The organism is Pedobacter sp. GW460-11-11-14-TSB4 (genome assembly GCF_059423705.1).
Genome location: NZ_JBWKYI010000005.1, coordinates 115,343 through 173,013, shown reverse-complemented (window position 1 = coordinate 173,013; position 57,671 = coordinate 115,343). Strand labels below are relative to the sequence as shown.

Here is a 57,671-nt window from a genome sequence, read left to right as displayed (position 1 = left end):
ATCATCCAATCTCGTACACCATCTTTTGCAAAAAAAAGGATAGCAGCATAAATTAAATAGAAAGCAGTTAAAAACAGATAAGCAAAAGGGTAAAATTTACCTGCAGCAGCCAATCCACAGCATATTGCGGCGCTTAAATAGATAGATACCCAAAGAAAAGCATCGTTATCATTTAAATTTACATAGGCAAATCCTATAAACGAGATGCAAAAAATAATGTTGAGAATAATTAAAAGCATTTTAAATTATTTGGTTTAAAACAAGGTAAATCGATTTCCCGATTCTTTTCATTCAAAAACAAAGTTATTTAAACTGAATGCTTTTTTTGCCTAAAAAATGTAAATTATATACTGCTATAAAAGTTTTTTTTGATTAAAAACGGTGTTTGCCTCATTCCTTTTCTCTTCTTTTAATATTGGATAAAAAGAAAGGTAGTCTGCATCATCATCCCAAAATGATAATGCTCAACGGTATCTGCCATCACATATTTTACCGGCATTTAAATGCGTCAAACCATCATTCTAATCTCCAAAAACAAGTTTTAGAATATTCGCCAGCACAGGATTATGGTCATCGGCCCGCCAATTGATCAATATATCGGTTTTAAAGGGCAGCGGGATAAAGCGCAGCCCCGGACTTTGGTGGTGCATATAAGAATCGGGCAAAATCGCTATTCCCAGTCCTTTGCGCACCAGTGCAATAATGGTTGATCCAAATTCGGAATGCAGAAATACATCCGGCACAAAATCGTAAGATTTGAAAAGTGCCTGAATAATCTCGCTGTAACTACTGCCCTCATCTTTAGTGGGCAGGATAAATTTTTGCGCCCTAAGGCTCTCCTTAGATAAATCTTCGAATCTTTTAAAAGCATGTTCTAAGGGAACCACTAAAGCCAGGTGATCGGAATATATTTTTTTCGATTTAATACCCTGCTCGCTGGTTATATCGCGGGTAATGGCGAGGTCGATCTTATAATTTTTCAGAAAATCGAGTTGATTTTCATATAAAACCTGTACCAATTTAATTTGGAGCTGTGGAAAGGCCTCTGTAATCTTCGCTAAAATATCGGGCATGATGGAAGCCGATATCGAATCAGGATGTGCAATGGTAATCGTTCCGCGTTCGCCTAAATGGATCTGTTTGGCAAACTGATGGATATATTCGATTTCATTTAATTCGACTTCCCACTTTTCTTTTAAGAATTTACCCGCCGGAGTGAGCTTCACATTACGTTTATTACGTTCAAAAAGCTGTAAACCCAATTCATTTTCAAGCGACTGAATTTGGCGGCTAAGGGCTGACTGTGTGATATTTACCTTTTCTGCCGTTTTCCAATAATGAAGCTGTTCTGACAAGGCCAAAAAATACTTGATTCGCTGAAGATCCATTAATGCAAAATACGCATTAATAAATGAGAAAATAGCATTTTATAACATTTAAAGAGTTCCTACTTTAGTGGCATGGAGCATATCACAATCGAAAGGGCAACAATAGCTGATATCGAAAAATTACAGGAGATCAGTAGAACAACGTTTTATGAGGCTTTTGCAGCGGTAAATAGTGCCGAAAACATGGAATTTTATCTCGAAAACAGCTTTTCGCAAGAAAAACTGACAGGGGAACTGAGTAATACGGATTCTCAATTTTATTTTGCCCTGCTTGATGGAAAAGTGATTGGCTATTTAAAAATCAACCTTGGGCAGGCACAAACCGAAAAGCTGGATCTTGATGCACTTGAAATAGAACGGATTTACCTTCTGAAAGCATTTTATGGTCAAAAAGTTGGCCAGCTGCTTTACCAGAAAGCCATTGATATTGCCCACGAAATACAGGCCAGTTATGTATGGCTGGGTGTATGGGAAGAAAACTACAGGGCTTTAAAGTTCTACGAAAAAAATGGCTTTATTGCTTTCGATAAACATAAGTTCTGGCTAGGCGATGATGAGCAAACAGATTTGATGATGAAAAAAATATTGGTTAACGAAAACGAATTAAAAGTATCCTGATGGAAAAAAGAAACCTCTTTTTAATTTTATTGATATTAGGCACCGCATTCTGGGGCATTTCCTTTTCAGTTACCAAGCTGGCTATTGGCCAGCACCAGCCAGTCCTATTTTTATGCTATCGTTTTTTTCTGGCCACAATGGTATTATCGGTTATTTTCTGGAAACATGTAAAGAAATTAGATTTAACAACCATTAAAACAGGCGCCAGCCTGGCTATTCCACTGGTATTGGGCATTTATTTGCAAACATTGGGCATTACACACACTTCAGCTTCACAATGTTCATTTGTAGCTGGAATAACAGTGGTGATGATTCCGGTGATTAAACTTTTTATTTACCGAAAAGCTGCAGCGTTAAAAATATGGATTGCCGCATGTACCGCACTCATTGGCCTGTTTGTCATATCGGTTACGGATCAATTCAGTATCGGAACTGGCGATTTGTATACCATTGTTGGTGCTTTTTGCTTTGCCATTTATCTCATCCAGATTGAAAAAGAATCGATGGCGGGTGATATTATTCCGACCATTGTGCCCATGTTTGCCACTTGCGCCATACTCACTTTTCTATTAACCTTTATTCAGGGAAACACCACCTGGATTCCGCAGCAGGAAACATTTTGGATGGGTATTATTTTTTGCGCACTATTCTCAACGGCTTATATGTACACCATATCGAATATTTCTCAAAAGTACATTAGTGCAGAAAGGGTATCCATCATCTATCTTTTCGAACCTATTTTCGGAGCCTTCGCTGCACATTTTATTTTGGGAGAAGAAATTACATCGAGGCTATTAATTGGTGGCGGCATGATATTTTTGGCAACACTGATCTCTGAACTGAAATGGAAAATGCCAAATCAAATGGCAATGCTCAGGGTATTGAAGGAAAAAAAGTATTAGGCTTAGTTTAAAGCCTAATACGTATCATTCCCTATGCGCGGGAATGATACCCGATTTTAGAAATGTTCCATTGATAGCTTGTTGAAATACCCTCAAGTAAAATTTATTTGTTAATTAGCGGCAACTTTAAGCGCATGGTGTTGCAACATCATTCTTGTTGCCAAAATGTGTTCGCAAGGCCCTTTTTTAAGTTTATTGCTCAGATAAAAAGCGCATTGGCAAGTCCCTTCTATTAAACGCTGATCTTTATCAATCAAAGCCACTGTACTAAAAGTTTCACTTTTAGTTTTCACTTTACCTTTTATTTCAAGTACATCATTTTCTATTTTGGTAACAATTTTCACATGGTCTTTCGCTATAAATTCGTTCGCAATTTTTTCTTGTTCGCTACCAAAACGTAGAGCATTAAAATCTAGCGGTTCCTGGCTTAGCTCTCTTACACGATAAACACCCAGTTTCAGATCATAAATTACACGCCCCGCCTGCGTGTACGCTGTTAATGCTGATGAAACCACAGCGGCGCTTAGTCCGGTTTTTGTTGTTATTTCTGCTGCAGATGCAAACCAAGTTTCTTTTAAAGCGGTAAAAATCTGTTGTTTGGTTAGTATATCTACATGACCACGAGGTGCCATTAAGTCGAAATTACCAGCCCTGCTCCAGTCGTTATCTGTCCAGCCTGACAATCCAAGTGTAAAAGTCATATCGCCTAAATCAGCCATAAAAAAAGAAGGCAAACCCGAACCCAATAAAACCACTTTAAAACTTTTGGTAATGGGGATTAAACGTTCTAAAATTATCAATCTTCTTCTACCCCAAATTCTGATTGTTTTCTCCTCGGAACCGGTGTAAATAGAGCGATGGAAAGTTAAGGTTTCATACCATGGTTCAATAACCAAACGTACTGGTTTACCGGGCTCTAAAATAAACCGCAAAGCCCGCGGGCCAGCAGTTTCTTTAAAACGACGTAAATATTGACAAAGGCTAAAGACATCCATTGGATGTAATTCAAATGAAGTTGCCGGCAAAGTCATTGCTGCGCTCACCTGCAAAAAGCCCCTCAGCCACGAATCTGGTAAATCTATTTTAACTTCTTTATAAACCTCTTCGTTGGTGGTTTTCGCCTCAAATCCTGAAGGATCAATTTTAAAAGATGTATCCTTATAACCTCTTATTTTTTGAAATTCACCGTATAATTCTGCAGAATAATCGATGTTAGTTGTACCGCATTTAAATTCATTAACTTCTGTAAATACATTGTAGTTACAACTTAACTTACCATACGAAGATTCATCTTGACTAAAACATTCGAAAAACAATTCATCAGGATGAACCGTAATCACCGGATCAAGAACCACCCATGCATCACGATCATTTTTATACAAGTAATCGAAGTACCTATTTTTTGCTTTGTTAAATGGCCCGAGTACCCGATCTTTTTCGCGATAAATCTGCTTTAAATCATTTCTAATTTCTTCGATGCGATTTCTTACCTGCTCAATCTGGAATCCAGCCATGTATTCGCCTAACCAAATTTTTTCCTGTTCTTCGGCCCAAGCTTTATATGCTGCTTTATCTTTTGGTTTATAACGAAGGTCAGAAACAACTACATCATGTAATGCAGATATTGCTTCTCGAAACGCAATTTTTTTATTTAATTTCCCAACAAAAAAAGTTGGATCACGCATTGCATCAGGTACAAAACTCATTGCTGTTTTGTTCGCATCATTACTGATGGAAGTATTTCCACTGTATTTATAATTGAATAACATGCGCTTCGTTTTTGATTATGAGGTGCATATCCAAAACAGGATATTGTGTTTTAATTTTTGTTAAAATATCGATGCAAACAGCTTTATCCTGAATGGTAGATTGTGCTGAGACATCATCTAAAATGCTTATAGCCCAAGCTGCAGTTTCCATGCTCTTAATCGATTCCTGATAGAGGAAATTAAAAATACGGTCCTTGGCAACCCTACCTTTGTTAACACGGGTAAGCGCCGAACGGAAATAAAACGTTAACTCTTGTAGTAAAGCAGGCTTATCTTTAGCGTACATGGATAAGTAACTACTCACAAAAGCCTGAACATTTACACTTGGGTGCTCGCTTAATTTTGTTAAATAATCCACAGCATGATCTACATTAAAAAACCGGGTGATCATTTCCTTGCCAAAACTTTCAACATCTGGCCTAATCGAATCTACAATACCAATTAAAGTATCCGGATCCCAATCTCCTTCTGTAAACTCCGTTCTAAAAAAATGAAAAGCATAAGCCCTGGTATCATCCCATTTCGAATCTAACAGATAAAGTGATTGATTTCTTTCCTCTCGAATTCTTGATACATGTTGCTTGAAATAATTCCATGCCCACTGGCGGATGGCAAGAATTTCATGGCTACCAAAAGAAATAATTTGTCGTAAAGAAAAACGACCTGGGTTACTATAATTTTTCAAAATTTCATACCCGGCCAACTGACTAATTCTGTATTGTGCATGAATCAGTTTTGTAAGCTCTTTTGGTTGTAAGCCACTGCTCCAATATTGTTTTAGATTTTGCAGTAGAAACTCGCTTAAGCTCGCGTGTGCCCCTTCAAACTTCTCTTTACGCATTAAAGCATAAGCAAAATGCGATACAATAACATTTCCAACTTCAGATTGACCAGCTAATTTTTTCTCGACTATTTTAAATATGGCATCCAAAACTTTCTTATCGCTACTATCAATTAGGTTGATTAATAATTGGATATTTTCAACGATAAAATGATCAGGGTATTGATTTAATAACTCAATGCCACCACCACGAACTTCAGGGAATTCACTAAGCAATAACATTTTTGTTAAAGAGATTGGAATTTCCGTTGGAGAAACCCTCTTAACCTTATTCAGCAATATTTTCGTCGCCAAAATTTTATTAGCATTTAATACTGATGAAATTAACTGCTCTACAATATTCCAACTCAATTTTTCCATTTGCGTTTCAGCAAACAAACCTAAACGATCAATAGCATTTTTAGCCTGAAGATTGTTTTCATCCGTATTTTCAAAATGAAGTAGATCGGTAATGGCTTTACCCAAAATAGCCTGTACCCTATCCTCAGAGAAACGGCATTTTTGTAAGGTTTCATTGATCCAGTTTTTGCTTTCCTCTTGTGTATTGAATAACACGATCATTAAAAATTCAAGATCATTAAAATACAATTCAATATTTTCACCAACCAGTTCTTGCGCCCACACCCTGGCATTTCTACTATTGCAAGCCAATATTTTGGCAACAAAGACAGGGTTTTCAGCAAGTTTGCTTTCTTCGTTTTTCAGTATTTCAAAACCGAACTGATTCGGCAAATCGAACTTACTATTTAGCAATTGCAAAATCGAACGTTCATCAAAACGCTGAATAATCTCGTCATATTGTGGATGAGCTGTCAACCTTTCGTAGGCAAAAAGATGAATTCTGTTCATTTCAGCCTGCATTAACAACTGTATGTAAGCTTGGGGCATAGCATCCCAAAGTTCAGGATACAGCTCCAAACGGATCGAACTGTTTAAATCTGTTTTTGGCGTAATATCTTGTTCAACCACTGGCAGAGGTAGTGGTGGTGTTACATTTTTCTTACCAAATAAACTTTTAAAAATATTCTTAGCTGTATCAATTACTGAAACTCCACTGTCACTATTAAAACCTGTATTTGATCTGGAAGCTACCGCTCGAACATTTGCCGCATTGTAATAGTAATCAGGGCTGGTTACTGTCCTGCTGTCGATTATAAACCTTAAATTAGATTGCAACTGGCGCTTCGAATCATTCCCAAAAAGGATGGTAGAAAGCAGTAACGACTCCGAACATTCGGGATAATTTACAATTAAATAGGAATATTGTTTCGTCTTATAATTATAGCGACCATATTCATTTAATGGCTTTTCTTCGGCAATAGAATAATCATTTTCCGTATACTGCAATAAAGTATTTACGGCAAGTTTTAAATATACTGAAGCATCTTTGGTTGCTCCGGCACTTTTAAGAAATTCGACAGCATTTTTCTGAAAATAGGTTTTGGTGTATTGCGAAAATGCCAGTTTACTATCTTTATTTTTAAGTTCTGCACCTACCCTAACTGTTTGGTCAATAGCAGTTAAATATTGTCTGTAATTAGAATCAAGCGAATATGTTCGCCTGAACATGGCGGGTTGTTTCTCGAAACCATAAAATAAAATAGCTAAAGTAGCTACATCGTTTCTTAATTGCGCCAGCTTGTAAATTGCCCTCAAATGTTTAAAAAACGGCGGTTTGTATGGACAAGTTTTCAATACATTATTAAGGATAGGCAACAACGTTGATTGCACTTTGCCTAATAAATAAAGTGTGGTAAAATAATCTACCTCTTTGTCTTTTATATTTTGATCTAAAGTAGCCTTAAGTAAATCTAAATCGTTTATTTCTACAGCATATCTTATTTCTGCAGGTAGCTTTTCTAATAACTGATTGCTAATTTTTTGCTGTTCAGCCTCATTAGCAATTGTTAAAAGCCCCTCAAAAGCCAGGTTCACGATATGACTTTTTTGCTTAACGTTATTGGCTAAAGCCGCAAACAGCGGCTCGGCTGCAGCTGCATTTAATTTAGTTAAAGCATATAGGGCTGTATAAGTTTGCATTTCATTGCCTCTTGTTGCCAGCTTGATAATAAAAGGAATGGCCTCCTTTAAATTTAACATGCCGGCCTTCCAAATTATTCGACTGGTTTTCCACTCAGTACTGAAACTGTTTCTACCAACTACAGCATCTTGCAAGCGCTGCAAAATTGTACCATTTAAAGTATCAGGTTCGACGGCATCTAAGGAAGGGAGTTCCATAAATACTTCCGTTTCAGTTTGATAACCTTTTTTGCGTTTTTCATTTTCCAATTCTGCAAAAAGCACTTCAGCAATATCCAAAGGCAATGCAGCAGTTGTTTTGGTTCCTTCTTTGAGTGTACTTCCTCTCCTACCGTATCTAAAATTCACTAAGAATTCGTTTGCAGAAAGCTCGCAAAGATCAATCTCATATACCTTATCAGATTTCCCTTCTTTAAAAAATAATTTACTTTGTTTAATGAGTTTCATATGCAAAACATTTAAAGAATATTCCACCAATCGTACTGTTTGGCATCATTTGATGGCTTTATGGGCGTTTCTAATTTAACTTCAGGTACCATTTCTGCCACAATGGTTTCTATTTTAACTTCAACAACCTCTTCCCTGATAACCGGATAACCGTGTTTAGCAACAATATTTTCGAGCTGGATTTTAAACGCTGCAGCCTTAATCTTATTTACCATTTTTACAAAATTGATGTAACCCTCAACAGCATTAATCAGATTTTTAGCATTACCCCATTTTTGATCTTTCCAGCCATGTGATTCTATATTGTGCAAAAGCGCCCTAAATTTGCGCAGTTGATCTCGCTGAACATTTAATTTTTCGTTTACAACAATGCCAGTAACCTTTTGCAAATTGCCTTTTCGCATGATATGCGTTTTCGCAGGGTGCATGGTAAAACCTTCAGCTTCAATTATTTTCTTAAGAAAGAACAACAAACTGGCTATATTTTTTTCGTTTTCTTTTGATAAGGAAAAACTTAAATCATCAGCGTATCGGGTATAAGTAAAATTGAATTTTGATGCTAATCCATGAATTTTCTTATCTAGTTTAAAAGCTATTAAATTGCTAATTGCCGGACTAGCAGGAGAACCTTGCGGTAAAATACGATCCCCTTTCTGTACGTAATAAGATACGCCATCCATTTCAACATATTCAGTTTCAGCACTGGTACAGATTAGTCCAAACACCGTAGAAAGTTGCTCTGAGTACCCCAATTTATTGAACAAACCTTTAACGCGTTTGTAACTAATACTTGGAAAGAAATCCTTTAGATCGACATTAATAACGATGTCTTTTTCGAGGTGTGGTTGCGCATTACTGATTATGGAGCGTTCTTTGATGAAACCATGAACATGGTCATTAATTTCGATGCGGTTTAAAACGTTCTCCAATACCCATAGTTGCAAAGCTTTTAACCTCGATTTTGGTGCCGATATTAACCTTTTTCCACCTGTTTTTTTCGGAATTTCGAAAGTGTGGTAATGATTTATCCGAGAAACTTTTCTTTGATAGAGTAAGTATCGTAAAGTAGATAAATCTACACCAATGGCCGATGCAAAATCAATAATTTGATTAAAAACCGGCAGATTAAACTTCTGCAAAGTTTCAATATCAGATTCCGTTTGGTTTAAGCCGCCCGAAACCCCCTCACCTAAATAAATAATTTGCTGTTGCTGAATATTCTTCCAGTTTCCGGCCTTATCTTCTTTCTTTTGTTTGTTTTTTTGCTTGGTTGTTTCTCGTTTCTCCTTTGCCAATTTCATGCGGGCTTTCCGCATTTCTTTCAGCATGGCCTCTTGATTCTGGTATTTACGATCCTGAGCCAAAAGATTGCCCAGCTCTTGGTTTGCAACAAGTTCTCGTTTAATTAAAACTTCTGATAAACTTGGTGTATCAGAAGATTCCCAAAAACCAAGACGTTGCATTTCTTCAAGAATATAACTTTCCTTAGAGGTAGCGCGAATACGATCGTAGATTTGTTGTCGGCTAAGTTTTTCTGCCATTTGGAGCTTGATTTAGTTAAAAAGCCCTGTCTTTTTTATAAAACAGGGCTCGAATTTAAAATCCTTCGTATTTTCATAGGACTATATCAATCAACTCCAGAGAACATGTACTATACGTACGGTTAAACTCGCGGAGTATGGAACCGAAACCGTACGTATAGTACGTGTTCTCCCCATAAAGATTGCAGGTAGTGCCGAGTGTCAAATATTAGTTCATCGATGACGAAACATCACCATTTTCTTATTCAGAAAAAGCAAGGTATTTTTTAAATCCACGGGCAATATAGAAATAAATATTTCGAATTTGAAACTAATTTTTAAGTTCTCTTCAAATTTATTTTCGCTAAGAAGTTAGGGCATTTTAAAGAAAAAAGTGAGTTTATAAAAGAGAAATTGTGTTGGTTTATTTTTCTCCAAATTCAAATACTGCGCAAAACCATACCGCCACTATTTCAAACACTATCTTTCCTGTTTTATGGTTTTAGTTTTGCTATTATTGCTCCAAGTTTGATGAAAATTAAAACTTAACATTATGAAAAAAATTATTTTTCTATTCCTCAATTTTATTTTAATACTAAACACATTACATGCGCAAACGGATATTGAATTCGATCATATTTAAGTGGTTTTTACTCACCTTTTTTTAATAAGCTATCCAGGCATTTTTTTTTATGGCTTCGGCAAATATGATAAAAAAATCAAAAGTGAAACCTCAGTTATTTTATCTAAATATGATGCAAAATATGCCGATCTGATGAGATGTAACTTGTACGTAAACGTTGTCTCAAAAACATACAGTCCGATCAGGTAAATCTTGACCGGGCTTTATTATATTTACCAGGAATTACGGCAATTCAAAATCAACCTTAACCATCCCTCTATTTTAAGCAGAGGACAAAATAAATTAATGCGATGAAACTCTTTTTTTTACTTCCGATTTCTATCCTGTTAACCAGCTTTATACCTGGTTCAAAAACAGATTCAATTGTACATGAGCATAGCATTTCACCTGTAACAGCCCATAAAAAAGGTTTAACACTTAACGAGGCCAATAGTTACATAAGCGATACCGACAATCAGGAAAAAGAAAAAGATAAAACGGCCTTGAAACCCTCATGGGATAATAAAGAATTTAGTTACAATGGCAAAAAACTAAAATTCAAAACCAATACCTATGGCGAAAAACCAGCCGATGGAAGAAGCCTGTATATCTCCCTACATGGTGGTGGCGGCACAACTGCTGCAGTAAATGACGGGCAGTGGAATAACCAGGTATTTATGACAAGCGATCAGCCCAACATGTACAATATTAAGGAAGGTGTGGTTATTGTACCAAGGGCACCGACTGATAGCTGGAATATGTGGTTTCAGGATGAGGTTTACGTTTTACTGGAACAAGCCATACGGGCGGCTACCCTATTTGCCGATGTAAACCCCGATAAGGTTTATGTTATGGGCTATTCTGCAGGTGGGGATGGGATATTCAGACTGGCCACCTACATGGCCGATCATTGGGCAGCAGCAGCTATGAGTGCAGGGCACCCTGGCGAAACCACCCCGGCAAATCTTCGAAACATAGGTTTTGCCTTAAACATGGGCGGAAAGGATGATGCTTACAAAAGAAATGAACTTGCAGCAGAATGGAAGCAGAAATTAAACAAATTACAAACAGAAGATCCATCAGGATACAAACACATGGTCAATATTTTTGCCGATAAACCCCACTGGATGAAAATGGAAGATAAAATCGCGATTCCTTTTATCAGCGGCTTTAAAAGACAACCTTATGCAAACACTATTGTATGGGAGCAAAATTCATCTCATGTCCAGCGTTTTTTTTATTGGCTGGGTATCTCAGAAACTGATGCCAAAACCATTAAAACTGCAGAAAATTCGCCCAAAACCATTCAGGTTTCCTACGTGGGTAATACGATAAATATTAAAGATAATTTTGCCGGCGAACTTTACTTGTACCTAAACGATAAGATGTTAGATCTGGATAAAAAGGTGGTTGTAACCTATAAAGGCAAGCAAATTTTTAAGGGAAAGGTAAAAAGAAGCCGGAATGTAATTTCGCAAACGGCAGCCGAAAGGAAAGATAGTGCCTATATTTTCGCTGCAAAACTGACCGTAAGTAATAATGCCAAAGTACTTATTGCGGATTAAAAGGATATATATTCATTTAAAGGGCTATAATTATTCTCTCTTTTTATTGGCTTAAGTCTTTTGGGTTTAAGCCTTTGTCATTTGAAATAGCTGATTATTTATTCATAATCCCAAATTTGTTGTTTTTAAAGTCCAAAACAACAATTTCGTCAAGAAAATAAGCGTTGCCTGTAAGCCCGTCGATTTTTTCTACTTTATTAAATTCCATCAGTCTTTTGTTTTCGTTATACCATGCTTCATTTTTCTTAAGTTTCTTTCGACCCAAATAAACATCTTCTTTGATGTGGCCGCATAAAACTTTACTTTTTCGCCCCAGGAATTTGCTTCAATAGTATCTTTTGAAATGGATTCCCCTACCAGTTGAGTCCAAATATTTTTATTGGTGTTTATCGGAAACAGGCTGGCACCGGTATCAAATAACAGCCAGTAAGTGTTATTTTTTATTGTAAACGGAATATGCAACCTTCCTTTTTGGTATCTTGTTTCCACAAAAGTTGTTTTCTTTTTTAAAAAATCATCCATTTCATCTAACACACACATCCGCTGTTTTGAATAATCGATAACCAATATTTTATCCTTAAATGCATCAGCACCCAGTGTTCCTAAAATTTTTGGGCTTTTAGTGTACAAAGAATCTTTAGGAATCTCATCACCATATTTATCTTTAAGCAATATATTATTAACGCTAAAAGCACCAAATTTAAGCTGCAACCCTTTGGTATCATAACTGGTATGGCCCGCATCAGAAGTATATTTGGCACTTTTAACAATAAAAGCATCATATTCTTGTGGCGTGTAATAACTGCTTAGCGTATTGCCATAAACAGAGGTTGCATCACTTCCCAAATCGAACTGCAAAATAAAACCGGCAGGTATACGATCAATTTTTGCAGGAACCAGAATCGCAACCTTATCGAACTGTTTCCCTGATATTTTAGCAGCATGCCACATAAAAGGAAACCATTTATAACTATTTAAAGGCAGTGTTTTCTTTTGTGCATAACCATTAGCAAAAGTTAAACACACCACAATAAGGCAATTGGTTAAATGATTTTTCATATAGCTGTTTGAATTTTATTGCTGGCTTTCATACATATCATAATTCTGACACATATTTCGCTATTGAATTTAAAAAAATATTTTCATTTAATAATTAATATCATCACGGTTGCGCGATATAACCAAATTTTGGTAGTGATATGTCGTGTTGATCCTCAGCACGATACCATACCATTTATACAGATCTTTTCTATATTTGATAACAGTCTTTAAAGTGGGAAGCGCAGAATAAGAAATTTGATTTTTCGACTTTACGATTTAAAATTATAATCACTAGTATGTAGTATGGTGCCGGACAAAACAAGTAAATGTAATCTTGCAGGCCTAAGAAAAAGCAAAGGGCTTACTCAGGAAACATTATCCGAACTGTCGGGTGTTACCGTGCGTACTATTCAGCGCATAGAATCAGGTCAGGTGTTGCCCCACATGCATACATTAAAGCTTATTGCTGCAGCATTAAGTATTCATACCGATGAAATTTATCAAAATGAAGAATTGCCTTCAGAACAAGATGGCATCACGCCCAAACTATTACCCCTGATTCATATCATTCCACTATTGGGTATTTTAATTCCTTTCGCCAATCTCATTTTGCCTGTTGTATTTTGGTTAATATACAGAACAGAAAGTGACTGCTATGATATGGAAGGCAGGAAGGTCATCAATTTTCAGATTACGATTTCATTATTAGGTTGTATCAGCATTCCGTTACTCATTTTCTACATGCCTGTTGGTTATCCGCTATTGATTTTATGCTACCTTATCGGAATCATATTTTCTATACTCAACACCATAAGAGCAGTCAAAAATGTTTCCTCTTTTTACCCACTCAGCATCCGTCTTTTAAGAAACCGCTCAAATGTCGGGTAACTGACGTATAAGTGTCGTTGTAGCCATTAGCGTTTTTACAGATTTTTGGATAATAAAATGATCACCACCAACCGTTTAAGCATTATCTTAAAAATCAACGCTATGACTTTAAAATGCGCACTTGCTTATTTTCTTTTTTTATTCCAATTATTAAATTCAATCAGGTCGATGATATTAAAAGATTGGATGGAAGCACGGTATCAGTTGCAGAGATTAACACTACGGTAAAAAGGCTGATGGATGCAGCGAATGTTCAGGGGTTAAATCTGGCTATACTAAACCACAATAAAACGGTATTCGTTAAATCTTATGGTTTTAGAAACAAACCGCAGCACACCATGTTAGATACCGCGACAATTGTATATGGAGCATCTTTGAGTAAAGCTGTTTTTGGATACTTAATGATGAAATTGGTGGAGGAAAAAGCGATTGACCTGGATAAACCGCTTTATAAATACCTGAAAAAGCCAGTGCCAGATTATGAATATTTCTCTGATTTAAAAAATGATGACCGTTGGAAATTAATTACGGCAAGAATGTGCCTGAGCCACACCTCAGGCCTGCCGAATGTAAGATGGTTTAATCCCACAGAAGCAGCTCCCTTATTTGATTCGCTCGGTGTGATTAAAATTTATTTTGATCCGGGAAGCAAATATGCTTACTCTGGTGAGGGGTTTAAACTTTTACAGCTAACGGTAGAAGAAATATGCGGAAAAAATATAGACGAGTTGGCTCAGGAAAAAATATTTAAACCACTGGGTATGGCGCGTACCGGATACATATGGCACGATTCATTTGGTGATGATAATGTAGCGGTGGGGCATATGGATAATGGTGATATAGATTCGAAAAGGAAGCGTACCGAACCAGTTTCAGGAGGATCAATGGTCACAAGCATTGCTGACTATGCAAAATTTATAGAAAATGTGATGCAGCAAAAAGGTTTAAGTAAAAAAATGTATCATGAAATGTTTTCTCCACAGATCACGATCCATTCCAAAACACAGTTCCCGCCCGTTAGTACTGAAACAACAACCGAAAATGATGCCATACACTTATCTTATGGACTAGGTTGGGGTTTGTTCAATTGTAAATATGGAAAAGCATTTTTTAAAGAGGGAAATGGCGGGGCCTGGAAAAATTACAATATTAATTTTATAGACAAAGGGATTTCGGTCATTATTACGACCAATAGCGAAAATGGTGAAAAGATATATCAGGAACTTTTAGAAACCATACTCGGCGAAACCTGCATACCCTGGAAATGGCAGGGTTATGTGCCTTACAATTACAAAAAACAGGAGTAATTATTCTGAACAGGCGGCTTGAGTAAAATACTATTTACCTGACTCAAATATTTCGACCTTACCCGAATTCATGTTATAAACACCTCCTTTAATCATGATTTCGCCTTTTGATTCCATTTCTTTTAATATCGGGCTTTTACTCAGAATCTCCTGAATAGCCCATTTTACGTTCTCATCGCAAACGGCTTCTACAAAAGCAGGATTTGAAGAAACAGCGTTACCGTGAAATGAAGCTTTCGCAGCATTAACCGCCGGGTTAATTTTTTGAAGTAATGTGGTGATATTCCCAAGCTTAACACCATCTATAGCAGACTTAATTGCGCCGCAATATTCGTGTCCCAAAACAAGCACAAGTTTTGCACCTGAAACCTTACAGGCATATTCCATACTCCCCAGAACATCATCATTGATGATATTTCCAGCTACCCTAACCACAAAAAGGTTGCCTATGCCACTGTGAAATACATCTTCTACCGGCACTCTCGAATCTAGGCAGGAAAGTATAACGGCTTTGGGGTATTGTCCAAGAGATGCTTTCCTTACTCTTTCAGTAGTATTACGTATGGTTAGATTATCTTTTGTAAAATCGAGGTTGCCTTTTTTTAACCTGTTAAGCACGTCTATCGGATTAAGTTTTGCCTGCTGCTCTTTTGTTAAAATATCAGCGGTCAAAATATCTTCGGTAGCAATTACCAGTGTATCTTCGCTATTAACCGGATTGGTTTTCACCTCAGATTCACTTTGTTTGCATGCACTTAACAGCGTCGCCGTAAATAAGAAAAAGAATAAAAATAAGCGCTTCATACCTTAAAGAAATAACATTTAAACTTATGAATTATTCTTATGCTTCACAATATCTTATACATATTTTAAACTGACAGGAATGATCGAAAATATACTGACCAAGCCCCTTAAGAGCTGACCAGGACCGTGCCTGATAGTCACTCGTACACCATGATCTTCAGACTCCTGACGGCTGAGTTCCATGATATCCTTAACGATATACTTTTTCACCTTTAATCACGGTATACACTCTTTAGAAATATTCAAATACTGCGCAAAACCATATCCCTGCTATTTGAAACACTACCTTTCCTGTTTTATGGTTTTAGTTTTGCTATTATTGCGACAAGTTTGATGAAAATTAAACTTAACCATATGAAAAAGATAACCCTCATATTGCTCAGCTTCTTTATTGCGCTATCTACCGTAAATGCACAAAAAGGCATCAACTTTAACCGCACTTACCCTGGCGGGGGAAAACTACTCATTTGTGTAGATAGTTCAGTCAAAAAAGTCTACTATGACAATGTATTCCCCAATCAACCTCATACGTCTTTTAATTATTTACCTGAAGTAAACAATTTAAGTATCTCGATTAATTTTAGAAAGAATATTAATATACAGCACTATCGGTACACCATTTTGGAAGATAATAAACCAATCGTGGTAAATAAGCCGATCGACATGGCACAACTGAAAGATACCCATGCCGGAGGTGATGAAGAAGTATTCAGTTCAACAACACTTGGCATTTTCCATATAAAAGGCAAAACGATTACAACATTAATTTATAGTATCGAAAAACCTCTGGATATTGACAAATCTGTTTTTTATGGAAAGTCTATTCCCAAAGCAAAAATCAAAGGTTTTTCTAAGCTTACAAAAGATGAAAAGGGTTTTAAATACAGCTGGATAACCGACCCAAAAGAAAGAACAAATTTTACTTTTGCTAAAAATGACCTGGAATTACAAATTGTAAAAGACAAATCGGATATTGATTATCTATACTATACCTCAATAAAAGACAAAAAAACGAATAAAATCATTTTCGAATCAACTTCCTGGCAATATGGTGGCTTAATTGAAGAACATGACTTTTTACCTAACCTAAAGATCGATAAAAACATTTTCAAAAAATCGGGAGATTACGAAATTATTATTCAGCCATCAGCATTTATTCGATATAACATGCCGCCAAAAGAAATCGAAAAATATACGGCCAGATATATGCTTGCTATCACTTTAGATGAAGAAAACTATACCAAAAAAGAGCTTTATAGCTATGCGTTAATTGCAGCATTTATTATCGGTTTAAATTTTTTACTTATACTTCACGCTATCAAAAAAAGAAACAAAAAAAAGCTGGCCGAAAATGAGCAGCAAAAAAACACGGCAAAGCTTCAGCTTAACTCCATTCGTTCCCAATTAAACCCTCATTTTCTGTTTAATGCACTCTCGGGCATTCAAAATTTAATGAACAAAAACGAAATAGACAATGCCAATAAATACCTTTCTAAATTTGCCCGGTTAACGCGTAACGTACTTGATGATAAAGAACTGATTAGTTTATCGCAGGAAAAAACGCTGCTAGACGATTATCTACAAATGGAGCAATTGCGCTTTGGCTTTAAATACGAAATTTACTACTCCGATAATTTAGCTTTAGAGAACGTAGAAATACCAAGTATGCTGCTACAACCTTTTGTAGAAAATGCGGTGAAGCATGGTATATCGAAAAAGGGCACAGATGGAAAAATTATGATCACATTTACTAAACAAGCGAATGATTTAGTGCTAACTGTTGCCGACAATGGAAATGGATTTAACATAGAAAAAAAGAACAATGGCCTGGGTCTTCAATTGAGCGATAGTAGAATAAAACTCTTAAATAGTATTTATAAAGAAAATCGCTTTATTTTAGCCACACAATCAACCGCTAAGGGCACTGAAATAAGTTTAACACTGACCGATTGGCTATAGTATGATGAGGGCAATTTTAATAGACGACGAAATTTCCAACTTAGAAAACCTGCAGGCATTGCTAGAAAAGCATTGTCCGCAGGTAAGCATAATGGCTACAGCGCAAAATGTAAGTGATGCCGTTACTGCTATTGAAAAACATCTGCCTCATTTAGTGTTCCTGGATATTCAAATGGGCGAGCAAATCGGTTTTGAGGTATTAAAACTACTACCAGCACGTGATTTCGAAGTTATTTTTGTAACTGCTTACGATCAATATGGCATACAGGCTGTAAAATTTGCCGCCTTAGATTATCTTTTAAAACCCATTGATATTGAAGAATTGATAAATGCGGTAAGTAAAGCTGAAGCTAAATTGACCAAGCCAATACCAAATCTACAACTCGATTTTTTACTACAACAACTCAAAAAGCCAGAAACGAATGTGAGCAAAATTGCCCTACAGATGCAAGGCGAAATCAGGTATGTTACTTTATCAGAAATTATACGTTGTGAGGCAGACAATACTTATACCCACTTTTTCCTTTCGGGTGATGAAAAAATATTAGTTTCTAAATCACTAAAAGAATATGCAGATTTATTGCGTCCTAACGGATTTTTAAGAACGCACCAAAGCCATTTAGTAAATCCAAAGTATGTAAAAAGCTGGTTAAAAGAAGATGGTGGTATTTTACTCTTAACATCAGGAGAAAAAATACCCATTTCTAAGCCCAACAAGGACACCGTAAAACAAGCCTTGCAACGACTCTAAACAAAATCTCTCTTATTCAATTAATGTTGAAACGCTTTATCATGATTAAAAAATCAGAAAAGCCTCTCCCATATTAGTGGGAAAGGCTTTGTATTTTACTGATATCAGTTTATTGCGTCACCAAATAGGCCGATACATAATATTTACTATCTGTTTTTTCAAATTCGGCCTCGGGGATTGATATTTTCAAAGTATGTTTTCCTTTTGCCAATGGACCCAGGTTGATAATACGTGTGGGTACAGGGCCGCCTGGGCACCACGAGCGACGTTCTTTGCTAATGTCGCCGAAATAAATACCATTAGGCTGCGTATTATACATCTCAAATGGTGCACAATTTTGGCTCATCTCTATGCGGGTATATTCTTTACCGTCCAGATCTACAACATGTTCTCTCCAGTTGTATTCTTCTCCCCCTTCGGCAGCTCCATGTCCTGATGAAATAACATAAAGAACTGTTGCTTTATTGTTGTCAGGCAATTCGAAGCTTACTTGTTTACTGTTTTTTCCCGCGGCTTTATCCTTGCCGTCTAAACTGTAATAACTCAACAATGAAATTCCTTTTTGTGCAGGCAAATCCTTCACTTTATCGCTGATTAAATCTACCGACACATTAAAAGTTAGTAATGAACCATCGCAACCAATTACTTCCCTTTGTCCGGCACCAGTTGTACCAAATACCTCGGTTAATAAATAAACATCCTTTCCGGCTTGTTTTATCGTACTAACCATTTGGTCTATTTGTGCTTCGTAAGGAATATGGTCGGGTTGGCGGGTACGGTACATAAACGGTGTCATGATCCTTAAAAGTTCAAATTGCTCACCTTTTTCTGCATTAAATTGTTCACCTTTTGGCATAAGAACCAGGGTGACATGGCCAATTCTATCATAGTTATCGCAGCCTGATTTTATGCTCACCTTTATTTTTAATGTTTTACCAATCTTATCGATTTCGGCTGAACTAAGCTGACGCAAATACTCCGCATTATTGATGCGTGTTACTCCTTTAGGAACCGGATGGCCTACCTTTTGTGCATAACCATCATAAAAATCAACATTTGTTAACACATTGATGGTTGCCAGCTTCTCTGTTAACTTAGCTAAGGCTGTGGTGATCTCTCTACCTAATGCGGCGCTTTTTTGTTTGGCCGGTAGCCGATCGAAAAATTGTTGTGCTTTATTGATGTTGAAAGCAGAACCATCAGTGCTTACATACATTAACAAAGCTTCGGCAGCATAAGGTTTGGTGATATTTATTGATAAAAATTCTGACAATTGCGCAAGTTTCAGGTTTTTCACACTATCGATCTCCTCATCAACATTTTTTCTACCAATGGTATCTTCGGCTTTTACCCGTCTTTTTTTCCAACCCAGTAAACGCAATGAAGTATCTAACTTTAAGTATGGCTTTTTAAAGATCATGTAATCATTATTTACGGCAGACCCACTAATTATGGATTTACGCAAATAACCTTTTGCACTAACATTTACCAATCCTTTGGAAAGATACAGGCTCAACGAATTAGGATCAGCGGCTGCATTTGGTGAAGTATTTGGCTTAGTAAATTGTAAAGAAGCTTTAATATCGATATCAGCCAGACCTTTAAAACTGAATTTATTGCCTTTAATTATTGCACTGTCTAAGACCTCTTTGCCATTTCTTTGGAAGGTAAAATAAATCGCCCGATTGGCAGAATCGTAATCAGGTAAATTAACCGTTCCCTGTAATTGGAAAGGGACATCAGTGTTTTTTTGTGCCATTAAACCTGTTGACGAAATGGCGATTAATAAGAGCAATAGATATTTTTTCATCTGTTAAAATTGTTTTCTTTTGCGATGAAGCTGTCGTGATTTAAAGTGGTTTATTCTTTTCTAAAATAGGTCAATGTAACCCAGCTTTTTAGCTTCGGTAAATATCATAAAAAATTAAAAGTGAATTTTCCGTTATTTTATCAAAATATGATGCAAAATATGCCAATGCTGACTTAAAAGGTGCGGAAACAAAAAATCCTTAACAATCATTATGTTAAGGATTTAAATTTTAAGTCGTACCGATCAGCAGGAATACTTTGAACATTTAAATCGCTTTTTATTGCTTATAGATCTATAATTGAGGACTTGGAATAAAAAAATTCATTTGAGCAGACATCGAAATACAAAATAATTTTCGATTACCACACCTTGACCAGATTATAATAGAACGAAAAATTTGGCAAATGTCATTAATAGTATATCACATCCATTCATTTGCCGATGATTCCAAACCAACTAAAACCACACTATAGTGGTTCTCCTGGGCTTCTACTTTAAAGCAACATCCATTTTGTTCAAAAATTTATCAACCGCATCTCTTATATCAATCCCAGACCTTTCAGCTAAAACAATCAACCACCAAATATTTTCGCCTAGTTTATGTTGCAATTCAGCCTCCGAACCGGCTTTCGGCCAGCGTTGCTGTTCCGACATAATGTTGCGCCCCACTAACCCAGCATCAGTCAAATAAGCCAACGCATCTTCTTCCACAGTCCACTCGCTTCCATGATGCAGCACCTCCAGTTCATGATACTTTTTTCTTATTTCCAGAGACCTACGAATAATCTCGTCAAAATTTTCTTTACTCATTGCTATAAATTTATTTAGTGAATTAAGTTCGCATTGACAGAAGAGATCTTGTCATTTTTAAATTTAAATTCAAACGTCCCTCCAATTTTACCTTCTGGAAAATCACCAGAAAATTGCACTACCAAATGTGCATTTTGCTGATCTATTATTGTCAGTTCTACTTGGTCTGTATGTGTGTTGTACCCTATAAAATAGTCGTCAAAATATTTCCGAATCTCTTTATGCCCTTGAAATTTTCTACCTACCGATGGATCGTCTAGAATAGCATCAAATAAATAAAAACTTAGATATTTCTCCGCATCGAACATGTTACTGGCTGTAATCCATTCCGTGATAAAAGTTTGTATGTCCATTTTTTCTTTTTGTTATATACGTGGGTTTGGTTTAAATGCGGAATGTACTTTACGTAAAGCTGGCTTAATGTTCACCTAGAACTGAATCACAATTTAGTTCAATAAACTCTTTTTGTATTCTGAAGGGGAAAAAGAAGTCTTGCTTTTAAATAACTTATTGAATGACTGAGGGTGTTCAAAGCCTAAATGATAAGCAATCTCAGCTATGCTAAATTCATCTTTTGCAAGATATTCCTTGGCTTTTTCAATCACCTTTTCATGGATAAACTGTTGGGTATTTAATCCGACCAGATTTCGCAGCAGATCACTCAAATATCTTGGTGTTACATTTAGATTTTCGGCTACCGCATTTACGGCAGGAAGTCCTTTAATCAAAGAACCCTCTCCTTTGAAATAGTCTTCCAATTGCTGTTCTAATCTGGCAAGCAAGTCATGGGTTACAGCCTTCCTGGTCAGGAACTGCCGGTCATAAAAGCGGTTGGCGTAATTGAGCAAAAGTTCAATTTGTGAAATGATTACATCCTGACTGAATTTATCAATGCGTTCGCTCAGCTCCTCCTGAATAAATCTGTAAATACTCAGAATGGTTGCTTTTTCCTTCTCGGAAAGATAAAGAGCCTCGGCTGCTGAGTATCCGAAAAAACCATATTGTTTGATCTGCGTATTTAACGAATAATGTCGAATGAAATCGGGATGGATGTGAAGTGTCATCCCACTATAATCTGCTTCTTCGTCCTGCATTTTCAATAGCTGTCCGGGGGCTATGAATGACATTCCACCTGATTCAAAATCATAATATCCCAGACCATATTTCAGCGCTCCGGAAAAGCTTGTCTTAAATGATATCTTGTAAAAGTCTAATATAATACCCTGTTCAAAATCCCTTGGATCAAACTTTGCATCTCCATAATTCATTACACTGATGAGCGGATGCGATGGAGCAGCTTGACCCATTGCCTTATGCAATTGTGATAACGAACTGAATATGACGGGCTGTTTTTTCATAGTACAAATTTAAGTAATCCATAAAGAAAGTCATTTCTGCCAGATTGGTATAAAATCCGGCAGAGACAACGAAACTAAAATATAAATTGCGAACGTATTTTTTCGAATTGCCCTTCGGGCGTCAATTCCAAACGTTCCTTGTACAGACCGATAGCATCATTGCCTGCTATATACCTGAGCTGTTTTTTGTCATCAGTGGCTGCTTCATAAATAATCTGGGCTACGTCGTCTGCTTTTGAATAATTGGCAATCTGCTCCTCGCTATAGCCTTCACTAACTTTTGCTACTAGTTGAGTGTATGCTTCGTGCATTCCACCCTGTAAAGACCTTCCTGCAAAATCAGTCTGCATTCCTCCTGGCGCCACCACTTTAACTTTGATCCCAAATTGTGCCAATTCGTAAGCCAGCCCCTCTGAAAAACCATCTACAGCGAATTTGGTCGCATTATAAATCGAACAGGTAGGATAGCCCAATAATCCAAATGTACTGGTAACATTGATAAAGCTTCCACTTCTGCTTTCTCTAAAGTAAGGAAGAAATGCTCTGGTTACATTGATCACACCAAACAGATTGGTCTGCACCTGCGATAGAATTTGCTCGTCTTTCAAAGCTTCCAACGGACCTATCAGACCGTAACCGGCATTGTTTAGCACAACATCAACAGCATAGGATTGTAAAATAGTCGAAACTGTTTTTTGAATTGCTGCAGCGTCAGTAACATCCAATTTCACCAAGGTTACGTTTGGAAGCTCTTTAAGTTTACTTTCCTTTTCAGGATTTCGCATGGTTGCGATCACGCTCCAGCCTTTTGCATGAAATAATTCAGCTGTTGCTTTACCTAGCCCTGATGAGGCCCCAGTGATAAAAATTGTCTTTTGCATAATTCGTTTTTAGATTGAACTATGCAAAAGTGGACATTCCGTAAAGTATGGAATTAATCGAAAACGACATATAGTAAGCCAGAATGACGTTTTGGGCTTGAATTCGCAACAAGTGATCTAAGCCATTCTTCCCATACCAGACTGACCATGGGCAGAATACTTTGAAAATAGCAGAGATTACCTAGAAAGGCGATTTTGAAGATAAAAAAACCGTACTTAGAAATGTTCTAAGTACGGTTTATACCATTAAGAGGAATACTTTGAATTGTACCCAAGAGGAGATTCGAACTCCCACACCCATACAGGCGCCAGCCCCTCAAGCTGGTGCGTCTACCAATTTCGCCACCTGGGTTTGTGCTGCAAATATAATTTAATTTTGGATTTTAAAAAGCGTTTAAATTTCTATTTTCAAACCATCATAAGCCAATCGGATTTGCGCAGGTAAATTCTTTTCCACATCGGCATGTTTACCCAGGTTATGACTGATGTGTGTTAAATAAGTACGTTCTGCACCTACCCTTTCGGCAAAAGCAATGGCCTCGTTTAAGGTAAAATGAGAAATGTGCGACTCTTTCTGTAAAGCATTCAACACCAAAATCTTGGTTCCCTTTATTTTTTCAAAACTTTGCTCCGATATGGTTTTGGCATCGGTAATGTATGTAAAATCGCCAATCCGGTAGCCAGTAATGGGTAATAAATGATGCATCACTTCAAAAGGAACTATCGTGCTTTCGCCGATTTTAAAATCTTCGCCATTGGTTACCGTATGAAGATTAATCTGTGGCAAACCATGGTATTTGGTTTCGGCAAAAATGTAATAAAACTCCCTTTTCAAAGCTGCCTGCACCCGATCAGTGGCATAAACATCAATTACCTTGTGGAGCAGGTAATTAAATGGCCTAATATCATCCAGACCGGCAATATGATCTTTATGTTCGTGTGTAAACAGAACAGCATCCAGGTCTTTTACCTTTTCGCGCAAGAGCTGGTAACGGAAATCTGGTCCGCTATCTACCACGATGGTTTTATCAGTTGTTTCGAGTAAAATCGATGTCCTTAACCGGTTATCTCTTTGATCGGCAGATAAACAAACTTCGCAACTACATGCAATTACAGGAACGCCTTGTGATGTACCAGTGCCTAAAAAAGTAACTTTCATCTGCTTAAACTTTCCTTTCTGTTGATGTAATTGTAGTTTTTTATCTCCATTAAAATAATTCGGTTTGCTGTAAAGATTGATAAAATTGCCGTTGTTTTTCGTCTAACTGGTTTTCATCGGCGTTGGTTTGTTTAACCAGGGCAACCAATGCAGCAATTTTTCCTTCCAGATTCGAAAATTTATTTACTACAATAACCTTATTGTGCTCGAGCAGGCAGGAACCTGTTTTAAAGTTCCCTTTCTCGTAACGAACCTTATAACCCATGGCAAAAAGCAGGGCTTCTAATTTCTCTAAAGTATGGTTTGTTAGTGGCAATGACATTGGAAACAAACTTAGATAAATCTGCGCAGCATTCATAAATACCCGATGAAAAATTTATCAACCATCATGTTCATTTCTAATAATCGGCGTCATCTCGACCGTAGTGGAGAGATCTTTTAATCTAGTTCAAAGATCTCTCCACTGCGCATTGCTCCGGTCGAGATGACGATTCATTGTAAACCTGTCATCCAGCTCCTCTGTTTTGGCTAAATATTAACTTCTATCAGTGTCGGGAATCGTGTTCGCTTCTGCCAGTTTTATTAAAATGCGCTGACCTCACTATTATTCTATTTTTTAAATGTTGACTAGAAACCATTGTTTCTTAAAAGGACCAAGCCGCTTAAACCCGACAGCAGCGGTAGAGAGCGGCAAAAATTAATACTTGTGCTAAGCGGTGGTTCTTTTTAGGCCAGAATGTTTTTAATAGCAAAAAAGATGCTGAAACAAGTTCAGCATGACGACCGCCTAAGGACTATTACACAATAAAACTTAGGTGATTAAGGCATTTTACCCATCCAAGCTTTTTCAACACCTAAGTTACCTTAGCACATATTCATGATAAATAGCTAAGATTGTTATCAAACAAAAAAGGTTCAGCTGTTTCCAACTGAACCTCCAGGTTTCATCCCGCCCAGGCGGAAATCACAATTATCTTAAATCTACTACCTCAACACCAGGATATTTCTTGGCATCGAAAGCAAAAGTAGTTTCAGGTACGTTTACATTTGGTGAAAAAGTTTTTACGTTGTACGTGTATTTGTTACCGTTTTTATCGAATAACACCACATTGGCAATTTGTTTAGCGGCTTTATCGATACTTAAACGAACTTTAAAAATCGATTTTTTAGCATCAACCGGTGTTAAATCAATCATTTGATAAGTTTTAGCACCTGATTTTTCTTCGCCAGTGTACACATATTTAAATCCTTTTTCGTAAACCGTAAAAATTTTAGCCGGATTAATGGCATCACCACTATTATCTACATTGCTTACTTGCACCTCTTTGTCTTTTTTCAAATAAGTCCATTGGCTTTTACCATCACTAAATAACTCCTGGTTAGTCATGGCTACTTTATACTTATTCGAATTGGCTTTAACATACAAAGTACCTTGCTGGGTTTCTTTTACTTTAGCTTTTGGATTATCCAAAGTGAAGGTAAAATCTGTTTTTACAATATTATACGATTTGTATTTTTTACTCACCTCTGCTAAAATGGCTTTAGCTTTCGCATCAGTTTGAGCATAAGTTGAAGTTGTAAAAGCAACTACAACCATTAATGCTGAAATTAATTTCTTCATCTTTTCTTTTTTAAATTTTTCCTTTGAAACGTTAGAGTAGATTTTTTGGTATTGGTTTAATCTAGTCTTTGTCATTCATACTGTTCAAGAACTGTTCCAAAGAATACTCATCAGGGTATAAAACTTCGCGGGCCTTACTTCCTTCAAACGGACCAACAATACCGGCGGCCTCTAACTGATCGATAATCCGGCCTGCCCTGTTATAACCCAGTTTTAGTTTACGCTGTATTAATGAGGTAGAACCCTGCTGATGCATCACGATCAGCCTGGCCGCATCTTCAAAGAACTTATCACGTTCATTAGGATCAAAATCGGCCTTACTGCCTTCGCCTGCTTCATCTATATATTCTGGCAGCTGATAAGCATCGGCATATCCACGTTGGTTCCCAATATATTCAGAAATGCGGTCTACCTCAGGTGTATCAACGAAAGCACACTGTAGCCTGATTAAGTCGCTTCCTGTAGATAAAAGCATATCACCACGGCCAATTAACTGATCGGCACCACCACTATCCAAAATGGTCCTCGAATCGATTTTCGATAACACCCTAAAAGCCAATCGCGCCGGGAAGTTGGCTTTAATGGTACCGGTAATAATATTTACCGATGGGCGCTGCGTAGCCAGAACCAAGTGAATACCAATTGCCCTGGCTAACTGCGCCAAACGTGCTATTGGTGCTTCAACTTCTTTACCTGCCGTCATCATTAAATCGGCAAACTCATCTACCACTAATACAATGAAAGGTAAAAAGCGGTGACCGTTATTTGGATTAAGCTTGCGTTTAACAAACTTATCGTTGTATTCTTTTAAATTCCTCACCTGTGCATCTTTCAGCAAATCGTAGCGCTGATCCATTTCGATACAAAGTGAGTTTAGCGTATTTACTACTTTTTTAGTATCGGTAATAATGGCATCGGCTTCACCAGGTAGTTTAGCTAAAAAGTGTCTTTCTATACGGTTAAATAAAGTTAACTCTACTTTTTTCGGATCGACCAGTACAAATTTCAATTGTGCAGGGTGTTTTTTAAACAACAGCGAAACCAGGATGGCATTAATTCCTACCGATTTACCCTGACCAGTTGCCCCTGCCACCAGTAAGTGAGGCATTTTAGCTAAATCGGCAATAAACACCTCATTGCTAATGGTTTTACCTAATGCAATAGGCAAATCCATCGTGGTTTGGCTCCATTTCTCTGTATTTAGAATACTGCGCATGGGCACCATTTCCGGGTGTTGGTTGGGCACCTCGATACCAATGGTACCTTTACCAGGCATTGGCGCGATAATACGGATACCTAAGGCGGCTAAAGAAAGTGCAATATCATCCTCCAGGTTCTTGATTTTCGAAATCCTTACCCCAGGGGCCGGGATAATTTCGTAAAGGGTAACCGTTGGACCAATGGTTGCCTTAATCTTATCAATTTCAATATTGTAATGATTAAGGGTTTCTACAATTTTATTTTTATTGGCTTCCAGTTCTTCGGCATTTACCGAAATTTTATTGGTACCATAATTCTCTAACAAATCAATTGTTGGATACTTATAACCAGACAGGTCTAACTTTTCATCATAATTGCCAAACTGCTCAACCAGATCATCCGATTTTTTATCTTCTTCAGTTTTTTCGATCGTAAAAGCAGGTTCCTTTTCGGCTTCGATTGGTGGCTCAACCGTTAAAGGAAGTGTTGCTGCCGCAGTAGCAAGAGGCAAATTAGTAGCAAGAGGCGATAACACCACAGGAGCTACTGTTTCTTCCTCTTCCTTTTCTTCGAAACGGCTCGGCTGCAATACCACATTTTGCGGTTTACGTTCGTTACTTACCGGCTTATCGCGTACCGGAAATTCAATAGGTTCTGATGGCTCGTCGAAAGTCTGGTTTTTTACGGCTTGCGCCCTAATGTCGTTTACATAATCCGGGGTCTCGTTATCCAGGTAAACTTCTTTCTCTTTACGCTCCGGAAATTTAAAATCGATGTTATAGGCGATGATTAAAATCGTTAATCCGGCAAAAGCGATTAATCCGGCCACACCGGCCGCACCAATTTGGGCAGCTAATAATTTATTACTCCAATAACCAAACTCACCCTCTAAATAATGTGGCGATTCTGACCAAAAACTATGTGCAAAGCCTAAGGTTAGTGAAATAAACAATAAAAAGAAAAAGCTATAACCTAATGTTTTAGAGATGGAAAGGATTTTAACTTTAAATAATAAACGGTAACCGATAATAAAAAAGGCCAAAACGAACAAGAAAGATGCAATACCGAACCATTCGTAAATAAACTGGTGCGATAATAATGCACCAAACTTACCTAACCAGTTTTGCACAACCGGGATAGAAACGCCTGCTTCTTTTAGTTCTTCTGTTGTTTTAAAAAGATTACTCCAGCCGCCATTTGCGTCGATTACATAACTCTGATCGTCTTGCCAGGTAAATAAATACGAAGTAAAAGCAATTAAAAAGTATAATGACAATATCACAAAAAACAGACCTACAATTTTAACTGCACGGCCATCTGCCAAATCGAAGCTTGGCAAAAAATCTCTTTTTTCTTTCGGCTGCCGACCTGATGATGATCTGCCGGGTGCACTTTCTGCACCTTTATCTCTGAATGTATTGGTTTTAAACTGGTTACCCCTTACCGACATTTTCTATCCTAAATAATTTAATATTGAACAAACTTAGATAAAACTGCGCAGCATTAACGAAAGCCTGACAAAAAAAATAATCACAAATTGTAACCATTGCTGTTATATGCTTTCTACCACGCCTCCTCTTTTTAAAACAACGCATCAAACCCGAGGAAATATATAGTTATACCTTTTATTTTTATAATGTGCCTTAAATTAAATAAAAATATTCATCGGGCATTAAACCTTAAACAGAAATTATTGTCTATTATTTCAACAACACACAAGTTGTTACGTTTTGTCAAATGAAACGGATTTTGTTTTAGGTTTTATCCCGTTTTGCCTGGAGAGGTTAAACGGGATTTTTTTTTCGTAAGATTAATTGCTTAGGCCTATGGGTTTTGCGTTAGGGATTGTAAGGGTTCAGTACCGATCCTTCATCGGTACCGGAGCGAAGCGCAGCCCTGAAAAGCCCGACCCTTTCCCGTATTTCACGGGATTGGGTAACGCCCATATTTTTTAATGGTTAACCAATGCTTAAATGAACTCAGGTGACTTAGGTGGTCCGTATTATTTTGAAAAGCAGGGTTCTGTGCACATCGGTTATAACAGTCCTGCTATCACTTCTCCCGACTTTTTTACGTCGGGATCGCTTTATCAGGTTTATTTAACCTGATTCAGTAGAGCTTAGTTTTAAAAACCTACCAGGTCTTGTGACTTTTGCTAATTTGCTTTACACTATATATATTTAGGCATTAAAGTTTACAATTCCTTAATTTTAGTTAATTTAAAGCGATTTTTGAAACAATATGATGGGTATAGCGCAACTCGAAGAACAAATTGAGGCCGGAAATTTACAAGCAGTAAAAGAAATTTTGGTTGAAAATCCAAAATTGGCAAATATTGATACCTCACATCACATTTCGCCATTATTATTGGCTTGTTACTATAAAAAACAGGAAATAGCCGACTTAATTGCTGAGTTTGTAGATCATTTAACCTTATTTGAGGCCTGTGCAGTTGGTAAATTTGATGCCGCTACCTTATTGATTTTTCAAAACCCGGAAAGTATAAACGAATTTTCTGAAGATGGTTTTACACCGCTAGGTTTAGCCTGCTATTTCGGACATGAGGAATTAGCTAGATTTCTGGTTTTAAAAGGTGCTGATGTTAATCTGGCTTCAAAAAATGGCTTCAATGTATTTCCAATCCATTCGGCAGTTGCCGCTAATAATTTCAATATCACTAAAATGCTGCTAGATGCCGGCGCATACCCGAATGTTTGTCAGAAAGCAGGCTTAGCCCCTTTGCATACTGCCGCACAATTGGGAAATATAGAACTGATTATTTTATTATTAGAACACGGAGCAGAAGTTTCTTTACGCATGGAAGGTGGTAAACTGCCTGCAGATTTAGCCGCAGAAAAAGGTTTTAATGAAATTGCAGAAATTTTAAGAGACGATGATTAGACAGTTTTCAGTTGGAAGTTTGTAGTTCTCAGTTTTAATCAACTGTAAATTGAATATTGTTAACTGTAAACTGGATACTGAATCATTCCCATATTCTCAGACGCATTCTTTTCATGTATGTCCTGATATCGAGCACCACGGCGGCCAAAAAATAGAATAATATTGGAAAACCCACCGCCAAAAACGACGAATAAATAAAAAACAAACGAACTTTAGCGGTACTCATATTCAGTTTACTGGCCAAATAAGTAGAAACCCCAAAACTCTGCTGTTCAAAATAAGTTATAATTCTCTGGAACATTTTAAGCCTATTTTAAAATCTTAACGCACAACACTAGATAAAAATTATCCAAAACCGAAACCATCATTTTGCTTTCAAACTCTAATTTAGCAAATTTAATTGGTTAAATTTCAATAGCCCAAGCAAACTCGTTATTCCAAAACCAATTTTTCGAAATCCTGTTTATCCTCGTGTTTAATAAAAAGCGTTTGTTGTTCTTCCAGTCCTGAAAATTTTTTGATCAGTTCTGCCTTAAATTTATGGATATCGACATCTTTATTCAAAATAACAGTTAAGGCATCGGCATTCCCCCTAACTTCAATAATCTGATTGGGGTATAGTTCTTTTAGCTCGTGTGGAAATTCCATAATGTAAAAACGGATTATAAGGTAGAAAGTTTTATCGGAAATGAGAATCTGTTTAGGCTTGTTTTAAAATTTTAATTCCAATACCACAAGATAGGCATTTTTTCTCATCACAATACTGCTTTTTTAGCTGCAAAATTCCCTGCGACGCAAATGCATGATCCATCTTCACTCCTGCCCCGGTAAATTTATCGGTAATGGCATTTTGTTCAGGCGGCAAACTTTCTAACAGTTTAATCGCCCTGCTGATATAATATGGTGTAGCGGTATGTTTTCCATAAGCGAATAAAAACAAGGCTACTGTATTTAACAGGATATTATCTACAGATGTTTTGCCCATCTGGATATTTACCGAGGAAGCTACTTTTTTAAAATGATAATGTGTTTTCCAGTAATCGTTTACCGGCAGATTTTCAAATAAGGTACGCAACTCAGCCACATTCTTTATTTCCATAATTTTGGAAAAAAGATGGTTGGCCTTTACAATTAATGCTGCAAATTGCGCCAGGCGAATTGTTGGAAAGTTTTGAGGACGCATCCGCATAAACTTCCAAAGGGACACGTCGACTGGTTTAAGGTTATATTTCTTTTGAAGAAACTGAAATTCGGTTTTTAGCCGTTTCGGATATTCTTCTTCAAAATGATCATTTAAAAATCCTGCTGCACCAAAAACCAATGCTTCTATCTGATGTGGATTATTTTTATGCTTGCCATAAATCTTCTGCGAAACGGCTTTGGAAAATAACTCGAATGGCAAAGCATTTATTTTGAATCCAAAATTACGCGCCATGAAACGGTAAAAAGTCTCATCCCAATTTCCGTTTAATTCGTTTAAAGTTTCCGTAACCGCATTTGTTTTCTGCTCAAAACGTTCAACTAAAGTTCTCGATAAAAAGGATTCGACAATTAATTCATCTACCTTACCTATTTGAGCAATGCAAGGAAAATCAGTCAGTGTAAGAAACAGGTTTTCATACTTTCTAATGAGATCTGTAGAGATGCGGTTTTTCAATTCCAAAACCGGTAAAATGGAACCATCCATCCTGTTTATTTCGGCATCATGTTCGTAAACTACATGCAGGATTACATTTTCATATGCGGGGTTCAACTGATGGTTGTGTTTTAGCCAATCTGATGATTTAAGGTGGATTTCTACATTGCCTGCCCAGATGGTATCGCCAATTTCGATTTTTGCATGAAAAAAGTCGGGACCGGCATTTTTATTCAGTAAGCCGGGGTTTATGATTTTCAGATTTTCGCCACGAGTGGTTTGCAGACCGTTAAAATCAAACGACCTGAATTGCCAAACATAATGAAGAAAATCTTCTGGAAAATTCATTCTTGAAGATAATGAATTTATTTAGCTATAACTAACTTATAAGTTTAAATTTTGAGCTTCTTTGGAGTAGTTGTTAAAAACATAGGTAACCAAATAACGATCCTCACTTTTTTCGAATACAAAGTACCAGGTTGTTTTCTGACTGATATTAAAATGGATAAGCCAACTGCCATGACGAGAAATAGCCTTAGGAGCAATGTAATATTGCTTCTTCACGATTTTGCTTTCAGCAATATCAATCAATCTGATAATGTAATCTATAGCACTTTCGCGGATACTGAAATAGTTTTCGTAAAAAAGCACATCAACCAGTTCGTTAAGATAAAGCAGAACCGAGGGGTTGAAGCGTACTATTTCCAAGGCAAAGTATTAATATGCTGAATGACTGCTGCTTTAAATTCAGAAGCCGATAAACTTTCCTCCCACTTTGCATCAAAAGAAGTATGCGTTGCGGGCGTCTTTACATAAGCTACCTGCTCTTCATTAACCACCGGAAGCTGGCCTTGATTTAAAACTTGCATCAGTTCTTTTTTTTCGGCAGCTGAGAGGTTTTTTACATGCTCAAGCAACAACTTAAAGTCCATATTATCAAAAGGATTAGTCATAGGCTAGGTCTAAACAATTAAATATAAGGATTTTTATGCAAAGAAAAATCAATCAACCCTATCAAGATTAGCTACATCATGCATTTCGATAGTTAAAATTAACTTTTTACACTAATTCTGCTTTAATCAAAATCTGCTCCATTTCTTGCTGCAGTTTTAATGCTTCTTCTCTGGCTTTTTCTGCAAAGTCTTCACCTTGGCTTGCATAGATAATCCCCCTGGAAGAATTGATCAGTAATCCGCATTGCGGGTTTAACCCGTATTTACACACCTCATTCAAATCTCCACCTTGTGCACCAACACCCGGTACTAAAAGAAAATGATCGGGTGCCAGTTTACGTACATCACCAAATGCAGCACCACGTGTAGCACCTACCACATACATCATCTGCTCATCAGTTGCCCAGGTTTGCGAGGTTTTAATCACCTTTTCGAAAAGTCTGTCTTCTCCAACCTCCTGTAACTGAAAGTCGGCATGCCCTGTGTTCGATGTTAGGGCCAATAGAATTACCCATTTATCTTTAAAAGTTAAAAATGGTGTTACCGAGTCGCTCCCCATATAAGGCGCTACGGTAACTGAATCGAAACTCATCTCAGACGATGCTGCGTTAAAAAAGGTTTCGGCATACATCGCAGAGGTATTCCCAATATCGCCGCGTTTAGCATCAGCAATAGAAAAAATATCTTGTGGAATATATTTCCAGGTTTCAATTAAGGTTTCCCAACCTTTTTTGCCATAACACTCGTAAAAAGCAGTATTGGGTTTATAAGCTACACACAAATCTTTTGTAGCATCAATAATCTGTTTATTGAATTCCAGAATCGGATTTTCATACTTTAACAGGTGTTTTGGTATCTTATCTAACGAAGAATCTAATCCGACACATAAAAATGAACGTTTTTTTTGTATCTGCTCGAAAAGTTGTTGCTTGGTCATATATGGGCTTATTTGCTGCAAATATGAAGATTTTTAAGTTTTCTGAGCGACAAAATAATGCTCACATTAATTATTTTTATAAACATTTTAAACTTTTGCTTGCAGATTACGTTTCAAATACATACAATTGCAACATAATTTCTCAACCGTTTATCTGAATATCCCAGAAAAATTTATCAAGACTTGTTTTTTGTTACCATTTTTTAAAGGCGAATTTCGCTTTTTATTCAGCTTGTAAACAATTATGAAACAATTTGAGCATTTTCCATAATGAACTCATTCAATGTTTTATAGCCTTAAGAATTTATACACAATGAAACTGCCGGGCCTGCACTAACACAATTATTTTTAAGCCTGTGTAGATTTATAACAGAAAACATCCGTTATAAACAAATGAAAAATTTCTTGAAACATATATATTTAGAATGTTTAGTAAAACAGAATTAAATGATAAGCTCACAACAGAATTACGTGAGCTAGCAAAAAGCTATGGCATTGAAGGTGCCGACTCCCTAAGAAAAATCGACCTTGTTGAAGTACTTTTACACCAACAAGAAATTATAAATGCCGCTAAAGCTGGTGCAGACCCTTATAGCGATATCGAACCTATTGCAGCTACTCCTGCGCCTAAAACCAAAGCGACAAAAACTCCAAAAGTTGCGGCCGCAGCTGCAGCTGCCGCTTCTACCGTGGTAGCCGATAAACCTGCTGCAACAACAACCGACAAGCCGGTTAAAAAAAGAGCAAGGTTAACGAAAGATGAGCCTGCAGCACCAATTGAAAGAAGAAGAGATGCTGTAACTTTATTTGACGAGCCTCAACACCAGCAACAGCCGGAAAGACAGCCAGACAGAATTATTGAAGCTGAAGAAAGTGTAAAACCAATCTCAGCTTTAATAGAAGAAAGTGCAGAAGTGCTTCCAGTTGCTCCGAAACAAAAACAAGAGCCTAAAGAAAAGCAGGAAAAACCGCAACGCGACGAAAATCGCCAGCAAAAACAACCAGGTGGTGGCAATCATCACAAAAACGAAAACAGTTATTCTAACCTCGATTTCGACAACGTAATTACAAATGAGGGTGTTTTAGAAATTATGCCTGATGGTTATGGTTTCTTACGTTCGGCAGATTACAACTACTTAACCTCTCCTGATGATATTTATGTATCTCAGTCTCAGATTAAACTTTTTGGATTGAAAACCGGTGATACTGTAAAAGGTAGCATCCGTCCGCCAAAAGAAGGCGAAAAATATTTCCCATTGGTTCGCGTAGAAACCATTAACGGCAGAATCCCTGCTGAAGTTCGCGACCGTGTTCCTTTTGATTATTTAACACCACTTTTCCCAACCGAAAGATTAAACCTGTTTACGGATACGAACAATTATTCTACCCGTATTATGGATTTATTTACACCGATTGGTAAAGGGCAACGTGGTTTAATTGTTGCGCAGCCTAAAACGGGTAAAACCAATTTATTGAAAGAAGTGGCCAATGCCATTGCTAAAAACCACCCGGAAGTTTATTTAATTATTTTATTAATTGATGAGCGCCCGGAAGAGGTTACCGATATGGCACGTAGCGTAAGGGCTGAGGTAATTGCCTCAACTTTTGATGAGCCGGCTGAGCGTCACGTTAAAATTGCCAACATTGTTTTAGAGAAATCGAAACGTTTGGTAGAAAGCGGACACGATGTGGTAATCCTTTTAGATTCAATTACCCGTTTGGCCAGGGCATATAATACTACAGCACCAGCTTCGGGTAAAATATTATCAGGTGGTGTTGATGCAAATGCCTTACACAAACCAAAACGTTTTTTCGGTGCGGCACGTAACATCGAAAATGGTGGTTCATTAACCATTTTAGCTACAGCATTAACCGATACAGGTTCTAAAATGGATGAGGTGATTTTCGAAGAATTTAAAGGAACAGGTAACATGGAACTTCAGTTAGATCGTAAATTATCTAACAAACGTATTTTCCCTGCTATCGATATTACAGCATCAAGTACACGTCGCGACGATTTATTGCACGACAGAGACACGTTACAGCGTGTATGGATTTTACGTAACCACCTCGCTGATATGAACAGCCAGGAAGCAATGGAATTTGTTCAATCTCAAATAAAAGGAACAAAAAGCAACGAAGAGTTCTTAATTTCGATGAACAGCTAAGATAAAGCTTAAAGGTAAAAGGTGTAAGGCTTAAGGTTTCCTAATTGGATGCCTAAACCTTACACCCTAAATCTTAAACCTTAGACCCCATGCTAAAAAAACATATCCCTAATGCGATTACCTGTGCAAACCTTTTTTCTGGTTGTATCGGAATCGTTTTTGCATTTAAAGGCAATCTGGAAACCGCAGCGTACTTCGTTATTCTTTCAGGAATTTTCGATTTTTTTGATGGTATGGTTGCACGCTTATTAAATGTAAAATCGGCAATCGGAAAAGATCTTGATTCTCTGGCAGATATGGTAAGTTTTGGATTTTTACCTGGGGTAATCATGTTTCACTTATTGAAGGCAAGCGATTATTCATCTGAGTACCTTCCCTATCTCGGTTTTATCATTACTGTTTTTTCTGCACTTAGGTTGGCCAAATTTAACAACGATGCCAGGCAGACAGAAGATTTTATCGGTTTAAATACCCCGATGAATACTTTGTTTATCTGTTCACTACCTTTTATTGCCAGCGATTATCCGCAGGTTATTGCTTCCAGTATTTTGCTGATTGCCATTACGGCAATTACAAGTTTCTTACTGGTGAGCGAAATAAAAATATTCTCTTTAAAATTCAGCGATTTAAGCTGGGCGAAAAATAAAATCAAATTTATCTTCCTCATCCTGTCAGCTATATTAATTGCTGTTCTGAAATTTGCAGCAATACCTTTTGTTTTGGTATTGTATATTGCTTTATCAATATTGCATTTTAGAGGTTCTACAGCCAATCATAAAGTATAACTAAATTTTTCCCGCAGATTTAAGAAGATCAAAATCGCAGATTAACTTATTTTAGGTAATCCTTTAAAATCTGCATTCCTTTTCTGCGGAAATTACTGCTTGGAAGTAAGCTTGTTTTTCTCCAGCTCAAGTTGCTGACAGATAATCACACAAATCAATTTTAGCCTTTCCACATCGGCCTGAATCGTTTCAAGCGCAATTTTATTCCTTGCATGGTCTTCAATTGCCTGAACGAATTCCTTTACGTCATTCCTGCCTATATAACTGAATGTGGGTTTAATTTTGTGTACAGAATTAGCTACTTTGCTCCAGTTCTCTTTTAACAATGCATCAGCCATTTCTGCTAAATAGACCGGCGTTTGTAAAATAAAAGCTTCAAAAAAATCAATTAAAAATGTCTTGTCATCACCAACCATTTGGATCAGGTAAGAAAAGTCAAGAGGGCGTTGGTCGGTTAACATAAGATCAAAGTTAGATGCACTAAAGCTTTTTAACCTCAAGCGGGTCATCAATATTACGACAGATAGACAAAATCGTTTCTCCCAGTACAGGATGTACTACTTCGGGTGCAATCTCAGCCAGGGGCTCCATCACAAATTTTCTGTTCTGCATATGCGGGTGAGGCACCTGAAGTTTATCGGGAATATCGATAATTTGATCTCCAAAAAGGATAAGATCGATATCAATTAAACGTTCACCCCATTTATCTTTCCGCACCCTGCCCAATTCCTGTTCAATACTTAGTGCAAGATCTAAAACAGCTATAGCACTTAAATTGGTTTCTACACCTACAGCCTGGTTCAAAAAAGCAGGCTGATCGGTTTTGCCCCATGCAGCCGTTTCGTAAAGAGAGGAGATGGCAATCACCTTACCGATTTTATCGTTCAATAGATCAATGGCTTTTTTCAAATTCGCCTCCCTATCGCCTAAATTTCCACCCAGTAACAAATAAGCCGTGCTGCACTCTAAAGCTTTATTAAGCATCATGTATTTTTATATCTTTACAACACAAAATTAAAACATTTAAATGAGAGAATTCTTTAAGTATTTATTTGCCTCTATGTTGGGCTTTTTCTTATCGATAGTAATTGTATTTATTATCTGCTTCGTAGTTGTTGTAGGTTTAATATCTTCTATTGATAGCGACAAAACAGTGGTTGTGTCTAATAATTCGGTACTATTTCTGAATTTGGACCAGGCCATTATGGAACGTACACCTAAAAACCCATTCGGAAACCTGCCAATTGTTGGGGGCGAAGAAAAAGATGGTATAGGCTTAAACGATTTTTTGAAAGCGGTACAAAAAGCCAAAACAGATGATAATATTAAATGTATTTACCTGAATGTAAGTAGTCCGAACGCTGGTTTTGCCACTTTGCGCGAGGTTAGAAATGCATTGATTGATTTCAAAAAATCGCATAAAAAAATTATTGCATACAGCGAAGTATATACACAAGGTGCTTATTATTTAGCTTCTGTAGCTGATAAAGTTTATTTAAATCCTGAAGGTGCTTTAGAATTTAAAGGATTTAGCTCTGAATTAACCTTCTTTAAAGGGACTTTGGAAAAAGTTGGTGTAGAAATGCAGGTCATCCGCGTGGGGAATTACAAAAGTGCGGTTGAACCTTTTATTTTAGATAAAATGAGCGATTATAACCGCAAACAGGTTACAGCTTATGTAGGTGGTTTGTACAATACTTTCTTAAGCGATATCGCACTAAGCAGAAATATTCAAAAAGATAGTCTGTATAACATTGCAGATAATTACAAAGTGCAACAGCCACAAGATGCCGTTAACTTTAAAATGATTGATGCCTTAAAATACAAAGATCAGATTTTAGAGGAATTAAAAGGATTATCGGGAAGAACCAGAGGAGAAAATGTCCGCTCGGTTTCGATTAACGACTATGCCAAAAACAATAGCGATACAGGCGAAGGAAAAGATAGAATTGCGGTAATTTATGCCAATGGCGAAATTAATGGCGGCGAAGGTTCCGACAACCAGATTGGTTCAGAACGTATTTCCAGGGCAATTAGAAAAGCACGTTTGGATGATAACATTAAAGCGGTGGTTTTACGCGTAAACTCTCCCGGAGGTAGCGCATTGGCTTCGGATGTGATCTGGAGAGAAGTGGTATTAACCAGAAAAGAAAAACCTGTTATTGCATCGTTTGGCGATGTGGCTGCATCAGGTGGTTATTATATTGGTTGTGCCGCTGACAGTATTTTTGTGCAGCCAAACACCATTACAGGTTCTATCGGTGTATTCGGTATTATCCCCAACTTCCAGAATTTAATGACCAACAAGCTAGGCATTACATTTGATGGCGTTAAAACCGGCAAATATGCCGATATTATGGCGACTAACCGCCCCATGACTGCTGGTGAAAGATTCATTATTCAAAATGAATTAAACAGGATTTACAGTGGTTTTGTGAGCCGTGTGGCCGATGGCAGAAAGAAAAGCAAAGCTTACATTGATAGCATTGGCGGTGGCCATGTGTGGATTGGAACAGATGCCGTTCAAATTGGCCTGGCTGATAGAATCGGAAGTTTTAACGATGCGATTAAAGCGGCCGCTAAAAAAGCTAAATTAAAAAACTATAAAGTTGTAGAATATCCCGATGTAATTGATCCATGGAAATCGTTAATGGATGAAGGTACAGACAGAATTAAAACCTATTATACCAAACAAGAACTTGGCGATAATTACATGCTTTATCAACAAATGAAAAAGGTAATTGCAAGTTCTGGCATTCAGGCCAGGATGCCATTTGAAGCGGTTATTAAATAATTTAAGATGGAAAATGGATGATGGAATATTAGGATTGATGGTTCATAGTTAAATAGTTAATGGTCATAGAGGTCAAGTCTCATCAGCAATTAACCATGAACCATCAAACCATGATCCAGGTAACCATCATCCATCTTACCTGTTCCATCTTACATCACCCATCTTACCTCTTCCATTTTCCATCTCACATCATCCCCTAATCAATCGCCTTCCACTCCGGATGCAGCGTTAAATAAGTTGCATTAACCGGAATATTTGCACGATGAACGGTTAAAGAAATGCTTTTCCCTTTTAAAAATTCAAAGCCAATCCCATCTTTTTGGGCATCGTAAACTGTTACCGTATCTTGATCTTCGTTTAAATAGGCCGAAAGTTTTTTGAGGGATGGAAATTTAAGTTTTGTATCTTCCAAAGTGCTGCCTGTTGCCAAACCATTTTGCGTTTTAAACTGATTAGAGGTAATCCTGATCTGTTTCACATCCTTTACAAGCATACTCGTATCGCGATAAGAAGAATATACTGCAATTTCGTTGGGGTGCTTTCCGGTCGAATCGTTGCTATACCAAATCCCCCAGGCTTTTCCCATAGCAGCATCACCCGCGCTTGGCCTGCCCAGTTTTATCCCAACCTGTTCCATATTTTCGCCAAGGGTGATTTCGCCCACTGAATGTCCGGCCACAACCAGAAACCGCTCATCAACAGGTTGCACGGCAGCTGATGTTAAATTATTTGTCGAATCTGTTTTGTTCTGATTTGCTTGATCGGCAGATTGACAGGCCACCAAACTTATACTTAATCCCAGGAGGGCAAATTTTATAGATTTCATCAGTGTAAAACAACGCTTTAATAAAATTGTGTTTATAATTTTAGACATGCGGTAAAGATTTGAGGCATTATTTCCTAATTTTACCCCTTATGGAAAACAAGACCATCGCCCGCACCTTGCGCCTCTTATCGCAGCTTATGGAACTGCATGAAGAAAACCCTTTCAAAATTAAATCTGTTGCAAATGCCTATTTTAAAGTAGATAAATTGCCTTTTGCTTTAAAGGACAAACCTTTAGCGGAACTGGATAAAATTGAGCGAATTGGCAAAGGATTGGCTTCCAAAATTATTGAGCTTCTTCAAACCGGAGAATTAAAAGAACTTAACGAAATTTTAGAGAAAACCCCTGAAGGTGTAGTGGAAATGCTGGCTATAAAAGGCATTGGACCGAAAAAGATTTTCATCATCTGGCGTACCTTAGGCATAGAAAGTATAGGCGAATTGTATTACGCCTGTAACGAAAACCGCTTAATTGAAGCTAAAGGCTTTGGTTTAAAAACCCAGGAAGAAATTAAAAATGCCATCGAATTTAAACTGGCTGCCAACGGACGGTTTTTATATGCCCAGGTTGAAGGTTTTGCCAAAACCTTATTTACCCAGCTTTCTGATTGGGCTGCAAAGATTGACAGCCATGCACTTTTAGGTTTCGCCGGTCAGTACCGCCGTGCATGTGAGATTATTGATGAATTAGAAATCGTAATCGGTACAGCACAAATCGATGCGCTTAAACAAAACTTACCCGCTTTCGCACCACTTTCACTAATCGAAGTCGAAAATGCTTTCATCTGTACTACCGAAGCAGGTTTTAGAATAAAAATCCATGTGTTAGAAAAAGCTGGTTTCTACTTAGAGTGGTTCAGGTTAACCGGAAATACGGAACATGTAGAAAAAGTGCTGACATTAGCTGGTGAAGGGCCTTTTGCAAATGAAGAAGAAATTTATAGCAAAGCAGGTTTATCTTTTATCGAGCCTGAGCTTCGTGAAGATTTCAACGAAATTGAACTGGCGAAAGTCAATCAACTCCCGACTTTAATCCAATACGAAGACTTGAAAGGCAGTTTGCACAATCACTCTACCTGGAGCGATGGCGTACATACCTTAGAACAAATGGCTGTTTACTGCAAAGAGAACTTAAACCTTCAGTATTTAGGTATTTGCGATCACTCTAAAACTGCGGTTTATGCAAAGGGATTAAATGAGCAGCGTGTTTTCGGTCAGCACCAGGAAATTGATGAACTAAATAAAAAACTCGCTCCTTTTAAAATTTTCAAAGGTATTGAGAGCGATATTTTAAGTGATGGCTCATTGGATTATTCGGACGATATCTTAAAAACATTCGATTTTGTAGTGGCTTCTGTGCACAGCAATTTGCGCATGGACGAAGCAAAAGCTACTGCACGCTTACTAAAAGCCATTGAAAACCCCTATACCACTATTTTAGGACACCCAACCGGCCGTTTATTGTTAAGCCGTGCCGGATATCCGATCGACTATAAAAAAATTATCGATGCCTGCGCAGCAAACAAAGTCGTGATCGAAATTAATGCGAATCCCTTACGTTTGGATTTAGATTGGCGCTGGCACCGTTATGCCCTAGAAAAAGGAGTATTGCTATCTGTAAATCCCGATGCCCACCGTACTGAAGGTTTCCACGATATGCATTACGGTATTTTAGTCGCCCGCAAAGGCGGTTTAAGTGCTGATAAATGTTTGAATGCTTTTACTTTGGAGGAGATAACTGCGTATTTTGAGAGTAAGAAGGGTTAGCTGTTAGCGGTTAGCGGTTAGCGGTTAGCGGTTAGCGGTTAGCTGAAAACAGTCTCTAACTTATCTTGTTTTAAATTTCACAAAAAGAAATCCGTGTAATCTCCAAATCTGTGTAATCAACCTGCAAGGAAAAATCTGCATCATCACCCATAAAAATCTTTTAATATCTTTGCCCCATGATAAGTGAAATTGCCAACCGCATATTTAATCAAGTAATTACAGACTATCACAAGTTTGATGATATTGACCATCCGGTTGAAAACCCATATGATGCCGAAAGTTTAGAGCATCTTTTTTACGTTAAAAACTGGATTGATACTGCCCAGTGGCACATGGAAGATGTAGTACGTAATCCACAGATTGATCCTGTTGAAGGTTTGAGCTGGAAAAGGCGAATAGATGCACAAAACCAGGTGCGTACCGATATGGTTGAGTTTATTGATGGTTATTTCTTAAACCTTTACCAGGGAATTTCAGCCCTTCCAGATGCAAAAATCAATACAGAAAGTCCGGCCTGGGCAATAGATCGCCTTTCTATATTGGCACTGAAAATTTACCATATGCAGGAAGAAGCTGAACGCGAAAGTGCATCAGCTGAGCACCGTGAACAATGCCAGACGAAACTAAATGTATTATTATCGCAACGCGAGGATTTATCAAACAGCATCGATGAGCTACTGGCCGATATTGAAGCGGGCAAAAAATACATGAAAGTATATAAACAAATGAAAATGTATAACGACCCGAGTTTAAACCCGGTGTTGTATAATAAAGCATAGTACTACAAACCGTCATTGCGAGGCACGAAGCAATCCTACTACTTTCGCTATTCAAATTTAGCATTGAGATTGCTTCGTGCCTCGCAATGACGAACTACCTGAAAAATATATGGCCGTAACCCAAAAAATTATCGTTTTACGTTTTTCGGCTATGGGCGATGTGGCCATGGTAGCCTCCGTTTTACGCGAATTTTCTGAACAGCATCCATCTGCAGAAATCATTATGGTGAGCAGAGCTGCTTTTAAGCCATTTTTTGATGGTATCCCGAACCTGATCTTCCACCCTATCCAGCCTAAAACTATTCATAAGGGAATTGACGGGCTATACAAACTCTATCAGGAGCTCCGCAGTTATAAACCAAACGCGGTAGCCGATTTACACGATAATTTGAGGAGCAGGGCAATTTCAACCTTTTTTCGCTTAACCGGAACAAAAATTAAGCGCATAGATAAAGGAAGGGCTGAGAAAAAGGCACTAACCCGTACCCATAACAAGGTTTTTAAACCGCTCAGAAAAACCGTTGAGCGTTATGCCGATGTTTTCCGCGAATTGGGATTTAATGTTAAACTCACTCATAAAATAAATAAGTCTCCGCAGGAAATCCCAGAAAAGGCACAAAATTTATTTACCTATAAAACCACAAAAAAAATAGGTATCTCTCCTTTTGCGCAGCATGTTTATAAAGTATATGCTTTAACAAAAATGGAAGAGGTTATTGCCTCATTAAGCGGATCAGGCGATGAGCTTTTCATATTTGGTGGTGGTAAAACAGAACAAGATGTTGCTGAAAACTGGGCTGAAAAGTATAAAAATGTCCATAGTTTAATCGGCAATTTTAGCTTAACAGAAGAGCTTGCCATCATCTCGAACTTAGATGTAATGTTAAGTATGGACTCATCTGGCATGCACATGGCATCACTTGTTGGTGTACCTGTTGTATCGATTTGGGGGCCGACACATCCTTATGCAGGCTTTTTGGGCTACGGACAATCGGAAAGCGATTGCATTCAGATTGATCATCCAGGCAGGCCAAACTCAATTTATGGAAACAAACCCTGCCTTTGTGGTGTTGAAAACTGTATAGACTTAATTAAGCCTGAAACCATTGTAAACAAAATAAAAGAGAAACTAAATGGCTAAACAACTACTGCTGGTCCGCCATGGCAAATCGGATTGGGGAAATATTGATTTAAGTGATTTCGACCGTCCGTTAAACAAACGTGGTAAAGAAAATGCACCAGAAATGGCCGAAAGACTGGTTAACAGAGGTTTCAAAATAGATTTAATCGTAAGTAGCCCGGCGAAAAGAGCTAAATCTACGGCCAAATATTTTGCGGAAGCCTACAATATTGATCAGATCCAGTTTGAAGAATCTATTTACGAAGCCAATACCACAGCTTTGCTTCAGGTGGTTAATGCCTTGGATGATGCGGCCGAAAAAGTAGTGCTGTTTGGTCACAACCCCGGTTTTACAGATTTCGCGAACGAATTATGCGATGCCGACATTTACAATATCCCAACTGCAGGCATGGTGTTAATTTCTTTTCCTTTTGATTCGTGGCAAATGGTAAGTAAAGGAACCGGAGAAATGGTGTTTTTCGATTACCCGAAGAATAGCGATGAGATTTAGGGCTTTTTACCATTAAGGGATTAAGATCATTAAGGAGAGTGGCCAGTTTATTATTTGCCACGGAAACACTGAGTTACACGGAAATTATTGTGGGTTTGCATTAAATCATTACAGATTGGCTTTAGCCAACTGCACAAGTACTATAATACAGTTTTAGCCCATGGGCGCTAGAAAGGCTTTTCCCGACAAGCACAACCCACAGTTAAATAAACCCCGGTAGAAGCGGCAGCTCCCGATCTTTTACCGATGAATCGGCACTAAATTGGTATCGGGACTACAGCGAATAACGGGGCTGATGAAGGCCAGGAACTACTGACAAACATTTCCAAAAAAAACGCATCAATTTAAAATATCACAAATCAGCTATGAATACCTCAAATCAAATAATTTTATTACCTTTGAATATATAACACGAAAATCTGGCAATAGACATTTCGGTGAATTCATAACCTAAACTCTTCTGGTTATTTCATAATTCGTATCGCCAGAAAATTTATCCATTAATTTATCTGAACATGAGTTTTGACTATAATACTACGCGTAGCCATTTAATTTTATCGGAATATGGCCGCAACGTACAAAATATGGTAAAGTATATCTGCGAATTACCAACCATTGAAGAACGTAATAAATATGCCCAGGCGGTTATCGACCTGATGGGTTTTTTGCAACCACATTTACGTGATGTTGCCGATTTTAAGCATAAACTTTGGGATCACCTGCACATTATTTCTGGCTATCAGATTGATGTAGATAGTCCATACCCTAAGCCATTAATTGAAAATGCTTACATTAAACCAGAACCGCTAGCCTATCCTCAACAAAGAATTACCTACAAACACTATGGTAAAACAGTTGAGAATTTGATTGAAAAAGCCATGCGTGAAGAAAATGCCGAAATTAAAAAGGCAATGGTTCAAAGCATCGCAAATTTTATGAAAATGGCTTACGTTACCTGGAACAAAGACAATGTGAGTGATGATACCATTATTAAGGATTTAAAGTACCTTTCTGGTGGATTGTTATCGCTTGATGAAGGTGTTAACCTCGCTAAAGTAGAATTTAGGGCACAAAATCCTCGTCAAAACAATAATAACAATAACCGCGGCAGAAGCAACAACAATAACAACAACGGAAAAAACCGTCAAAATAACAACAATAATAACCGTCAACGTAATAACAACAATAAACCTAAATATTAATAACCATACGTCATTCTGAACTTGATTCAGAATCTTTAAGATAGATGCTGAAATAAATTCAGCATGACGAAAGGGTTAGCAAAAGAAAAATATATGAACGCATTTGAAATAACAGGCGGAATTAAATTAAAAGGCGAAATTACCCCCCAGGGAGCCAAGAATGAAGCTTTACAGATTTTATCAGCTGTATTGCTTACCGAAAAGAAAGTAACCATCAGTAATATCCCTGATATTAAAGATGTTAACAAACTGATTGAATTACTTGGCGATTTAGGTGTTACCGTTGAGCGCATTAACAAAGACACCTATACTTTTGAAGCTAAGAATATTGATTTAAATTTCTTTGAATCTGATACTTTTAAATCGAAAGGTGGTGGTTTACGTGGTTCGATTATGATTGTTGGGCCATTGTTGGCGCGTTTTGGTAAAGCGGCAATCCCGAAACCGGGCGGTGATAAAATTGGCCGCAGAAGGTTAGACACCCACTTTATCGGTTTCGAAAAATTAGGCGCAAAATTCGTTTACGACAGCAAAAAAGCTTTCTTTAATGTGGATGCTACCAATTTACGGGGTGCTTACATTTTGTTGGATGAAGCTTCGGTAACCGGAACGGCAAATATTGTAATGGCGGCTGTTTTAGCAAAAGGCACCACTACCATATACAATGCAGCCTGCGAACCCTATTTACAGCAACTTTGCAAAATGCTTAACCGCATGGGTGCTAAAATATCGGGCATTGGCTCTAACTTGTTAACCATTGAAGGTGTTAGCGTTTTAGGCGGAACCGAGCACAGAATGTTGCCGGATATGATCGAAATTGGCTCCTTTATTGGTATGGCTGCCATGACAGAATCGGAAATTACTATTAAAGATGTTTGTTATGATGAACTGGGTGTAATACCAGAGGTTTTCAGAAAACTGGGCATTAAATTAGAACGCCGCGGCGATGACATTTATGTTCCTTCTCAAAAACATTACGAAATCGATACTTTTATCGATGGCTCGATTTTAACCATTGCCGATTCTCCATGGCCAGGTTTTACGCCTGATTTATTGAGTATTGTTTTGGTTGTGGCTACACAGGCAAAAGGAAACGTTTTAATCCATCAAAAGATGTTCGAAAGCCGTTTATTCTTCGTGGATAAATTGATTGATATGGGTGCTCAGATTATTCTTTGCGATCCGCACCGCGCAACGGTTAATGGTATCGATAAAAAATATAAACTTCGTGGGATCAGCATGACTTCTCCCGATATCAGGGCCGGGGTTTCATTGTTAATTGCAGCTTTATCTGCAGAAGGCAAATCGACCATCTACAACATCGAACAGATTGAACGTGGCTATCAGGATATCGACACCCGTTTACGTGCCTTAGGCGCGCAGATTAAGCGTGTAAATGCTGATGCACCGAGTCATTAGTAAGGTTAGCAGGTTTAGGGTTTTAGGTAAAACCCAAAGCGAAAATAGCATAAAGAAAAACGCCCGAGTAAAAATTTTACCTGGGCGTTTTTTATTTGGTCACTTTCAAAGGGAATCGTCATGCTGAATAATTTCAGCACCTATCATCTTGTCTTAAGACCCTGAAATAAATTCAGGGCGACGACTAGGAGGTGCCTTCTGGATCAGCATTTTCCATGCTAAAAAGATCCTGAAACAAGTTCAGGAGGACGATCGGAGGAAATATACCATCATCCATCTTACATTTCCCATCTTACATCCTACATTTCCCATCTCAAAACCTACCTACCCTGATATCGCGTTTATAATATCATATTGTGTAATAATTTCGATCTTACCTGTTTCATCTTCCACTAAAACAGCAGAATTTTCTTTATTAATTAGAGAAGAAATTTTATCAATTGAGGTATTTAAATCAACAAACGGGAAAGTAGCCGTCATAATTTCTGAAATGGGTGCCGATTTTAAGCCTGGATTTTCAAGCAGTGCGCTTAAAATATCGCTTTCAGCAATTTTACCCACAATCATGCCTTGCTGTGTTACCGGAATTTGAGAAATATTCATCGATTTGATGGTATTGATCGCTTCGAGCACCGATTTTTGTGCATCAAGGGTTACAATTTCTGTACTTTCTTTTTTAGACAAAATAGATTTAGCGGTTAATTTTTCGTCCTGTAAAAATCCACGCTCACGCAACCAATCTTCATTATACATTTTGCCCATGTAACGGCTGCCGTGGTCGTGAAAAATAACCACAACAACATCTTCGGGCTTCAGTTTATCTTTGAGCTGGATTAATCCACCAATAGCCGCACCGGCAGAGTTACCTACGAAAATACCTTCTTTACGCGCAATATCTCGCGTCATTAAAGCAGCATCTTTATCTGTAACCTTTTCAAACAGATCGATTACATCAAAATTTACGTTTGCCGGAAGAAAATCTTCGCCAATACCCTCTGTGATGTATGGATAAATTTCATCCTTATCAAATATGCCCGTCTCTTTATATTTTTTGAAAACCGAACCGTAGGTATCGATCCCCCAGACTTTAATATTTGGATTCTTTTCTTTCAGATATTTCCCGGTTCCGGAAATGGTTCCACCTGTACCCACGCCAACCACCAGGTGTGTAATTTTACCTTCTGTTTGCGCCCATATCTCAGGACCAGTTTGCTCATAATGTGCCTGTGAGTTGGCTAAGTTATCGTACTGATTGGGTTTCCATGAATTTGGAACCTCGCGTTCTAAACGCGACGAAACAGAGTAATACGAACGGGGATCTTCAGGTTCTACGTTTGTAGGACAAACGATTACTTCGGCACCAAAGGCACGTAAAGCATCAACCTTTTCTTTCGATTGTTTATCGGTAGTGGTAAAAATACATTTGTAACCTTTAATAATGGCTGCCATGGCCAGGCCCATACCTGTATTTCCGGATGTTCCTTCTATAATGGTTCCGCCTGGTTTTAGTTTACCACTTTTCTCAGCATCTTCAATCATTTTAACGGCCATACGGTCTTTAATTGAGTTGCCCGGATTAGTAGTCTCTATTTTCGCCAGAATTGTTCCCGGAACTCCTTTTGTTATCGTATTTAATTTCACCAATGGCGTATTGCCAATAGTTTCTAAAATATTATTGTACCACATCTTGCAAAATTAAGCAAAGGCATTAAGTATTTTACAAACTATATTTTATTTGAAACATAATTTTGAAAATAAAAATTAAGAAGAATTTAATTTCATAATCTATAATTATGATAGGCATTATAGATTGATTATTGGGCAAAATGCAATTTCAATTTTCTTACAGGAGTTTATATATCTTTCCTGGCAGCGATACAATAATGCCCTGCATCTCTAAGGTAAGGATTACGATGGCCAGTTTACTTTGCTGAATATTCAATTGAGCGCATAGTTCATCTATAGAAAGCTGACCATTTTGCAAGGCATCAACAACCCGCTGTTCGTTAGGCGTAAGATTTAACTGCAACCTGGTTTGCTGGATAGGGTGCTTGCCTTTCACTTCATCATCCCAACCTAAATAATAAATCAGGTCATTGGCATTATTTATTAAGCCGGCCCTATTGGTCTTAATCAAGAAATTACAACCTTCTGAAAAAACATCATTTGTTCTACCCGGAAAAGCATATACATCTTTATTATAGGAATTTGCGATTTCTGCGGTTATTAAAGCGCCTCCCTTTATTGATGCTTCAACTACAACGGTAGCATCTGCAATACCTGCAATAATCCGGTTTCTTTGTGGAAAATTCTGCCGGTCGGGATTGGTTAGGATGGGAAACTCGGTGAGCAGGCCTCCATTTGAAACCATTTTCTGCGCTACCGTTTTATGAATTTTTGGATACATTCGATCCAAGCCATGACCAAGCACACCAACAGTAGGAATATTATTTGCCAGGCATTCTTTATGGGCGGTTACATCAATGCCATAAGCCAGGCCACTAACGATTAAAACATTGTATGGTGCTAAAACTTCGCACAATTCCTTACAGAGATTTTTCCCGTAACTTGTTGCATTACGGGTTCCAACAATGCTGATGATACGTTGCTGGTTAAAATCAGCGGTACCTTTGGCATAAAGCAGTATGGGCGAATCGATGCAATTCTTTAATCTTTTAGGATATTTCTCGTCGGAGAAAAACAATACTTCTATCCCGTGTTTTTCAATAAAATCCAATTCTTGCCTGGCCCTTACCAAAGCATCGCTGCCACGGATGGCTTCAATTGTTTTCTCTCCAATACCTGGAATCTGCAAAAGCTGCTTTTTACTTGCAGAAAATACATTTTCGGCACTTCCACAATAGGCAAGAAGGTTTTTGGCCGTTACCGGACCAATCGTTTTAATAAAAGTTAAGGCAATTTTATGGAGCATGCTCATGATCTGATAAGGTTAAATAAATGCGGGATGATTTATTTCCTTAAAGCAAGCTTAAAAATCAATGTCGATTAAACTTTTTAATGGAATATGAATATTGTTTTTTAGTTGTATATATTTCTCTGTTACGGCCCAAACTGTAGTATCAACTCGTTTTGGACCAATGGTGGTATTGAAAGTTATAACGGCTTTTGATTTAAATTCATTACCTAACCTTTGCGCTTCATCAAGCTTGGTTTTTAATTCAGTAGTATGATCCTCTCTTGCATTGATGATGTTTAAATAACTGATATGTTCCTTTTCTACAATTTCTATTGGCATGGTATCTCTTTAACGATTAATGTTAAACAAGCTTATCAATTTTTTATAAAAAAAGCAACTCTTATTTATTCGATTTGTGTAATAATTATAAAAAAACTGGCCAGATTTGAACTACAAATCTGGCCAATTCGGTGCATTTTTATCGCTAATTATTTAAATCTCAACTTTCTAGTTTCAACCATTCCTTTAAATTCGTGGTCCATTTTGCCAGAGAGATCTTCCACCTGAGTTTTAGATAGTGGTGAAGTACTGCTTATGGTATTATCTTTAAGGAAAGAAGAAAAACCTCCATTGGCAGAATAATATAAAGCCTGAGCCAATAGTTTTTCTGTTGGATCGCCAAAATCTTTGGTTACATCATCAAAAATATCCTTATCAACTGCCATTCCATCAAAGTAACCACCTTGATTTAATTGATTTTTGGTTTCAAACTGAGGAATGTATAAATCGTTTTTATCGATACGGATGGAGAAAAAACCAACTGGTTTGCCATAAGTTTTCTTGCCAATCAGTTTAACATCGATGACAGGTTTTAAGTTATTGATCAACAACTCGCTTGCCGACGCTGTACTACCGGTTACAATAAAGTAAACCCTGGTTAAGCCATTCAACGATCCGCGTTTAGCAAAAACTTCCTGGTTTCCAGCTGCAACAGTAGGTTTATAAGAATAATCAAAATAAGAATACATCCGTGTTACGCCATCGTTACCTTTAGCATAAAACTTCTGATTTTGAAGAATAGTGGCTTGATTATCCTGCATGGTCTGCGTCCAGTAAGTGGTATACATTACTTTACCATTTTGAGCTGTTGGTGCAATTAAATTCGTAAAGGCTTCTGATGTAGCTACCGAACCACCTCCATTATAACGCAAGTCGACAACAAGTTCAGTAATCCCGTCTGTTGAAAACTGTGTAAATGCGGCATCCAGAAAATCAGTTGAATTAGTGGTAAAACTATTGAATACAATATAACCAACTTTTTTCGGCCCTATGGTATACGTTTTGGTAAAAAGTACAGGGTTGATATTATAATTTGCTTTGGTTATGGTTACATCCTGACTAGTTCCATCTGGTTTTAAAACCGTCATTGCAACAGTTGGACTTGAACCAAAAATAGCGTTCACTACGTAATCAATCCTTGCATCACTGGTATTGATATCTGTGCTACCATTAATTTTTGTAATCTGATAACCTCTTTTTAAGCCTTGAACACCAGCAGGAGACGTTGCATATACATATTTGATTCTTAAATCATTCGTACTGGCAAAGAACACAGAGAAACCAAAATCACCAGCTACGCCGCCTAATTCGCCAGCTACGGTTCCATCATCAATAAACGAATATTTATCTTTCCCACCTGTACTCGGCAATGCTTTTAAAGCAGCTAAAACTGCGTTGTTTGAGCTATATTGTCTTGGATTAAAGGCCGAATAGCTTGGCATCCCTACATTCCAATAATAAGTTTGCTGTGCATACAGGTAAATCGAATCTTTAGTTAACTCGGCCCGGGTTCCTGGAGCGCCTTGCGGCGCATCATTTCCGTCAGGTGCATTATTTGATTTTTTACATGATGCTGTAAACCCAACCACAATAATCAAAGCACACAAAAATGTATTTTGCGAAATAAATTTTCTAAGCATATCTATTTGTAAATTTCTAGTGACTCAATATACGGCAAATTAATTAATTTAGATTGTTGCTCATCAAATTTATTTGCACCAACAACTAACGCCTGGTTTGGCGATAAATTGTTGCTGTTTAACATGTTCTGAAAAATTTCTGCTTTAGTTAAACCCAGTTCATCAACAAAATACACAGTAAGATATTGTTCCAGCCCATTCCACTCGGTTTGCTTAATTTTATTCAGTTGTTGCTCAGGATTGCCGGCCGTTACAATGAATATCTGTTTGCGATCTACCACAAGTTCCTGCATAAACTCCAGCATATTTTGATAGAGCAAAAGCTTTAAAGGTAAACGGGCATTCTGATGCAGAAGATCGAAATTATGCTTGTACTTTGTATCAATGGCAAACTGGTTTGCTGTTTTCTCAAAAAGTTTTTCGACACCATTCTTCTCATATGCTGCACGCATAAATTCAATAATAGGCTGCGCACTTTTTTGCTCGGTGTATTCTATAAACTGCGCAAACAGATAATAAACCTGCAGCAAATAATCTTTCTCCGGAAATAGCACATCATCCAATTCAAAAATTACAATCTGCTTGTCTTTAACGTATTGATTTGCATCCATATTAAATTGTAAAAAGTTTTAAATCATCAGCATTGTTATAACCAAATACGCCATTTAATTCAGGAGATACATTTGCATGTATAACATGTTCATCGGTTGAAAAAATCCGATCACCATGAATAAACACCGCAAAATTTTGATAAGCAACCTTTTCTTCAGTTATATAATCAGCAATTACATCTGCATTGGGCAACAGCACCTGGATGCCATACTCACCAAAAAGCACAGCAGATTTAGCCAGTGGCTCAAGCTCATAATCGTGCAACGGAATAATACAATCTATGGCTTCGGTGATGCAGAAATTTAACAGAATATGGGCGATACTATCTTTATTTAGCAGGCCTAGTGATGAAAAGGCATAATTTTCGGTTACTATTCCCGGCACATCGCCATAATCGGCAAGTAAAACAAAATGACTGGGAAATGCCTTCATTAGCTTTAAGGCCCTGGCATTGTTCCCTCCTGTTATCAGTATTTTCAAGGTATAATGATTGAATGAATAAATTAGTAATGGATAAAATGAGTGAGCGAATAAAGAATTAGCGCATAATCTTATACGATTAAACCATCTTTCATGCTTACCACACGATCGCTGGTTTTTGCAAGGTGTTCATTGTGTGTAACAATTACAAACGTTTGATGGAAATTATCGCGCAAACTTACAAACAACTGATGTAATCCGGCTGCATTTTCAGAGTCTAAATTCCCTGAAGGTTCATCAGCCAATATAATAGAGGGATTATTGATCAACGCTCTTGCAATGGCCACACGTTGCTGCTCGCCGCCAGAAAGCTGATTGGGTTTATGCTGGGCTCTATCTTTAAGCCCAAACAAATCTAACAGTTCAAATGCCCTGGTTTCGGCCTGTTTTTTATTGGTTTTGGCAATAAATGCCGGAATGCAAATATTTTCAATGGCGCTAAATTCTGGCAGTAAATGATGAAACTGAAACACAAAACCGATGTTCTGATTTCGGAAAGTGCTCAACAAATCGCCGTTCAGTTTATTGATAACCGTACCTTTTAATTGTACAGATCCATCATCAGGTTTATCCAATGTTCCTAAAATATGTAATAAAGTACTTTTACCTGCACCAGATGGCCCAATAATACTTACAATCTCCCCTTTTTGTACTTCAAAATTTACGCCTTTTAAAATTTGCAGATTCCCGTACGATTTTCTTATTCCAGTGGCTTTTAGCATGCTCCAAATTTAATAAAATGGTTGGTTAGTTCAATAGTTAGCGATAGTTCAACAGGTAATCATCCATTGGAAATTCATGATTGGTATATATTTCTTTAACAGCCAGGCCATGGACCATCTCACCATGAGCCATCTGGCCATTAACATCAACCAATAAAAAACAAAAAAGATTTGCATTTATCAATTTTCTATTTAACTTTGAAAAACAAAGCACTTTTAAAATGAACACTCAGGAAGAACAATTAAATGCCTTAAAAGATATCAGACAAATGATGGACAGGTCATCAAGATTTATTTCTTTGAGCGGTTTATCTGGTGTTTTTGCGGGTGTTATTGCATTAATCGGGGCTTATTTTGCCAATGATGAAATTAACAAATTCATCAACAAACGGGGTTATGGTTACGGTGTTGATGGAGAAATGGACCTGGAATTTAACCTGATCAAACTTGGTATTTTTGTTTTGGTGATTGCTTTGGCTGGCGGAATTTTGTTTACCTACAGAAAAAGTCAGAAAAACAATCTTCCCATCTGGGACAAAACCTCTAAATCACTTTTAATTAACTTATTTGTTCCATTGGTTGCAGGAGGTTTATTTATTATTGCTTTATTGGTTAACCATCCGAACACCTATGCTATTATTGCACCAAGCTGTTTAATTTTTTATGGTTTAGCGCTTATTAATGCCAGTAAATATACTTACAGCGACATTCGCTACCTGGGGCTTTGCGAGGTAATACTGGGATTGATTTGCATGTTTTACGTGGGTTATGGCTTAATATTCTGGGCTTTTGGCTTTGGTATACTGCACATTGTTTATGGTCTTTTAATGTATTTTAAATATGAGAGAGGTCAGTAAGAATGAAAAACCCGATAGCAGATTTAAATAAAATATTCGATAGCCGGATCAGGTTAGGTGTAATGTCTATCCTGGTGGTAAACGATGAGATTGGCTTTAACGACCTGAAACAAATGCTCGAGTTAACTGATGGTAATTTGGCTTCGCATTTAAATACATTAGAGCAGGCCGAATTTATTAAAGTACATAAGGGGTTTATTGGCAGAAAAACCAGTACCACCTACGCGATTACCGCTTTGGGCAAACAAGCCTTCAAAGCACATTTAGATGCACTTGAAAAAATGATCAGGAAACTATAAACATTTTTTTTTAACTATTCACTTTGAATTTCAAAGCACTTTTAAAAACATGAAAACGGAAGAAATATTAGCGCCTCAAATGAATTATTTAGGCAAAAGGCTGGCTTACTATTCTGCACTTATCGGCACATTAATACTAATAATAAACTTAATATCAGACTCTTTTTTTCTCATGATCATAGGAGCTGTTTTTACGCTTGGTGCAGCAATTGTAAATTTCTTTGTGTTAGCAATAATTCTAATTGAGCTCATTTGTGACCAAACTTCCTGGAGAAACACTGTCGCTACCATCATCTGCATGCTATTAAATATTCCTTTAGTTATTATCTACCTACTCATTATCAGTTACTTCAATTCTTAAACCTTAAACAAAATGGAAAATAAATCCAACCTCTTAACACTCTCCGTCCTGCTGGGTGGCCTCTTGTTCACTTTTCTCTTTTGGCAGGAAAGATTAGCACTCAATTTGCTTATTTATAGCATTTATTTACTAGCCATCACTTTTATTAATCCCGATGTAGTTAAAAGCAATAAACTAAAAATTTATGGTTTAGCACATCTTTTGGCAGCGGTACTGGTTGTGGTTAACAACTCCGATTTAGCTGTTGCCACCTATTACATCAGTTTACTATTATTCATCGGTTTTAGCCATAACCAACAGATCAGAACCATTTTTACTGCTTTTCTTGCCAGTATTTTACAAATGATTACGGTACCTTTTAATGCAATACGGCATTTAAGTAAAGTAAGCATAGGCAATTTTAACCTTAAACCTGTTTTTAAATTAATTAAGTATATTTTTATCCCGGTTATTGCCGTAATCTTTTTTGCCTGTTTGTATTCGGCCGCCAATAATGTTTTTGCACACTATGCCGAAAGTGTGTTAACGAGCATCGGACAGTTTTTTGAAGATATCCTTCATTTCTTTTTCAAAGATTTAAGCATCGGACGCATTGTACATTTCTGTTTCGGATTAGTTTTAACAGGTGGTTTATTGCTGGCATTTTTTGATAAAAGTTTAGAGAAAGCAGAACTGAAATGCAAGGAACAATTGGTGAGGATCAGGAAGACAATAGGTCAAAAAACGATTTGGTACAATATTGTAGAAACATTTAGCGGAAACCTCTTAACCCGAAAAATGGCCTTAAAAACCGAATATATTGTGGGCATAATTTCGTTTGTTGCACTTAACCTTTTGTTGTTGTTATTAAATGCCATCGATATTACCACGCTTTGGTTTGGCTATAAACCTTCAGGAAATTTCTCCGGCGAATTACACCAGGGCACCAATACATTAATCTTTAGTATTGTAATGGCCATGGCCATAATCCTTTACTTTTTCAGGGGAAATTTAAATTTTTACCACAAAAGCCAAACGTTAAGGGTGCTTGCCTTTACCTGGATGGCTCAAAACTTTATATTGATTATATCGGTATTGATCCGCGACAGTTATTATATCGAATTCCATGGCTTAACGCACAAGAGAATCGGTGTATTGGTATTTGCCATCCTTTGCATCATCGGTTTGGCAACGGTTTATTTTAAAGTAGCAAAACAGAAAACGATATTCTATCTTTTCAAGGTGAACGGAAATATCTGGTTCGCCTTGCTCCTAACTTTTAGCACCATTAACTGGGATGTTTTTATCGTAAAGTATAATCTGGCACACAGCACATCTATTGCGTTGGATGCAGATTACCTGCTTTCTTTATCTGAAAAAACACTTCCCACATTAGATAAAAGCCGGAATAAGCTGGTAATGCCTCCTTCATTCATCCCAGAAGAAGAAACGGTTGTCAGTGCAGATAAAAACAATGATCAAATCTTAACTCGCCTCGATAAAAGAATTGGCTATTTTAAATCGCGTTATGAGGAATCGGGCTGGTTATCGTGGAATTTACAAGATTCGAATACTGCAGCATATTTTGGATTAAACAAATAAAAATCAAAATCATGAAAGCAAAAGCATTTCTTATCTTCTTGGTAGTTGGCCTGTTCTGCTGGAATTATTACCATCAATTGAGGTCTAACCGAACATTAACGCATGCTATAATAGATCAGATTATTTCACAACAAAGCATTGATTTCTCCAAGATTGAAAATTTAGATGCAGATTATATCCTCATTGCTGCGCCTTATACTCAACTAAATACACTTCAATGTAAGTTAAAAATAGATTTAAGCAATATCCGAAACAACGGGATAAACCAGCTTGATCATTTCAACTTAGTTGTTTTTATCAAAAATGGGCAATCTGTTTGGATTTCGGAATTAAGCCGCAAATATGGCGATTTCAGGGAGACACAAATGCTTATTCCGATTGCTAAAGCAAAATTTAAGAAAGTGAAAGCTGTTTTGCAAATCGTTTTATAATTAACCGCTCAACCCTTAGCTCCCTGGTGCAAACCGCATCAGGGAAACTAAAATTATTTAATTATCCATTTAAAACTTATATTAAAATATAAAATCATGAAAAATCAGGAAACATTAAATTCAGGAAAACTAAGAATTACCATCATCTTAAGTGTAATTGCATCAATTTTAGCCATTCCATTGGTAGCCATGCAATTTACAAACGAGGTACAGTGGGACACAAGGGATTTTGCAGTAATGGGTACATTATTGCTAAGTACAGGTTTAGCCATAGAACTTGTGTTCAGAAATTTAAAAACCGGTATTTTAAGAACGGTAATACTTGTAGCGATTT

Annotated in this window: 55 protein-coding genes and 1 tRNA gene (2 of these 56 running past the window's edge); 23 read left to right on the top strand and 33 right to left on the bottom strand. The window is 37.3% G+C overall.

Going from position 1 to position 57,671, the window contains the following annotated elements; all coding sequences use genetic code 11:
- Both AC07YT_RS07410 and AC07YT_RS07405 read right to left on the bottom strand, forming a co-directional pair.
- Window positions 1-239, bottom strand: partial view of a transmembrane 220 family protein gene (locus tag AC07YT_RS07410; protein WP_086545446.1) — the 5' portion only. The gene continues 142 nt to the left of window position 1, outside the view; only the first 239 of its 381 coding nucleotides appear in the window; its start codon is at window positions 237-239; the stop codon falls past the left edge of the window.
- Window positions 240-521: 282 nt separating this feature from the next.
- Window positions 522-1,388: a LysR family transcriptional regulator gene (locus tag AC07YT_RS07405; protein ID WP_086545445.1), complete on the bottom strand. Its 867-nt coding sequence runs from the start codon at window positions 1,386-1,388 to the stop codon at window positions 522-524.
- 72 nt (window positions 1,389-1,460) lie between these two features.
- Between AC07YT_RS07405 and AC07YT_RS07400 the strand changes: the two genes are divergently transcribed.
- Both AC07YT_RS07400 and AC07YT_RS07395 read left to right on the top strand, forming a co-directional pair.
- Window positions 1,461-2,006 carry a GNAT family N-acetyltransferase gene (locus AC07YT_RS07400; RefSeq protein ID WP_086545444.1) on the top strand — a complete coding sequence of 182 codons (546 nt, stop codon included), beginning with the start codon at window positions 1,461-1,463 and terminating at the stop codon, window positions 2,004-2,006.
- Window positions 2,006-2,908 (top strand): DMT family transporter, encoded by a 903-nt coding sequence (locus AC07YT_RS07395; protein ID WP_086545443.1) that lies wholly within the window; start codon window positions 2,006-2,008, stop codon window positions 2,906-2,908. The genes AC07YT_RS07400 and AC07YT_RS07395 overlap by 1 nt, the downstream gene beginning before the upstream one ends.
- Before the next feature lie 110 nt (window positions 2,909-3,018).
- On the opposite strand, the gene AC07YT_RS07390 is transcribed toward AC07YT_RS07395, so the two are convergent.
- The 3 genes from AC07YT_RS07390 to AC07YT_RS07380 are packed head-to-tail and all read right to left on the bottom strand — an operon-like array spanning window position 3,019 to window position 9,546.
- Window positions 3,019-4,677, bottom strand: coding sequence for a hypothetical protein (locus tag AC07YT_RS07390; protein WP_086545442.1), 1,659 nt, complete (start codon window positions 4,675-4,677; stop codon window positions 3,019-3,021).
- Complete coding sequence (locus AC07YT_RS07385; protein WP_086545441.1) at window positions 4,661-8,005, bottom strand: hypothetical protein; 3,345 nt, start codon at window positions 8,003-8,005, stop codon at window positions 4,661-4,663. The genes AC07YT_RS07390 and AC07YT_RS07385 overlap by 17 nt, the downstream gene beginning before the upstream one ends.
- 11 nt (window positions 8,006-8,016) lie before the next feature.
- Complete coding sequence (locus tag AC07YT_RS07380) at window positions 8,017-9,546, bottom strand: reverse transcriptase family protein (RefSeq protein WP_086545440.1); 1,530 nt, start codon at window positions 9,544-9,546, stop codon at window positions 8,017-8,019.
- A gap of 912 nt (window positions 9,547-10,458) precedes the next feature.
- Here AC07YT_RS07380 and AC07YT_RS07375 point away from each other — a divergent pair.
- Entirely contained in the window at window positions 10,459-11,712 is a 1,254-nt protein-coding gene (locus AC07YT_RS07375) for an alpha/beta hydrolase family protein (RefSeq protein WP_086545438.1), read from the top strand.
- 207 nt (window positions 11,713-11,919) lie between these two features.
- On the opposite strand, the gene AC07YT_RS07370 is transcribed toward AC07YT_RS07375, so the two are convergent.
- Complete coding sequence (locus tag AC07YT_RS07370) at window positions 11,920-12,771, bottom strand: hypothetical protein (protein ID WP_086545437.1); 852 nt, start codon at window positions 12,769-12,771, stop codon at window positions 11,920-11,922.
- Window positions 12,772-13,056: 285 nt separating this feature from the next.
- On the opposite strand from AC07YT_RS07370, the gene AC07YT_RS07365 reads away from it, so the two are divergent.
- Window positions 13,057-13,641, top strand: coding sequence for a helix-turn-helix domain-containing protein (locus tag AC07YT_RS07365; protein ID WP_086545436.1), 585 nt, complete (start codon window positions 13,057-13,059; stop codon window positions 13,639-13,641).
- 113 nt (window positions 13,642-13,754) lie between these two features.
- Window positions 13,755-14,948: a serine hydrolase domain-containing protein gene (locus AC07YT_RS07360; RefSeq protein ID WP_086545435.1), complete on the top strand. Its 1,194-nt coding sequence runs from the start codon at window positions 13,755-13,757 to the stop codon at window positions 14,946-14,948.
- Window positions 14,949-14,978: 30 nt separating this feature from the next.
- On the opposite strand, the gene AC07YT_RS07355 is transcribed toward AC07YT_RS07360, so the two are convergent.
- Window positions 14,979-15,752, bottom strand: coding sequence for a carbonic anhydrase family protein (locus AC07YT_RS07355; RefSeq protein ID WP_086545434.1), 774 nt, complete (start codon window positions 15,750-15,752; stop codon window positions 14,979-14,981).
- 354 nt (window positions 15,753-16,106) lie between these two features.
- On the opposite strand from AC07YT_RS07355, the gene AC07YT_RS07350 reads away from it, so the two are divergent.
- Window positions 16,107-17,711, top strand: coding sequence for a sensor histidine kinase (locus AC07YT_RS07350; protein WP_086549267.1), 1,605 nt, complete (start codon window positions 16,107-16,109; stop codon window positions 17,709-17,711).
- 1 nt (window position 17,712) lies between these two features.
- Window positions 17,713-18,462 carry a LytR/AlgR family response regulator transcription factor gene (locus AC07YT_RS07345; protein ID WP_478359005.1) on the top strand — a complete coding sequence of 250 codons (750 nt, stop codon included), beginning with the start codon at window positions 17,713-17,715 and terminating at the stop codon, window positions 18,460-18,462.
- A 109-nt stretch (window positions 18,463-18,571) separates the two neighbouring features.
- Here the strand turns inward: AC07YT_RS07345 and AC07YT_RS07340 are convergent, their stop codons facing one another.
- The 10 genes from AC07YT_RS07340 to AC07YT_RS07295 form a co-directional block, all read right to left on the bottom strand.
- Window positions 18,572-20,272, bottom strand: coding sequence for a peptide-N-glycosidase F-related protein (locus AC07YT_RS07340; protein WP_086545433.1), 1,701 nt, complete (start codon window positions 20,270-20,272; stop codon window positions 18,572-18,574).
- A 489-nt stretch (window positions 20,273-20,761) separates the two neighbouring features.
- Window positions 20,762-21,082, bottom strand: coding sequence for a nucleoside triphosphate pyrophosphohydrolase family protein (locus tag AC07YT_RS07335; RefSeq protein ID WP_086545432.1), 321 nt, complete (start codon window positions 21,080-21,082; stop codon window positions 20,762-20,764).
- A gap of 14 nt (window positions 21,083-21,096) precedes the next feature.
- The gene (locus AC07YT_RS07330; protein WP_086545431.1) at window positions 21,097-21,435 is read right to left on the bottom strand and encodes a nuclear transport factor 2 family protein; all 339 of its coding nucleotides are present in this window, start codon (window positions 21,433-21,435) and stop codon (window positions 21,097-21,099) included.
- A gap of 93 nt (window positions 21,436-21,528) precedes the next feature.
- Complete coding sequence (locus AC07YT_RS07325) at window positions 21,529-22,440, bottom strand: helix-turn-helix domain-containing protein (RefSeq protein ID WP_086545430.1); 912 nt, start codon at window positions 22,438-22,440, stop codon at window positions 21,529-21,531.
- A gap of 74 nt (window positions 22,441-22,514) precedes the next feature.
- Window positions 22,515-23,321: an SDR family oxidoreductase gene (locus AC07YT_RS07320; RefSeq protein WP_086545429.1), complete on the bottom strand. Its 807-nt coding sequence runs from the start codon at window positions 23,319-23,321 to the stop codon at window positions 22,515-22,517.
- A 268-nt stretch (window positions 23,322-23,589) separates the two neighbouring features.
- A tRNA-Leu gene (locus AC07YT_RS07315) sits at window positions 23,590-23,673 on the bottom strand.
- Window positions 23,674-23,715: 42 nt separating this feature from the next.
- Complete coding sequence (locus AC07YT_RS07310; RefSeq protein ID WP_086545428.1) at window positions 23,716-24,480, bottom strand: MBL fold metallo-hydrolase; 765 nt, start codon at window positions 24,478-24,480, stop codon at window positions 23,716-23,718.
- 49 nt (window positions 24,481-24,529) lie between these two features.
- Window positions 24,530-24,802 carry a hypothetical protein gene (locus AC07YT_RS07305; RefSeq protein WP_086549265.1) on the bottom strand — a complete coding sequence of 91 codons (273 nt, stop codon included), beginning with the start codon at window positions 24,800-24,802 and terminating at the stop codon, window positions 24,530-24,532.
- A gap of 648 nt (window positions 24,803-25,450) precedes the next feature.
- Window positions 25,451-26,101, bottom strand: coding sequence for an outer membrane lipoprotein periplasmic chaperone LolA1 (gene lolA1, locus AC07YT_RS07300; RefSeq protein WP_086549264.1), 651 nt, complete (start codon window positions 26,099-26,101; stop codon window positions 25,451-25,453).
- 61 nt (window positions 26,102-26,162) lie between these two features.
- Window positions 26,163-28,751 carry an FtsK/SpoIIIE family DNA translocase gene (locus AC07YT_RS07295; protein WP_086545427.1) on the bottom strand — a complete coding sequence of 863 codons (2,589 nt, stop codon included), beginning with the start codon at window positions 28,749-28,751 and terminating at the stop codon, window positions 26,163-26,165.
- 791 nt (window positions 28,752-29,542) lie between these two features.
- Here AC07YT_RS07295 and AC07YT_RS07290 point away from each other — a divergent pair.
- Window positions 29,543-30,202, top strand: coding sequence for an ankyrin repeat domain-containing protein (locus tag AC07YT_RS07290; protein ID WP_494945253.1), 660 nt, complete (start codon window positions 29,543-29,545; stop codon window positions 30,200-30,202).
- 82 nt (window positions 30,203-30,284) lie between these two features.
- Here AC07YT_RS07290 and AC07YT_RS07285 read toward each other — a convergent pair whose 3' ends face one another.
- The 6 genes from AC07YT_RS07285 to pyrF all read right to left on the bottom strand — a co-directional run bounded on the left by AC07YT_RS07285 (window position 30,285) and on the right by pyrF (window position 33,728).
- Window positions 30,285-30,503, bottom strand: coding sequence for a PspC family transcriptional regulator (locus AC07YT_RS07285; RefSeq protein WP_086545426.1), 219 nt, complete (start codon window positions 30,501-30,503; stop codon window positions 30,285-30,287).
- 131 nt (window positions 30,504-30,634) lie between these two features.
- Window positions 30,635-30,850 (bottom strand): hypothetical protein, encoded by a 216-nt coding sequence (locus AC07YT_RS07280; RefSeq protein ID WP_029277138.1) that lies wholly within the window; start codon window positions 30,848-30,850, stop codon window positions 30,635-30,637.
- Between the two features lie 52 nt (window positions 30,851-30,902).
- Complete coding sequence (locus tag AC07YT_RS07275) at window positions 30,903-32,186, bottom strand: DUF2851 family protein (protein ID WP_086545425.1); 1,284 nt, start codon at window positions 32,184-32,186, stop codon at window positions 30,903-30,905.
- Between the two features lie 36 nt (window positions 32,187-32,222).
- On the bottom strand, window positions 32,223-32,546 hold the full coding sequence (locus AC07YT_RS07270; protein ID WP_086545424.1) for a hypothetical protein: 324 nt from the start codon (window positions 32,544-32,546) through the stop codon (window positions 32,223-32,225).
- Window positions 32,537-32,791, bottom strand: coding sequence for a hypothetical protein (locus AC07YT_RS07265; RefSeq protein WP_086545423.1), 255 nt, complete (start codon window positions 32,789-32,791; stop codon window positions 32,537-32,539). Before AC07YT_RS07265 ends, AC07YT_RS07270 begins: the two co-directional genes overlap by 10 nt.
- Window positions 32,792-32,897: 106 nt before the next feature.
- Window positions 32,898-33,728 (bottom strand): orotidine-5'-phosphate decarboxylase, encoded by an 831-nt coding sequence (pyrF, locus tag AC07YT_RS07260; RefSeq protein WP_086545422.1) that lies wholly within the window; start codon window positions 33,726-33,728, stop codon window positions 32,898-32,900.
- A 425-nt stretch (window positions 33,729-34,153) separates the two neighbouring features.
- On the opposite strand from pyrF, the gene rho reads away from it, so the two are divergent.
- Window positions 34,154-35,896 (top strand): transcription termination factor Rho, encoded by a 1,743-nt coding sequence (rho, locus tag AC07YT_RS07255; RefSeq protein ID WP_086545421.1) that lies wholly within the window; start codon window positions 34,154-34,156, stop codon window positions 35,894-35,896.
- Window positions 35,897-35,985: 89 nt separating this feature from the next.
- Window positions 35,986-36,681, top strand: coding sequence for a CDP-diacylglycerol--serine O-phosphatidyltransferase (gene pssA / locus AC07YT_RS07250; protein ID WP_086545420.1), 696 nt, complete (start codon window positions 35,986-35,988; stop codon window positions 36,679-36,681).
- Window positions 36,682-36,773: 92 nt separating this feature from the next.
- Here the strand turns inward: pssA and AC07YT_RS07245 are convergent, their stop codons facing one another.
- Both AC07YT_RS07245 and folK read right to left on the bottom strand, forming a co-directional pair.
- The gene (locus tag AC07YT_RS07245; RefSeq protein WP_086545419.1) at window positions 36,774-37,142 is read right to left on the bottom strand and encodes an Hpt domain-containing protein; all 369 of its coding nucleotides are present in this window, start codon (window positions 37,140-37,142) and stop codon (window positions 36,774-36,776) included.
- A 19-nt stretch (window positions 37,143-37,161) separates the two neighbouring features.
- Entirely contained in the window at window positions 37,162-37,668 is a 507-nt protein-coding gene (gene folK, locus AC07YT_RS07240; RefSeq protein WP_086545418.1) for a 2-amino-4-hydroxy-6-hydroxymethyldihydropteridine diphosphokinase, read from the bottom strand.
- A 40-nt stretch (window positions 37,669-37,708) separates the two neighbouring features.
- Between folK and sppA the strand changes: the two genes are divergently transcribed.
- Entirely contained in the window at window positions 37,709-39,475 is a 1,767-nt protein-coding gene (gene sppA / locus AC07YT_RS07235) for a signal peptide peptidase SppA (protein WP_086545417.1), read from the top strand.
- A 196-nt stretch (window positions 39,476-39,671) separates the two neighbouring features.
- Here the strand turns inward: sppA and AC07YT_RS07230 are convergent, their stop codons facing one another.
- The gene (locus AC07YT_RS07230) at window positions 39,672-40,301 is read right to left on the bottom strand and encodes a hypothetical protein (protein ID WP_145954209.1); all 630 of its coding nucleotides are present in this window, start codon (window positions 40,299-40,301) and stop codon (window positions 39,672-39,674) included.
- An 89-nt stretch (window positions 40,302-40,390) separates the two neighbouring features.
- Between AC07YT_RS07230 and AC07YT_RS07225 the strand changes: the two genes are divergently transcribed.
- The 6 genes from AC07YT_RS07225 to murA all read left to right on the top strand — a co-directional run bounded on the left by AC07YT_RS07225 (window position 40,391) and on the right by murA (window position 47,098).
- Window positions 40,391-42,067, top strand: coding sequence for a DNA polymerase/3'-5' exonuclease PolX (locus tag AC07YT_RS07225; RefSeq protein WP_086545415.1), 1,677 nt, complete (start codon window positions 40,391-40,393; stop codon window positions 42,065-42,067).
- A gap of 176 nt (window positions 42,068-42,243) precedes the next feature.
- Window positions 42,244-42,846: a DUF4254 domain-containing protein gene (locus tag AC07YT_RS07220; RefSeq protein ID WP_086545414.1), complete on the top strand. Its 603-nt coding sequence runs from the start codon at window positions 42,244-42,246 to the stop codon at window positions 42,844-42,846.
- A gap of 76 nt (window positions 42,847-42,922) precedes the next feature.
- Window positions 42,923-43,987, top strand: a complete 1,065-nt coding sequence (locus AC07YT_RS07215; RefSeq protein WP_494945252.1) for a glycosyltransferase family 9 protein — start codon at window positions 42,923-42,925, stop codon at window positions 43,985-43,987.
- Complete coding sequence (locus AC07YT_RS07210) at window positions 43,980-44,477, top strand: SixA phosphatase family protein (RefSeq protein WP_086545412.1); 498 nt, start codon at window positions 43,980-43,982, stop codon at window positions 44,475-44,477. The genes AC07YT_RS07215 and AC07YT_RS07210 overlap by 8 nt, the downstream gene beginning before the upstream one ends.
- Window positions 44,478-44,992: 515 nt before the next feature.
- Window positions 44,993-45,679: a DUF4290 domain-containing protein gene (locus tag AC07YT_RS07205; RefSeq protein WP_086545411.1), complete on the top strand. Its 687-nt coding sequence runs from the start codon at window positions 44,993-44,995 to the stop codon at window positions 45,677-45,679.
- 93 nt (window positions 45,680-45,772) lie between these two features.
- Entirely contained in the window at window positions 45,773-47,098 is a 1,326-nt protein-coding gene (murA, locus tag AC07YT_RS07200; RefSeq protein ID WP_086549262.1) for a UDP-N-acetylglucosamine 1-carboxyvinyltransferase, read from the top strand.
- A gap of 324 nt (window positions 47,099-47,422) precedes the next feature.
- On the opposite strand, the gene AC07YT_RS07195 is transcribed toward murA, so the two are convergent.
- The 7 genes from AC07YT_RS07195 to AC07YT_RS07165 all read right to left on the bottom strand — a co-directional run bounded on the left by AC07YT_RS07195 (window position 47,423) and on the right by AC07YT_RS07165 (window position 53,808).
- Window positions 47,423-48,784 (bottom strand): pyridoxal-phosphate dependent enzyme, encoded by a 1,362-nt coding sequence (locus AC07YT_RS07195; protein ID WP_086545410.1) that lies wholly within the window; start codon window positions 48,782-48,784, stop codon window positions 47,423-47,425.
- Between the two features lie 157 nt (window positions 48,785-48,941).
- Window positions 48,942-50,036, bottom strand: coding sequence for a DNA-processing protein DprA (gene dprA, locus AC07YT_RS07190; protein ID WP_086545409.1), 1,095 nt, complete (start codon window positions 50,034-50,036; stop codon window positions 48,942-48,944).
- Window positions 50,037-50,087: 51 nt separating this feature from the next.
- The gene (locus tag AC07YT_RS07185) at window positions 50,088-50,354 is read right to left on the bottom strand and encodes a hypothetical protein (protein WP_086545408.1); all 267 of its coding nucleotides are present in this window, start codon (window positions 50,352-50,354) and stop codon (window positions 50,088-50,090) included.
- Between the two features lie 149 nt (window positions 50,355-50,503).
- Window positions 50,504-51,994: a S41 family peptidase gene (locus AC07YT_RS07180; protein WP_145954208.1), complete on the bottom strand. Its 1,491-nt coding sequence runs from the start codon at window positions 51,992-51,994 to the stop codon at window positions 50,504-50,506.
- Between the two features lie 2 nt (window positions 51,995-51,996).
- Window positions 51,997-52,605, bottom strand: coding sequence for an HAD family hydrolase (locus AC07YT_RS07175; RefSeq protein WP_086545407.1), 609 nt, complete (start codon window positions 52,603-52,605; stop codon window positions 51,997-51,999).
- Window position 52,606: 1 nt separating this feature from the next.
- Complete coding sequence (locus tag AC07YT_RS07170; protein ID WP_086545406.1) at window positions 52,607-53,086, bottom strand: ATP-grasp domain-containing protein; 480 nt, start codon at window positions 53,084-53,086, stop codon at window positions 52,607-52,609.
- Between the two features lie 71 nt (window positions 53,087-53,157).
- Complete coding sequence (locus AC07YT_RS07165; RefSeq protein ID WP_086545405.1) at window positions 53,158-53,808, bottom strand: ABC transporter ATP-binding protein; 651 nt, start codon at window positions 53,806-53,808, stop codon at window positions 53,158-53,160.
- Window positions 53,809-54,029: 221 nt separating this feature from the next.
- Between AC07YT_RS07165 and AC07YT_RS07160 the strand changes: the two genes are divergently transcribed.
- The 6 genes from AC07YT_RS07160 to AC07YT_RS07135 form a co-directional block, all read left to right on the top strand.
- Complete coding sequence (locus AC07YT_RS07160) at window positions 54,030-54,665, top strand: hypothetical protein (RefSeq protein WP_086545403.1); 636 nt, start codon at window positions 54,030-54,032, stop codon at window positions 54,663-54,665.
- 2 nt (window positions 54,666-54,667) lie between these two features.
- The gene (locus tag AC07YT_RS07155) at window positions 54,668-54,964 is read left to right on the top strand and encodes a winged helix-turn-helix domain-containing protein (protein ID WP_086545402.1); all 297 of its coding nucleotides are present in this window, start codon (window positions 54,668-54,670) and stop codon (window positions 54,962-54,964) included.
- 49 nt (window positions 54,965-55,013) lie between these two features.
- A complete protein-coding gene (locus AC07YT_RS07150; protein ID WP_145954207.1) occupies window positions 55,014-55,325 on the top strand; it encodes a hypothetical protein in 312 nt (103 codons plus the stop codon).
- A 12-nt stretch (window positions 55,326-55,337) separates the two neighbouring features.
- Window positions 55,338-56,906: a DUF4153 domain-containing protein gene (locus AC07YT_RS07145; protein ID WP_086545400.1), complete on the top strand. Its 1,569-nt coding sequence runs from the start codon at window positions 55,338-55,340 to the stop codon at window positions 56,904-56,906.
- A gap of 11 nt (window positions 56,907-56,917) precedes the next feature.
- Window positions 56,918-57,337: a hypothetical protein gene (locus AC07YT_RS07140; protein WP_086545399.1), complete on the top strand. Its 420-nt coding sequence runs from the start codon at window positions 56,918-56,920 to the stop codon at window positions 57,335-57,337.
- 96 nt (window positions 57,338-57,433) lie between these two features.
- Window positions 57,434-57,671, top strand: the 5' portion of a protein-coding gene (locus AC07YT_RS07135) for a hypothetical protein (RefSeq protein WP_086545398.1). It continues 71 nt past the right edge of the window; only the first 238 of its 309 coding nucleotides appear in the window; its start codon is at window positions 57,434-57,436; the stop codon falls past the right edge of the window.

Coding starts and splice junctions, on each gene's coding strand:
- AC07YT_RS07405 (WP_086545445.1), bottom strand. CDS start 1,388: ATGGATCTTCAGCGAATCAAGTATTTTTTGGCCTTGTCAGAACAGCTT.
- AC07YT_RS07400 (WP_086545444.1), top strand. CDS start 1,461: ATGGAGCATATCACAATCGAAAGGGCAACAATAGCTGATATCGAAAAA.
- AC07YT_RS07395 (WP_086545443.1), top strand. CDS start 2,006: ATGGAAAAAAGAAACCTCTTTTTAATTTTATTGATATTAGGCACCGCA.
- AC07YT_RS07390 (WP_086545442.1), bottom strand. CDS start 4,677: ATGTTATTCAATTATAAATACAGTGGAAATACTTCCATCAGTAATGAT.
- AC07YT_RS07385 (WP_086545441.1), bottom strand. CDS start 8,005: ATGAAACTCATTAAACAAAGTAAATTATTTTTTAAAGAAGGGAAATCT.
- AC07YT_RS07380 (WP_086545440.1), bottom strand. CDS start 9,546: ATGGCAGAAAAACTTAGCCGACAACAAATCTACGATCGTATTCGCGCT.
- AC07YT_RS07375 (WP_086545438.1), top strand. CDS start 10,459: ATGAAACTCTTTTTTTTACTTCCGATTTCTATCCTGTTAACCAGCTTT.
- AC07YT_RS07370 (WP_086545437.1), bottom strand. CDS start 12,771: ATGAAAAATCATTTAACCAATTGCCTTATTGTGGTGTGTTTAACTTTT.
- AC07YT_RS07365 (WP_086545436.1), top strand. CDS start 13,057: ATGGTGCCGGACAAAACAAGTAAATGTAATCTTGCAGGCCTAAGAAAA.
- AC07YT_RS07360 (WP_086545435.1), top strand. CDS start 13,755: ATGCGCACTTGCTTATTTTCTTTTTTTATTCCAATTATTAAATTCAAT.
- AC07YT_RS07355 (WP_086545434.1), bottom strand. CDS start 15,752: ATGAAGCGCTTATTTTTATTCTTTTTCTTATTTACGGCGACGCTGTTA.
- AC07YT_RS07350 (WP_086549267.1), top strand. CDS start 16,107: ATGAAAAAGATAACCCTCATATTGCTCAGCTTCTTTATTGCGCTATCT.
- AC07YT_RS07345 (WP_478359005.1), top strand. CDS start 17,713: ATGATGAGGGCAATTTTAATAGACGACGAAATTTCCAACTTAGAAAAC.
- AC07YT_RS07340 (WP_086545433.1), bottom strand. CDS start 20,272: ATGAAAAAATATCTATTGCTCTTATTAATCGCCATTTCGTCAACAGGT.
- AC07YT_RS07335 (WP_086545432.1), bottom strand. CDS start 21,082: ATGAGTAAAGAAAATTTTGACGAGATTATTCGTAGGTCTCTGGAAATA.
- AC07YT_RS07330 (WP_086545431.1), bottom strand. CDS start 21,435: ATGGACATACAAACTTTTATCACGGAATGGATTACAGCCAGTAACATG.
- AC07YT_RS07325 (WP_086545430.1), bottom strand. CDS start 22,440: ATGAAAAAACAGCCCGTCATATTCAGTTCGTTATCACAATTGCATAAG.
- AC07YT_RS07320 (WP_086545429.1), bottom strand. CDS start 23,321: ATGCAAAAGACAATTTTTATCACTGGGGCCTCATCAGGGCTAGGTAAA.
- AC07YT_RS07310 (WP_086545428.1), bottom strand. CDS start 24,480: ATGAAAGTTACTTTTTTAGGCACTGGTACATCACAAGGCGTTCCTGTA.
- AC07YT_RS07305 (WP_086549265.1), bottom strand. CDS start 24,802: ATGTCATTGCCACTAACAAACCATACTTTAGAGAAATTAGAAGCCCTG.
- lolA1 (WP_086549264.1), bottom strand. CDS start 26,101: ATGAAGAAATTAATTTCAGCATTAATGGTTGTAGTTGCTTTTACAACT.
- AC07YT_RS07295 (WP_086545427.1), bottom strand. CDS start 28,751: ATGTCGGTAAGGGGTAACCAGTTTAAAACCAATACATTCAGAGATAAA.
- AC07YT_RS07290 (WP_494945253.1), top strand. CDS start 29,543: ATGATGGGTATAGCGCAACTCGAAGAACAAATTGAGGCCGGAAATTTA.
- AC07YT_RS07285 (WP_086545426.1), bottom strand. CDS start 30,503: ATGTTCCAGAGAATTATAACTTATTTTGAACAGCAGAGTTTTGGGGTT.
- AC07YT_RS07280 (WP_029277138.1), bottom strand. CDS start 30,850: ATGGAATTTCCACACGAGCTAAAAGAACTATACCCCAATCAGATTATT.
- AC07YT_RS07275 (WP_086545425.1), bottom strand. CDS start 32,186: ATGAATTTTCCAGAAGATTTTCTTCATTATGTTTGGCAATTCAGGTCG.
- AC07YT_RS07265 (WP_086545423.1), bottom strand. CDS start 32,791: ATGACTAATCCTTTTGATAATATGGACTTTAAGTTGTTGCTTGAGCAT.
- pyrF (WP_086545422.1), bottom strand. CDS start 33,728: ATGACCAAGCAACAACTTTTCGAGCAGATACAAAAAAAACGTTCATTT.
- rho (WP_086545421.1), top strand. CDS start 34,154: ATGTTTAGTAAAACAGAATTAAATGATAAGCTCACAACAGAATTACGT.
- pssA (WP_086545420.1), top strand. CDS start 35,986: ATGCTAAAAAAACATATCCCTAATGCGATTACCTGTGCAAACCTTTTT.
- AC07YT_RS07245 (WP_086545419.1), bottom strand. CDS start 37,142: ATGTTAACCGACCAACGCCCTCTTGACTTTTCTTACCTGATCCAAATG.
- folK (WP_086545418.1), bottom strand. CDS start 37,668: ATGATGCTTAATAAAGCTTTAGAGTGCAGCACGGCTTATTTGTTACTG.
- sppA (WP_086545417.1), top strand. CDS start 37,709: ATGAGAGAATTCTTTAAGTATTTATTTGCCTCTATGTTGGGCTTTTTC.
- AC07YT_RS07230 (WP_145954209.1), bottom strand. CDS start 40,301: ATGAAATCTATAAAATTTGCCCTCCTGGGATTAAGTATAAGTTTGGTG.
- AC07YT_RS07225 (WP_086545415.1), top strand. CDS start 40,391: ATGGAAAACAAGACCATCGCCCGCACCTTGCGCCTCTTATCGCAGCTT.
- AC07YT_RS07220 (WP_086545414.1), top strand. CDS start 42,244: ATGATAAGTGAAATTGCCAACCGCATATTTAATCAAGTAATTACAGAC.
- AC07YT_RS07210 (WP_086545412.1), top strand. CDS start 43,980: ATGGCTAAACAACTACTGCTGGTCCGCCATGGCAAATCGGATTGGGGA.
- AC07YT_RS07205 (WP_086545411.1), top strand. CDS start 44,993: ATGAGTTTTGACTATAATACTACGCGTAGCCATTTAATTTTATCGGAA.
- murA (WP_086549262.1), top strand. CDS start 45,773: ATGAACGCATTTGAAATAACAGGCGGAATTAAATTAAAAGGCGAAATT.
- AC07YT_RS07195 (WP_086545410.1), bottom strand. CDS start 48,784: ATGTGGTACAATAATATTTTAGAAACTATTGGCAATACGCCATTGGTG.
- dprA (WP_086545409.1), bottom strand. CDS start 50,036: ATGAGCATGCTCCATAAAATTGCCTTAACTTTTATTAAAACGATTGGT.
- AC07YT_RS07185 (WP_086545408.1), bottom strand. CDS start 50,354: ATGCCAATAGAAATTGTAGAAAAGGAACATATCAGTTATTTAAACATC.
- AC07YT_RS07180 (WP_145954208.1), bottom strand. CDS start 51,994: ATGCTTAGAAAATTTATTTCGCAAAATACATTTTTGTGTGCTTTGATT.
- AC07YT_RS07175 (WP_086545407.1), bottom strand. CDS start 52,605: ATGGATGCAAATCAATACGTTAAAGACAAGCAGATTGTAATTTTTGAA.
- AC07YT_RS07165 (WP_086545405.1), bottom strand. CDS start 53,808: ATGCTAAAAGCCACTGGAATAAGAAAATCGTACGGGAATCTGCAAATT.
- AC07YT_RS07160 (WP_086545403.1), top strand. CDS start 54,030: ATGAACACTCAGGAAGAACAATTAAATGCCTTAAAAGATATCAGACAA.
- AC07YT_RS07155 (WP_086545402.1), top strand. CDS start 54,668: ATGAAAAACCCGATAGCAGATTTAAATAAAATATTCGATAGCCGGATC.
- AC07YT_RS07150 (WP_145954207.1), top strand. CDS start 55,014: ATGAAAACGGAAGAAATATTAGCGCCTCAAATGAATTATTTAGGCAAA.
- AC07YT_RS07145 (WP_086545400.1), top strand. CDS start 55,338: ATGGAAAATAAATCCAACCTCTTAACACTCTCCGTCCTGCTGGGTGGC.
- AC07YT_RS07140 (WP_086545399.1), top strand. CDS start 56,918: ATGAAAGCAAAAGCATTTCTTATCTTCTTGGTAGTTGGCCTGTTCTGC.